General features: G+C 71.8%; 47 protein-coding genes and 6 pseudogenes (2 of these 53 running past the window's edge). 26 read left to right on the top strand and 27 right to left on the bottom strand.

Annotated features, from left to right (window positions below):
- On the bottom strand, nt 1-1,518 hold the 5' portion of the coding sequence (locus ACQEWB_RS42320; protein WP_432840910.1) for a Xaa-Pro dipeptidyl-peptidase. Its footprint begins 441 nt before the window's first position; the window shows 1,518 of its 1,959 coding nt (coding positions 1-1,518); the start codon lies at nt 1,516-1,518; its stop codon lies beyond the left edge, outside the window.
- 159 nt (nt 1,519-1,677) lie between these two features.
- Between ACQEWB_RS42320 and ACQEWB_RS42315 the strand changes: the two genes are divergently transcribed.
- The gene (locus tag ACQEWB_RS42315; RefSeq protein ID WP_432840908.1) at nt 1,678-3,162 is read left to right on the top strand and encodes a M1 family metallopeptidase; all 1,485 of its coding nucleotides are present in this window, start codon (nt 1,678-1,680) and stop codon (nt 3,160-3,162) included.
- Here ACQEWB_RS42315 and ACQEWB_RS42310 read toward each other — a convergent pair.
- Nucleotides 3,143-4,047, bottom strand: a pseudogene (locus ACQEWB_RS42310) (PfkB family carbohydrate kinase). The gene ACQEWB_RS42315 and the pseudogene ACQEWB_RS42310 overlap by 20 nt on opposite strands.
- A gap of 29 nt (nt 4,048-4,076) precedes the next feature.
- Nucleotides 4,077-4,565, bottom strand: a complete 489-nt coding sequence (locus tag ACQEWB_RS42305; protein ID WP_432840906.1) for a macro domain-containing protein — start codon at nt 4,563-4,565, stop codon at nt 4,077-4,079.
- A 79-nt stretch (nt 4,566-4,644) separates the two neighbouring features.
- Between ACQEWB_RS42305 and ACQEWB_RS42300 the strand changes: the two genes are divergently transcribed.
- On the top strand, nt 4,645-5,373 hold the full coding sequence (locus ACQEWB_RS42300) for a MerR family transcriptional regulator (protein ID WP_432840904.1): 729 nt from the start codon (nt 4,645-4,647) through the stop codon (nt 5,371-5,373).
- Here ACQEWB_RS42300 and ACQEWB_RS42295 read toward each other — a convergent pair.
- Nucleotides 5,359-6,084: an SDR family NAD(P)-dependent oxidoreductase gene (locus ACQEWB_RS42295; protein WP_432840902.1), complete on the bottom strand. Its 726-nt coding sequence runs from the start codon at nt 6,082-6,084 to the stop codon at nt 5,359-5,361. The genes ACQEWB_RS42300 and ACQEWB_RS42295 overlap by 15 nt on opposite strands.
- A 134-nt stretch (nt 6,085-6,218) precedes the next feature.
- Between ACQEWB_RS42295 and ACQEWB_RS42290 the strand changes: the two genes are divergently transcribed.
- Genes ACQEWB_RS42290 through ACQEWB_RS42280 form a run of 3 tightly spaced genes read left to right on the top strand, consistent with a single transcriptional unit; the run spans nt 6,219 to nt 9,817 of the window.
- Nucleotides 6,219-7,247, top strand: a complete 1,029-nt coding sequence (locus ACQEWB_RS42290) for an ABC transporter permease (RefSeq protein ID WP_432840900.1) — start codon at nt 6,219-6,221, stop codon at nt 7,245-7,247.
- A 34-nt stretch (nt 7,248-7,281) separates the two neighbouring features.
- Nucleotides 7,282-8,346 (top strand): sugar ABC transporter substrate-binding protein, encoded by a 1,065-nt coding sequence (locus ACQEWB_RS42285; protein ID WP_432840897.1) that lies wholly within the window; start codon nt 7,282-7,284, stop codon nt 8,344-8,346.
- Between the two features lies 1 nt (nt 8,347).
- The gene (locus ACQEWB_RS42280; protein ID WP_432840895.1) at nt 8,348-9,817 is read left to right on the top strand and encodes a sugar ABC transporter ATP-binding protein; all 1,470 of its coding nucleotides are present in this window, start codon (nt 8,348-8,350) and stop codon (nt 9,815-9,817) included.
- Between the two features lie 4 nt (nt 9,818-9,821).
- Here the strand turns inward: ACQEWB_RS42280 and ACQEWB_RS42275 are convergent, their stop codons facing one another.
- The 9 genes and pseudogenes from ACQEWB_RS42275 to ACQEWB_RS42235 all read right to left on the bottom strand — a co-directional run bounded on the left by ACQEWB_RS42275 (nt 9,822) and on the right by ACQEWB_RS42235 (nt 20,034).
- Nucleotides 9,822-10,562, bottom strand: coding sequence for an IclR family transcriptional regulator (locus ACQEWB_RS42275; RefSeq protein WP_432840893.1), 741 nt, complete (start codon nt 10,560-10,562; stop codon nt 9,822-9,824).
- Nucleotides 10,563-10,653: 91 nt separating this feature from the next.
- The gene (locus tag ACQEWB_RS42270) at nt 10,654-11,100 is read right to left on the bottom strand and encodes a thiamine pyrophosphate-dependent enzyme (RefSeq protein ID WP_432840891.1); all 447 of its coding nucleotides are present in this window, start codon (nt 11,098-11,100) and stop codon (nt 10,654-10,656) included.
- A 266-nt stretch (nt 11,101-11,366) separates the two neighbouring features.
- Nucleotides 11,367-12,281 (bottom strand): annotated as a pseudogene (locus ACQEWB_RS42265) (thiamine pyrophosphate-binding protein); the annotation flags it as partial.
- Between the two features lie 126 nt (nt 12,282-12,407).
- Nucleotides 12,408-13,667 carry an MFS transporter gene (locus ACQEWB_RS42260; RefSeq protein ID WP_432840889.1) on the bottom strand — a complete coding sequence of 420 codons (1,260 nt, stop codon included), beginning with the start codon at nt 13,665-13,667 and terminating at the stop codon, nt 12,408-12,410.
- Between the two features lie 45 nt (nt 13,668-13,712).
- Nucleotides 13,713-15,887, bottom strand: a complete 2,175-nt coding sequence (locus ACQEWB_RS42255) for a 3-hydroxyacyl-CoA dehydrogenase NAD-binding domain-containing protein (RefSeq protein WP_432840887.1) — start codon at nt 15,885-15,887, stop codon at nt 13,713-13,715.
- Nucleotides 15,888-15,937: 50 nt separating this feature from the next.
- Complete coding sequence (locus ACQEWB_RS42250) at nt 15,938-17,152, bottom strand: acetyl-CoA C-acetyltransferase (RefSeq protein ID WP_432840885.1); 1,215 nt, start codon at nt 17,150-17,152, stop codon at nt 15,938-15,940.
- A 39-nt stretch (nt 17,153-17,191) separates the two neighbouring features.
- On the bottom strand, nt 17,192-18,334 hold the full coding sequence (locus ACQEWB_RS42245; protein WP_432840882.1) for an acyl-CoA dehydrogenase family protein: 1,143 nt from the start codon (nt 18,332-18,334) through the stop codon (nt 17,192-17,194).
- 28 nt (nt 18,335-18,362) lie between these two features.
- On the bottom strand, nt 18,363-19,502 hold the full coding sequence (locus ACQEWB_RS42240; protein WP_432840880.1) for a CaiB/BaiF CoA transferase family protein: 1,140 nt from the start codon (nt 19,500-19,502) through the stop codon (nt 18,363-18,365).
- A 151-nt stretch (nt 19,503-19,653) separates the two neighbouring features.
- Nucleotides 19,654-20,034, bottom strand: a complete 381-nt coding sequence (locus tag ACQEWB_RS42235) for an MmcQ/YjbR family DNA-binding protein (RefSeq protein ID WP_432840878.1) — start codon at nt 20,032-20,034, stop codon at nt 19,654-19,656.
- Between the two features lie 91 nt (nt 20,035-20,125).
- Here ACQEWB_RS42235 and ACQEWB_RS42230 point away from each other — a divergent pair, with 91 nt between their 5' ends.
- A complete protein-coding gene (locus ACQEWB_RS42230; protein WP_432840876.1) occupies nt 20,126-21,304 on the top strand; it encodes a saccharopine dehydrogenase family protein in 1,179 nt (392 codons plus the stop codon).
- An 8-nt stretch (nt 21,305-21,312) separates the two neighbouring features.
- Here the strand turns inward: ACQEWB_RS42230 and mmpA are convergent, their stop codons facing one another.
- From mmpA to ACQEWB_RS42215, 3 genes and pseudogenes are all read right to left on the bottom strand, one after another.
- A complete protein-coding gene (mmpA, locus tag ACQEWB_RS42225; protein WP_432840874.1) occupies nt 21,313-21,474 on the bottom strand; it encodes a morphogenic membrane protein MmpA in 162 nt (53 codons plus the stop codon).
- 562 nt (nt 21,475-22,036) lie between these two features.
- Nucleotides 22,037-22,717 (bottom strand): annotated as a pseudogene (locus ACQEWB_RS42220) (endonuclease V); the annotation flags it as partial.
- A 188-nt stretch (nt 22,718-22,905) separates the two neighbouring features.
- Nucleotides 22,906-23,964, bottom strand: coding sequence for a WD40/YVTN/BNR-like repeat-containing protein (locus tag ACQEWB_RS42215; RefSeq protein ID WP_432844301.1), 1,059 nt, complete (start codon nt 23,962-23,964; stop codon nt 22,906-22,908).
- Between the two features lie 268 nt (nt 23,965-24,232).
- Between ACQEWB_RS42215 and ACQEWB_RS42210 the strand changes: the two genes are divergently transcribed.
- On the top strand, nt 24,233-24,649 hold the full coding sequence (locus tag ACQEWB_RS42210) for an SsgA family sporulation/cell division regulator (protein ID WP_432840872.1): 417 nt from the start codon (nt 24,233-24,235) through the stop codon (nt 24,647-24,649).
- Here ACQEWB_RS42210 and ACQEWB_RS42205 read toward each other — a convergent pair.
- Both ACQEWB_RS42205 and ACQEWB_RS42200 read right to left on the bottom strand, forming a co-directional pair.
- Nucleotides 24,646-25,473: an isocitrate lyase/PEP mutase family protein gene (locus ACQEWB_RS42205; RefSeq protein WP_432840870.1), complete on the bottom strand. Its 828-nt coding sequence runs from the start codon at nt 25,471-25,473 to the stop codon at nt 24,646-24,648. The genes ACQEWB_RS42210 and ACQEWB_RS42205 overlap by 4 nt on opposite strands.
- 51 nt (nt 25,474-25,524) lie before the next feature.
- Nucleotides 25,525-26,145 carry a GOLPH3/VPS74 family protein gene (locus ACQEWB_RS42200; RefSeq protein ID WP_432840868.1) on the bottom strand — a complete coding sequence of 207 codons (621 nt, stop codon included), beginning with the start codon at nt 26,143-26,145 and terminating at the stop codon, nt 25,525-25,527.
- A gap of 301 nt (nt 26,146-26,446) precedes the next feature.
- On the opposite strand from ACQEWB_RS42200, the gene ACQEWB_RS42195 reads away from it, so the two are divergent.
- From ACQEWB_RS42195 to ACQEWB_RS42185, 3 genes are all read left to right on the top strand, one after another.
- A complete protein-coding gene (locus tag ACQEWB_RS42195; RefSeq protein WP_432840866.1) occupies nt 26,447-28,060 on the top strand; it encodes an ABC-F family ATP-binding cassette domain-containing protein in 1,614 nt (537 codons plus the stop codon).
- A 124-nt stretch (nt 28,061-28,184) separates the two neighbouring features.
- Nucleotides 28,185-28,961, top strand: a complete 777-nt coding sequence (gene ddaH, locus ACQEWB_RS42190; protein WP_432840864.1) for a dimethylargininase — start codon at nt 28,185-28,187, stop codon at nt 28,959-28,961.
- 215 nt (nt 28,962-29,176) lie between these two features.
- A complete protein-coding gene (locus ACQEWB_RS42185; protein WP_432840862.1) occupies nt 29,177-30,151 on the top strand; it encodes an acyl-ACP desaturase in 975 nt (324 codons plus the stop codon).
- A gap of 22 nt (nt 30,152-30,173) precedes the next feature.
- Here the strand turns inward: ACQEWB_RS42185 and ACQEWB_RS42180 are convergent, their stop codons facing one another.
- From ACQEWB_RS42180 to ACQEWB_RS42170, 3 genes are read right to left on the bottom strand one after another with little or no spacing between them, the layout of a single operon-like run.
- Nucleotides 30,174-30,365 (bottom strand): hypothetical protein, encoded by a 192-nt coding sequence (locus tag ACQEWB_RS42180; protein WP_432840860.1) that lies wholly within the window; start codon nt 30,363-30,365, stop codon nt 30,174-30,176.
- A complete protein-coding gene (locus tag ACQEWB_RS42175; RefSeq protein WP_432840858.1) occupies nt 30,344-33,529 on the bottom strand; it encodes a hypothetical protein in 3,186 nt (1,061 codons plus the stop codon). The genes ACQEWB_RS42180 and ACQEWB_RS42175 overlap by 22 nt, the downstream gene beginning before the upstream one ends.
- Nucleotides 33,530-33,575: 46 nt before the next feature.
- Nucleotides 33,576-33,821, bottom strand: coding sequence for a WhiB family transcriptional regulator (locus ACQEWB_RS42170; protein WP_432840856.1), 246 nt, complete (start codon nt 33,819-33,821; stop codon nt 33,576-33,578).
- Between the two features lie 191 nt (nt 33,822-34,012).
- Between ACQEWB_RS42170 and ACQEWB_RS42165 the strand changes: the two genes are divergently transcribed.
- Nucleotides 34,013-34,798, top strand: coding sequence for a VOC family protein (locus ACQEWB_RS42165; RefSeq protein WP_432844299.1), 786 nt, complete (start codon nt 34,013-34,015; stop codon nt 34,796-34,798).
- Between the two features lie 98 nt (nt 34,799-34,896).
- Here the strand turns inward: ACQEWB_RS42165 and ACQEWB_RS42160 are convergent, their stop codons facing one another.
- Together ACQEWB_RS42160 and ACQEWB_RS42155 are read right to left on the bottom strand one after the other, a co-directional pair.
- A complete protein-coding gene (locus ACQEWB_RS42160; protein ID WP_432840854.1) occupies nt 34,897-35,931 on the bottom strand; it encodes a LacI family DNA-binding transcriptional regulator in 1,035 nt (344 codons plus the stop codon).
- A 96-nt stretch (nt 35,932-36,027) separates the two neighbouring features.
- Nucleotides 36,028-36,450: pseudogene (locus ACQEWB_RS42155) on the bottom strand (multicopper oxidase domain-containing protein); the annotation flags it as partial.
- Nucleotides 36,451-36,460: 10 nt separating this feature from the next.
- Between ACQEWB_RS42155 and ACQEWB_RS42150 the strand changes: the two are divergent.
- Nucleotides 36,461-37,024: pseudogene (locus tag ACQEWB_RS42150) on the top strand (family 16 glycoside hydrolase); the annotation flags it as partial.
- Here ACQEWB_RS42150 and ligD read toward each other — a convergent pair.
- Nucleotides 37,011-38,075, bottom strand: coding sequence for a non-homologous end-joining DNA ligase (gene ligD, locus ACQEWB_RS42145; RefSeq protein ID WP_432840852.1), 1,065 nt, complete (start codon nt 38,073-38,075; stop codon nt 37,011-37,013). The pseudogene ACQEWB_RS42150 and the gene ligD overlap by 14 nt on opposite strands.
- 73 nt (nt 38,076-38,148) lie before the next feature.
- On the opposite strand from ligD, the gene ACQEWB_RS42140 reads away from it, so the two are divergent.
- Both ACQEWB_RS42140 and ACQEWB_RS42135 read left to right on the top strand, forming a co-directional pair.
- On the top strand, nt 38,149-39,210 hold the full coding sequence (locus ACQEWB_RS42140) for an ATP-dependent DNA ligase (RefSeq protein WP_432840850.1): 1,062 nt from the start codon (nt 38,149-38,151) through the stop codon (nt 39,208-39,210).
- A gap of 117 nt (nt 39,211-39,327) precedes the next feature.
- Entirely contained in the window at nt 39,328-40,329 is a 1,002-nt protein-coding gene (locus ACQEWB_RS42135; protein ID WP_432840848.1) for a DUF3048 domain-containing protein, read from the top strand.
- A gap of 13 nt (nt 40,330-40,342) precedes the next feature.
- Here ACQEWB_RS42135 and ACQEWB_RS42130 read toward each other — a convergent pair whose 3' ends face one another.
- Nucleotides 40,343-40,807, bottom strand: a complete 465-nt coding sequence (locus tag ACQEWB_RS42130) for a MarR family winged helix-turn-helix transcriptional regulator (protein ID WP_432840846.1) — start codon at nt 40,805-40,807, stop codon at nt 40,343-40,345.
- A gap of 211 nt (nt 40,808-41,018) precedes the next feature.
- Between ACQEWB_RS42130 and ACQEWB_RS42125 the strand changes: the two genes are divergently transcribed.
- The 8 genes and pseudogenes from ACQEWB_RS42125 (at nt 41,019) to ACQEWB_RS42090 (ending at nt 48,337) form a co-directional block, all read left to right on the top strand.
- On the top strand, nt 41,019-41,774 hold the full coding sequence (locus ACQEWB_RS42125) for a CoA transferase subunit A (RefSeq protein ID WP_432840844.1): 756 nt from the start codon (nt 41,019-41,021) through the stop codon (nt 41,772-41,774).
- Nucleotides 41,774-42,418 (top strand): CoA transferase subunit B, encoded by a 645-nt coding sequence (locus ACQEWB_RS42120; protein WP_432840842.1) that lies wholly within the window; start codon nt 41,774-41,776, stop codon nt 42,416-42,418. Before ACQEWB_RS42125 ends, ACQEWB_RS42120 begins: the two co-directional genes overlap by 1 nt.
- Nucleotides 42,415-43,617 (top strand): thiolase family protein, encoded by a 1,203-nt coding sequence (locus ACQEWB_RS42115; protein WP_432840840.1) that lies wholly within the window; start codon nt 42,415-42,417, stop codon nt 43,615-43,617. The genes ACQEWB_RS42120 and ACQEWB_RS42115 overlap by 4 nt, the downstream gene beginning before the upstream one ends.
- 21 nt (nt 43,618-43,638) lie before the next feature.
- Nucleotides 43,639-44,412, top strand: coding sequence for a protocatechuate 3,4-dioxygenase subunit beta (gene pcaH / locus ACQEWB_RS42110; RefSeq protein WP_432840838.1), 774 nt, complete (start codon nt 43,639-43,641; stop codon nt 44,410-44,412).
- A gap of 6 nt (nt 44,413-44,418) precedes the next feature.
- A pseudogene (pcaG, locus tag ACQEWB_RS42105) lies at nt 44,419-45,023 on the top strand (protocatechuate 3,4-dioxygenase subunit alpha).
- Nucleotides 45,020-46,354, top strand: coding sequence for a 3-carboxy-cis,cis-muconate cycloisomerase (gene pcaB / locus ACQEWB_RS42100; protein WP_432840836.1), 1,335 nt, complete (start codon nt 45,020-45,022; stop codon nt 46,352-46,354). The pseudogene pcaG and the gene pcaB overlap by 4 nt, the downstream one beginning before the upstream one ends.
- Entirely contained in the window at nt 46,351-47,481 is a 1,131-nt protein-coding gene (gene pcaD, locus ACQEWB_RS42095) for a 3-oxoadipate enol-lactonase (protein WP_432840834.1), read from the top strand. Before pcaB ends, pcaD begins: the two co-directional genes overlap by 4 nt.
- Nucleotides 47,482-47,545: 64 nt before the next feature.
- Complete coding sequence (locus ACQEWB_RS42090; RefSeq protein WP_432840832.1) at nt 47,546-48,337, top strand: SDR family NAD(P)-dependent oxidoreductase; 792 nt, start codon at nt 47,546-47,548, stop codon at nt 48,335-48,337.
- Here the strand turns inward: ACQEWB_RS42090 and ACQEWB_RS42085 are convergent.
- The gene (locus ACQEWB_RS42085) at nt 48,334-51,015 is read right to left on the bottom strand and encodes an ATP-binding protein (protein ID WP_432840830.1); all 2,682 of its coding nucleotides are present in this window, start codon (nt 51,013-51,015) and stop codon (nt 48,334-48,336) included. The genes ACQEWB_RS42090 and ACQEWB_RS42085 overlap by 4 nt on opposite strands.
- 181 nt (nt 51,016-51,196) lie before the next feature.
- On the opposite strand from ACQEWB_RS42085, the gene ACQEWB_RS42080 reads away from it, so the two are divergent.
- The 3 genes from ACQEWB_RS42080 to ACQEWB_RS42070 are packed head-to-tail and all read left to right on the top strand — an operon-like array spanning nt 51,197 to nt 54,751.
- Nucleotides 51,197-52,477 carry an MFS transporter gene (locus ACQEWB_RS42080; protein ID WP_432840828.1) on the top strand — a complete coding sequence of 427 codons (1,281 nt, stop codon included), beginning with the start codon at nt 51,197-51,199 and terminating at the stop codon, nt 52,475-52,477.
- 4 nt (nt 52,478-52,481) lie between these two features.
- On the top strand, nt 52,482-53,636 hold the full coding sequence (locus tag ACQEWB_RS42075) for an anhydro-N-acetylmuramic acid kinase (protein WP_432840826.1): 1,155 nt from the start codon (nt 52,482-52,484) through the stop codon (nt 53,634-53,636).
- Nucleotides 53,637-53,686: 50 nt separating this feature from the next.
- Nucleotides 53,687-54,751: a DUF2510 domain-containing protein gene (locus ACQEWB_RS42070; RefSeq protein ID WP_432840824.1), complete on the top strand. Its 1,065-nt coding sequence runs from the start codon at nt 53,687-53,689 to the stop codon at nt 54,749-54,751.
- A gap of 145 nt (nt 54,752-54,896) precedes the next feature.
- Here the strand turns inward: ACQEWB_RS42070 and ACQEWB_RS42065 are convergent, their stop codons facing one another.
- Nucleotides 54,897-55,511 carry a TetR/AcrR family transcriptional regulator gene (locus ACQEWB_RS42065; protein WP_432840822.1) on the bottom strand — a complete coding sequence of 205 codons (615 nt, stop codon included), beginning with the start codon at nt 55,509-55,511 and terminating at the stop codon, nt 54,897-54,899.
- Nucleotides 55,512-55,739: 228 nt separating this feature from the next.
- Between ACQEWB_RS42065 and ACQEWB_RS42060 the strand changes: the two genes are divergently transcribed.
- Nucleotides 55,740-56,387 carry the 5' portion of a phosphatase PAP2 family protein gene (locus ACQEWB_RS42060; protein WP_432840820.1) on the top strand. The gene runs 153 nt beyond the window's last position, so 648 of the gene's 801 nt are visible here — the first part of the coding sequence; it begins with the start codon at nt 55,740-55,742; the stop codon falls past the right edge of the window.

The raw sequence follows: 56,387 nt of genomic DNA, 5'->3' as shown, positions 1-56,387 counted from the left end.
GCGGTCGGTGAGGGTGGTGATGCCCTCGCCCGCGGCGGCGTAGTCGCGGATGGTGTCGGGGCCGAGGTCGACCAGGACGGCGGAGAGGTGGGCCGTCGGGGTGGTCGGGGTCGCGGTGATCGTCACCTTGGAGGAGCCGGACAGGCGCAGGTCGTGGGTGAGGGGGTTCGTCACGAAGCCCGCCTTGTCGGGGGTCGACGTGTCGATCTGGGCGGCCCAGTCGGTCTCGCTCTGCGACGGGTCGTCGGTGAAGGTCTCGGTGCCCTTGCCCTTGGTGAGGCCGAGGGTGCCGACGCCCGTCTGGGTGCCGGTGGCCGGGCGCAGGGTCGTGGTGCTGGTGCCGGTGGGCGGCCAGACCTTGGAGGTGACCCACTGGTCGGGGTGGCGCTCGATGTCGGCCATCGGCTCGCGGTCGATGCCGTTGTCGTAGCCGAGGAGTTCGTGGTCGAACCAGCGGTGCAGGGTGTCCACCCAGGTGGCGCGGCGGAAGTCGAAGGGGTCGACGTGGCCGGTCTGGGAGAGCCAGATCTTGCGCTCGACCCCGTTCTTGGCGAGGGCGTCCCACCACTGGCCGAAGTGCTTGGTGCGGACGTTGAGGTCCTGCATGCCGTGGACCAGGAAGACGCTGGCCTTCACCTTGCTCGCGTCCTTGACGTAGTCGCGCTCGGTCCAGAACGGCGTCCAGTCGCCGGTGCGCGGGGCGCCGTCGACGATCTTCTGCTGTACGGCGGCGCACTTGGCCTGGGCGTCGGGGCTGTCGACGTAGTTGGAGAGCCAGTCGGGGCCGGAGTCGTAGAGCGGGGCGCCCTGCTGGAAGTAGTAGTCGTACCAGGAGGAGATGCCGCTGATCGGGACGATGGTCTTCAGGCCCTTGACGCCGGTCGCGGCGACGCCGTTGGCGATGGTGGCGTCCCAGCTCTTGCCGATCATTCCGGTCGTGCCGTTGGTCCAGCTCGCCCTGGCGGTCGCCGTGCCGGTGCGGGTGGTGTACGCCTTGGCGCGGCCGTTCAGCCAGTCGACGACGGCCTTCGCGGACTGGATGTCGGAGCGGCCGCCGACGTCCACACAGCCGTCGGAGCGGTTGGTGCCGGCGAGGTCGACGCCGACGAAGGCGTAGCCGCGGGGCACGAAGTAGTTGTCGTAGAAGAGCGGCATCTGGACGACGTTGCCGTTCGCGTCGTACGTCTTCAGCTGGCTCTCGTTGCCGCGGCCGCAGCAGGAGTAGTAGGGGCTGGCGTCCATGATGACGGGCACTTTGCGGCCCTGCTGGGCGGGTTCGCGGGGGCGGACGATGTCGACGGCGACGCGGTCGGTCTTTCCGTCGCCGTCCCCGTCGAGTCCGGTGTCCACCCAGACGGCCTCGCGGATGGCGTTGTCGTAGGAGTAGACGGGCCGGCTCTCCCTCGTCTTCTGCGGGGCACCGTGGGCCGCGGCCGGGGTGAGGAAGGCGGCCATGAGGACGGCGATCGCCGCCGTCGCGAGCGGTCTCCAGGTCGTGAAGCGCATGCGTATCGGCATGCGCGGACGTTACAACGGTCAACTCCGGTGCAGAAGAGGGCAGTCGGCCGAATGAAGTTCATGTGACACGTGGGGCCGTGGACAGACCTGCGCACACAGGGACTCAATAGGCTCCGCACATCCGAACAGACTTCGTGCCCCCACCACTTGGAGCCTTTCGTGCATCGCAGACTCATCGCCCCGGGCGCACTCGCCGCGGCCTCCCTGATGCTGGCGATCCCGGCGTCGGCGGCGACCCTCTCCCCCGGCGCGCCCGGCATCGGCGACCCCTACTATCCGGACTACGGCAACGGCGGATACGACGTCTCCCACTACGACCTGCGGCTCAAATACCAGCCCTCGACCGACGAGTTGGCGGGTACGGCGACGATCCTCGCGAGGACCACGGAGGATCTGTCGAGCTTCGACCTGGACTTCCTGCTGGACGTCGGCGAGGTGCGGGTCAACGGCGCCAAGGCCTCCTTCGCGAGCTCGGGTCAGCACGAGCTGGTGGTGACGCCGAAGACGCCCCTGGCCAAGGGGACGGCGATCACCGTGGTGGTGCGCTACAGCGGGGTGCCGTCCTCGAAGAGCGCGTACGGCTTCAACACCTGGCACCGGACGCCGGACGGGGCCGTCGCCGCGGACGAGCCCGAGGCGGCGTGGTGGTGGTTCCCGAGCAACGACCATCCGCTGGACAAGGCGACGTACGACGTATCGGTGGCCGTTCCGGACGGGACGCAGGTCATCTCCAACGGGCTGCTCCAGTCGACGAGTTCACAGCTCGGGTGGACCCGCTACAACTGGCGGGAGAACAAGCCGCAGGCCACGTATCTGGCCACGCTGGCGGTCGGGAAGTTCGACATCACGAGGAGCACCTCCGAGGGCGGGGTGCCGGTGATCAACGCCTACAGCAGGGACCTCGGGGACAACGACGGGGCGGCGCGGGCGAGCGTGGAGCGGACCGGGGAGCTGGTCGACTGGCTGAGCGGCTACTTCGGGCCGTATCCGTTCAGTGCGGCGGGTGGATACGTCCCCAACACGACCACCGGGTACGCGCTGGAGACGCAGACGCGGGTGTACTACAGCCAGCGGCAGTTCGCGAACGGGGCCAACGCGTCCGTGGTCGTGCACGAGTTGGCGCATCAGTGGTACGGGGACTCCGTGTCGCTCAAGGGCTGGAAGGACATCTGGATCAACGAGGGGTTCGCCCGGTACGCGCAGTGGTTGTGGTCCGAGCACGAGGGCGAGGGGACGGCGCAGGAACTCGCCGACTACGTGTACGCCTCGCATCCGGCCGACGACGCTTTCTGGACCGTCGAGCCGGGGGATCCCGGGCCGGACGACCAGTTCGACATCGCCGTGTACGACCGCGGGGCGCTGGCCGTGCAGGCGCTGCGGAACGCGGTAGGGGGCGATACGTTCTTCGCCATCCTGAAGGGGTGGCCTCAGGAGCATGCGTACGGGAACGCTTCGGTGGCGGACTTCGAAGCCTATGCCGAGCGGGTTTCGGGCAGGTCGCTGAGCTCGCTGTTCGATGCGTGGCTGTTCCAGCCGAGCAAGCCTTCGGCGGCCGCGGTGAAGGGGACGGCGGTGAAGGGGGCGACGGTCCCGGTGCAGCCCAAGTCGTGGATGAAGATCGAGGCTACGAACGACCTGCACTGACCGCCAGGAGCTCCTCGCGGGTCATCGACTCCGCCTCCGTCGACGGGACCGTGCAGGCGTGGGCGCCTGCGATCGCGCCGTAGTGGGCGGCACGTTGGGGGTCTCCCGGTTCAGCCAGCCGTAGAGGAAGGCCGCGGCGAAGGCGTCGCCCGCCCCGTTGGTGTCCACCACCGGCGCGGGTGGCGTCGCCGGGGGTATGTGGGTCAGTTCGTCGTCGGTCAGTACGTAGGCGCCCTTCGCGCCTGCCGTGGCTACGACCACCTCGGCTCTGCCCCGTCCGGTGATACGGCGCATCGTGCGCTCGGGGTTGGGCAGCGCGGTCGTGGAAAGGAAGACCACGTCCGCCTCGTACGCGAACGGTTCGTGGTACGGGTTCTCGCCGTCCCAGTCGTGCAGGTCGGTGGAGACGGTGGTGCCCGACTCGCGCAGGAGCGGGAGGGTGTGGGTGGCGGGTTGGGTGATGGCGACGTGGACGTGCCGGCTCGCCTCGGCCAGGGTGCGGACCGTGGCCTCCGGGAAGCGGTCGTCCGGGTGGGAGCGGCTCACGTCGTACAGGGAAAGTCGTCTGCCGTCGGGGCCGACGAGGTTCACGGCGCGCTTCGTGCCCGCGGGCTGGGGGATCGCCGTGAGGGCGATGCCCTTCTCGTCGTGCAGGGCGCGGACCAGGTCGCCCTCGGGGTCGTCGCCGAGGAGGTCGAGGTGGTGGACGCGGAGGCCGAGGGCGGCGAGGCCCAGTGCCACGAAGTCGCCGGTCTGGCCGGCACGGGTGCGGATACCCTGCTCGATCATGTAGCTGTCGGCGTACCGAAGCGGCAGTTCCGGCACGTACACGATGGTGTCGACGCCCGCGCCGCCCAGCACGAGCACGTCGATGTCGCGCCTCAACACCCGTCCCCCATCACCGCTGCCGTGCCTCAACTCACAGCCTCCCCATGGTCGTACACCGTGACCTTGACGCCCCGTTTCACCAGCCGATCGCTGATCAGCGGTTCGACGCGCGACCACTTGCCGCCCGCCAGTCCGCACCCTATCCGGGGCATGTGGACGGAGGCATTCAGCTCCAGCGCCTTGTCGGCCAGCCTGCCGAGGGCCGTGTCGATGGCCTCGTAGCGCACCGGGACGCCCTTGCTGCCGGTCCTGGTCCCGCGCTGGCCGATCATGTTGGCCACCCACAGGTACTTCTCGACCTGGACGAACTGGGCCGCGCCCAGCCCGAAGTCGTTCGCCGCGCGGTCGCGGTGCCACGCGCGGTACGCCGCCTCCGGCTCCGGCCAGCGGCGAGATATCGCCAGCACGAAGCCCTTCCCCCATCCCCCGCTGTCGTTGCAGACATGGGCGATCACCTTGACGCCCTTCACCGACGGTGTGGTGGCGTCACCCCTGACATGGATGATCTCCGACATGACGCCACCGTACGGCCAGCCACTGACAACGGGGCTCCCGAGGTTTCGCAGTACTGGTGTGACAGCGATACTGCTGCACATGACGACCGACACCGGCAGCGACATCGGGGAGCCGACGCTCACGATCGACGAGCTGGCCGCGCGGGCCGGGATCACGGTTCGTACGGTCCGGTTCTACGGGACCAAGGGGCTGCTGCCGCCGCCGGTGATCGGTCCGCGGCGGGTGGGGCGGTACGGGCAGCAGCACGTGGCCCGGCTGGCGCTGATCGAGGAGCTCCAGCACCAGGGCATGACGCTGGCGGCGATCGAGCGGTACATGGAGCAGTTGCCGGCCGACCTCAGCCATCACGACCTGGCCATCCATCGGGCCGTGGTGGCCTCCTGGGCGCCGGACACGGTGGAGACGGTGTCGGCGGAGGAGTTGCAGCGGCGGGCGGGGCGGCGGCTGGGCGAGGACGACGTCGAGCGGCTCACCGCCATGGGCGTGGTCAGGCCGGAGGGGGACGGGTTTCGGATCGATGCCGGGCTGCTCCGGCTCGCCGTGCAGCTGCTCGACGTACCGCTGTCGCAGGACGCGATCCTCGCCGCGCGGAAGGTACTCGTCGCGCATTCGCGGGCCGCCGCGCACGAGCTGTCGCAGCTGTTCCGGGGCGAGGTGTCCGAGCGGGCCGAGGAGGACGTGAAGTCGCTGTCGGCGCACATGCAGCCCATCGTCGTGCAGGCGCTGCTGACCACCTTCCAGCGGTCGCTCAAGGAAGAGGTCCACGCATGGCTGACGGAGTCGGAGTCCCGGTCAGAGGAAGGCTGATCCTCCTGACACGTTGAGGGTCTGGCCGGTCAGGAAGCCGCTGCCCTCGTCGACCACGTAGAGGAGAGTGGAGACCAGGTCGGAGGGGGACTGGGTGCGCTTGACGACCTGGCCGGTGCGGACCGCGTCGAAGCCTCCGTCGGCGCCGACCGTGCGCTCGGCGGTGGTGGTGCGGACCATGGTGGGCGCGATCGCGTTGACGGTGATGTCGTACGGGCCGAGGGCGGACGCGAGGGCCCGGGTGAAGCCGATCAGACCGGCCTTCGAGGCGACGTAAGGGACCATCGTCGGCGGCGCCGTGAAGACGGCGGCGGAGACGATGTTGACGACCCGGCCCCAGCCGGCCGCCTTCAGATAAGGCAGCGCGGCCTGGGTGACCAGGAAGGGTGCTTCGAGGTTGACGCGCATGATCCGGCGCCAGTCCTCGATCGTCGTCTCCTCGAAGGGTTTCGCGGGGTAGACGCCGGCGTTGTTGACCACGACGTGCAGCGTGCCGAACTGGTCGATCACCCGTTCCAGCGCCTCCCGCACCTGCTCCTCGTCGGTGACGTCGCCGACCAGCTCCACGTAGTCCAGGACCCTCCCGGCGGTCTCCGGCTGCGGAAAGAGATCCAGGCCGGCGACCCGGTACCCGCGCCCGGCGAGCGCGACGGCGAACTCCTGCCCGAGGCCCTGTGCCGCTCCGGTCACCAGTGCGGTCCGCGTCTCCATGGCCCGAGTGTGATGACCCGTCAGTCCCCCGGCAAGAGCGCATTCCACTCGCTGAAACGCCCTTGTTGCCGCCCGCGCCCGGGGGATCGACGCTGCCTGCGACGCCAGCACCAGCCGTACGGGAGCCGTGCCCGATGACCGAGACCGAGCGTGCCGTGGACGACGCCGAGCGCGCCCGCGATCAGGGTGGCGGGCGGAGACGGTTCGGGCCGCTGTCCCGGCGGCTGGTGCGGGACGAGCTGGGTGTGCTGGTGGTGCTGGCGCTGCTGATCGCCGCCATCGGCATCCCCTATCCGGACTTCCTCGACACCGGCAACCTGCTCTCCACGGCCCACAACTCGGTCTACATCTCGCTGATGGCGTGCGGGATGGTGTTCGCGCTCTCGATGCGCGAGGTCGACCTGTCGGTGGGCGGCACCTACGCGATGTGCCTGGTCGTGGGCGCGCTGCTGGTGCGGGACGGGCTGAACCCGTGGCTGGCGGTGCCGGTGATGCTCTTGACCGGGATCGTGCTCGGCGTCTTCAACGCGCTGGTGACGACGCTGCTCGCGCTGCCGTCGTTCATCGTCACGCTGGGCACGCTGATGCTGTACCGGGGTGTCGGGCTCGCGCTCGCGGACGGCAAGCAGATCACCGATCTGCCGCTGGGCAACTCGTTCTTCACCTTCGCGGGCGGCGATCCGGGCGGGGTGCCGTTCGCGCTGTGGGTGCTGCTCGCGGTGGTCGTCGTACTCGCCGTGGTGCTCGCCCGCTCCCGTTTCGGGGCCCGGGTGCGGGCGATCGGCTCCAATCCCGAGGCCGCCGCGTTCAGCGGAATTCCCGTTGTCCGCACCCGAGTTCAGGCTCTCGCACTGTCCGGCCTGACCACGGCCTGCGCGGCCTCGCTCGCCCTCGCCTTCTACGGCGCCGGCGATCCGACCCTCGGCCAGGGTTACGAACTCCAGGCCATCGCCGCCTGCATCATCGGCGGGACCCCGCTGGCCGGCGGACGCGGTTCGGTCGTCGGCGCGGTGGCGGGGGCGATGATCCTGTCGGTCGTGGCCTCGGGGCTCGTGTTCTTCGAAGTACCCATCAACTGGACGTCGTTCGCGACCGGCGGGGTCATCCTCGTCGCGGTCGCGGCCGACAGCGCGCTGCGGCGCACCGGACGCCGACGCAAGTGAAGACCCAGCCTGCGCAAGGCTCTTGGAGGCCGTGATGCGTGCCCGACTCCGTACGACCGCCGCCGTGCTCGGCGCCCTGGTGCTGCTCGGCGCCGCCGGCTGCGGGGACAACAGCCCCGGCGGCAAGGGCGGCAAGCTGAAGATGGGCATCGCGGTCGCCAACATCTCGCTCAATTTCGCCCACGAGATGGTGCTCGGCGCCGAGAGCGCCGCGAGCCATGCGGGGGACGTCGACTTCAAGGCGGTGGGCCCGCCCAACACCGACGGGCCGGCCGAGGCGCAGCTCTTCCAGAACCTCACCGCGACCGCGAAGGACGGCATCGTCCTGGAGAACCTGGACCCGCCGATCTTCACCCGCCCGGCCGCGCAGGCCGTCGACAAGGGCATCCCCATCGTCGCCCTGGACACCTCCCCCACCGACGGCAGCAAGGTCGACTTCTATGTGGGCAACGACAATTACGCGCTCGGCGAGCTGATGGCGAAGGAGGCGCTCAAGCGGCTCGGCTCCGACCCGAAGGGCGAGATCGTCATCGGCGTGCCCAACCCTGGGACGCCGGTGCTGGACAACCGGGCGAAGGGCATCTCCGACACGTTCAAGAAGGAGGCGCCGGACGTGAAGGTGCTCGGCCCCTTCCAGACGTACAGCGATCCCGGGCAGAACTACAGCTCCTGGTCGGCGCAGGTGAACGCGCACCCGGACGCGCTGGCCTTCCTGGGCGTGGGCGACGCGGACAGCTACAACCTCGCCAAGATCAAGAAGGCGCAGAACGGGAAGTGGCTGACCGCCGGCTTCGACGTCGACCCGAAGACGCTGGAGGCGGTCAAGGACGGCTCGAACTTCGTCACCATCGACCCGCAGCACTTCCTCAAGGGCTATCTGTCCACGGCGATCCTGATCGACTCGGTCCGCAACAAGGACGGCAAGCTGCCCGAGGGCTGGTTCCTCTCCCCCGGCGGGGTCGTCGACTCCTCCAACATCGACGACATCATCGCCCGCCAGAAGTCCTCGACAGCGGCCTACGACTGGTACAAGCCGACGATCGACAAGCTCCTCGGCGACCAGAAGGCGAACATCAAGCCCCTGAAGGACGCCCGCTGAGATGACGTACGGCGACATCCTCGTGGCGCAGGGACTGGTCAAGTCGTACGGCGGCGTACGGGCGTTGGACGGGGTCGGCATCCGGCTGCGGGGCGGCGAGGTGCACGCGCTGGTCGGGGAGAACGGCGCGGGCAAGTCGACGCTGGTGCGGATCCTGTCGGGAAAGCTGACGCCGGACGCGGGGGCGGTGCGGGCCGGCAAGGACGCCCGAATCGCCGTCGTCTCCCAGGAGTTGAGCCTGTTCCCGGACCTCACCGTGCGCGAGAACCTCTTCCCTCTCGGCCCCCCGCGCCGCCTCGGCCTGCTGGACCGGGCCGCCATGGACCGGGCCGCCCGCCCGGTTCTCGCCGAACTCGGCCTGGACGTCGACCCGCGCACCGAGCTCGGTGAACTTCCCCTCGCCGACCAGCAGTTGACGGAGATCGCCCGAGCCCTGCTCCGCGACCCCCGAGTGCTGATCCTCGACGAGCCCACCTCCGCGCTCCCGGCCGCCGCCGTCGACCGCCTTGAACGCGTCCTGCGCACCCTCACCGGCCGGGGTATCGCGGTCCTTTACGTCACCCACTTCCTGGACGAGGTGATGCGTTTCGCGCAGCGCGTGACGGTCCTCCGGGACGGGCAGGTCGCGCTGGCCGGGGTGCGCCGGGCGGATGTCGACGTGCCCGAGCTGGTCACCGCGATGCTGGGCGGACGCCCGCCGCAGCCGGCGCGCCGCACACGGACCGTGGTGGACCTGCCGCCTCCCGTGGTGCTGTCCGAGGTGAACGTGCCCGGCGAGCTGACCGACGTGACCTTCACGGTGCGCGCGGGTGAAGTGGTCGGGGTCGCCGGGCTGCAAGGGGCGGGCCATCTCAGCGCGTTGGAGGTGGTGTGCGGGCGTACGGCGATCTCGTCGGGGCGGGTGGACATCGCGGGCCATGGGCTGCCGCGCTCCCTCCGGGAGGCGGTGCGGGCGGGGGTCGCCTTCGTGCCGAGCGACCGCAAACGGTACGGGCTGATGGTGGACCGCGCGGTCTGGGAGAACACGACGACGGTCAGCTGGCTGGCGCTGGGCCGCGGCGGAGTGCTCCCCTCCCGCTCCGAACTGGTGCGCCGCACGGCCGACTTGACGGAACGGCTGCGACTGCGGGGCGGGCCGTACGACATCGTGGCCCGTCTCTCCGGCGGCAACCAGCAGAAGGTCGTCTTCGCCAAGTGGCTGGCGACGGAACCCAAGATCGTGGTGCTGGACGATCCGACGCGGGGCGTCGACGTCGGCGTACGGGCCGAAATGCACCGCATCGTCGGCGAGTTGGCGGCGGGCGGTGCGGCGGTCCTGCTCGCGTCGACGGACCTCGCGGAACTGACGGAGATGTGCGACCGGGTGCTGGTGTTCGTGCGGGGCCGGGTCACCGGCGAGGTGCACGGGGAGCGGCTCACCGAGCATGCGCTGGCGGTGGCCATGCAGCAGACGGTGCCGGAATCCGGGTGACGGGTCAGGCCGACAGCTTGCGTGTCAGCGCCTTCGCCACCGCGCACACCCGTGCGCCCACCCTGTCCACGTCGAGCCGGCGCGTGCCGCCCGTGACGGAGATCGCGGCGATCGGGCGGGGCCCGTGTTCGTGGGCGTAGATCGGAGCGGCCACGGCCGAGACGCCGACCTCGGCCTCCTCCAGGTTGACGCCGTAGCCGCGGGCCCGGGTGAGGGCGAGGTCGCGGGCGAGTTGGCCGGGCAGGACGAGGGTGCGCGGGGTCAGACGGGGCAGGGTGCGGCGCGGCGGGGAGGGGTCCTCGGCGAGGAAGACCTTGCCGGTGGCCGTGCAGTGCGCGGGGAGCCGGCCACCGGTGCGGGAGACGATCGGGGTGGCGCGGCGGCCGGTGACCTTCTCCAGGAAGAGGGTGTCGGTGCCGTCGGGGACGGCCAGGTGCACGTTCTCCTGCGTCGCCTCGTACAGATCGCCGAGATACGGCAGCGCCGCGTCCCGCAGCTCGCGCACGGTCGGCGCGGACTGCCCCAGCACGAACAACCCCAGCCCTATCCGGTAACTGCCCTCCGCGGTCCGCTCGACCAGCCCGAGCCGCACCAGCTCCCCGACCAGCCGGTGCGCGGTCGGCTTCGGCAGCCCCGTGCGCAGCGCCAGCTCGGCGAGGCTGAGTGCGGCGTCGGACTCCCCGCAGGCACGCAGCAGCAGCGCCCCGCGCGCGAGCACGGACTTCGGGGGCTGACCGTCCGTCATGGACCGATGGTGGTGGCTGGCGCGGGCGGGTGACAAGGCGTGCGGCACTGTGAATCGGACGCGTCGATCACCGCCGTACGGAATCGGTTGTTCATTCCCGCAGCGGTACGTCCACCAGCAGCGGACGGGTCAACGTGCCTGCCCCCGCGACCAGTTCCCGCAGATGGTCCGCGCTGTCCGCCCGTACCGCGTCGACCCCGAAGAAGCGGGCCGCCTGGGTGAAGTCCAGTGGGCCGAGTTCGGTGCCGGGGCACACCCCCTGGTTGCCCATGGCCTCGTAGGTGTCCTGGAGGGTGCGGTAGGCGCCGTTGTTCATCACCACGAAGAGGACGGGGGCGGGTTGGCGGGCGGCGGACCAGAGGCCCTGGAGGCCGAAGAGGGTGCAGCCGTCGCCCAGGACGGCGACGACCGGGCGGCCGGGTTCGGCGAGGGCGCGGCCGACGGCGGCGCCGATGCCCCAGCCCAGGCCGCCGCCGACGGTGTGGGTGTAGCTGCCGGGGCGGTCGAGGCGGACGAAGCGGCGGAGCAACAGGCCCACGGTGATGGCCTCTTCGACGACCACGGCGTCCTCGGGGAGCCCGCGGGCCACGGCGTGGGCGGCGGCCCAGGGGGCGAGGGGGCCGGGGAGTAGGCGGCGCGGGCGGCGGACTCGGCGCGGTCGCGATCGGCGGTGTGGCGTTCGCCGGCGCGAAGGGCGCGGCCCTTGGCGGTGTGGGCGGGGACCCGCTCGCGCAGGAGCTCGGCGAGGCGGTGCAGGGAGGGGGCGAGTGCGCCCACCAGGCCGGTCGTCGCGGGGAAGTTGCGGCCGATCTCGTGCGGGTCGGAGTCGAGCTGGACGACGGTGAGGTCGGGGGGCAGTGCGGGGCCGGGGCTGTAGTGGTGGGGCGTGAAGGCGTGCGCTCCGGCGATCAGGACGGTGTCGTACGCGGCGAGAGCGGCGCGGATGGCGTCGTGCCGGGGCGGCAGCATTCCGGCGTAAAGGGGGTGCGTGGTGGGGAAGTCGAGGCAGTCGGCCATCGGCTGGTGGTGGACGACGGCACCGCATGCCTCCGCCGTGCGGACGAGCGCGGCCAGGGCGTCCTCGCGGCCCACTCCGTCCCCGGCGACGATCGCCGGGCGGGCCGCGGCGCCGAGCAGGAAGGCGGCACGTTCGAGGCCGGCGGCCGGGGCGGGCGGGGGTGCGGGGGTACGGGCGGGGACCTCGACCTCGGTGGGCTCGCCGAGCAGGTCCATGGGGACGGAGAGGAACACCGGCCCGGCAGGCGGTCGTACGGCCAGGGCGAAGGCGCGGCGGAGGGCGAGTGGCAGGTCGTGGGCGTGCTGGACGTCGTATGCAGCCTTCACCGCGGGAGTGGCGAGGCCGATCAGGTCGCCGGAGAGCATCGGGTCCTGCTGGAGGTGGCGGCGGTCCTGCTGGCCGGCGGTGACGACGAGGGGGGTACGGGAGCGGCGGGCGTTGAGCAGGCCGATCAGGCCGTTGGCGAGGCCGGCGGCGATGTGCAGGCTGACGAAGGCGGGGCGGCCGGTGCCACGGGCGTAGCCGTCGGCCATGGCGACGACGGCCCCCTCGTGGACACCGAGGACGTACTCGGGGGCGTCGTGCGCATCGGCGAGGGCGGCCAGGAACGGGAGCTCGGTGGTGCCGGGGTTGCCGAAGACGCGGTCCACACCCTCGCCGCGCAGGATGTCCAGGACGGCGAGGGCGGGACGGTATCCCATGGGGGGCTCCTCGTGGGGACGGCGACCGTGCGGAGCGTTCGCAGGTCAGCGTGGGACGCCCGGGAGCGATGGGCAAGGGGGCCGTGTCGCTCAGCGGTACGAGGTCCAGTGGTACGAGGTTCGGCGTTACGGCGGCGGGCGCTTCCCGCGTCGGACGGTCAGGAGGACACACGCGGCGGCGCCGAGTGCCACGGTGGCGAGGCCCGAGCCGCCGAGGGTCGCCCGTGGGCCCAGTACCGCGGTGAGCGGGCCGCCCAGGGCCGTGCCGAGCGGGGCCGCGGTGAGCAGCGCCGCGCTGTTGGCCGCGAACATCGCCGCCAGGTGCTGCGGTGGTGCCTTCGCCTGCATGAGGGTGGCCGAGAGTGCGACGAACGGACCGTAGATCGCGCCGCCGAGCGTGAAGCACACGACGGAGACGGCGGTCGGCGCGCCGAGTCCGAAGGGCAGCAGCGTCAGGCCCCAGCCGATCACGATGGCGACCGTGACCGGCCACAGCGGCAGCCGGCGCAGCGCTCCGACCGCGAGTCCGCCGGTCACCGCGCCGACGCCGAACAGCGCCCAGTAGAGGCCGAGCAACGTGCCCGGCGCATGGAGGTCGTCGGTGACGTGCAGTGGCAGGGCGACCTCGAGCGGGCCGTACAGGAAGTTGAAGAACCAGGTGAGGGTCAGCAGCCCGAGCAGTTCGGGGCGGGAGCGCAGGAGCGCGAAACCGCCGCGGGCGGCCTCGTGGTCGACGGCCTCGACGTGGCCCGACTCCGGCAGCCGGGTCCGCGCGATCAGCACGGCGAGGAACACGTACGTCAGCGCGTCCAGACCGATCACCCACGCGGAGCCGGTGTACGTGACGAGCACACCGGCGATCGCGGGCCCGGCGATGGTGGCGGCGAAGTTGATCGTGCTGACCAGCGTGTTCCCGGCGAGCCGCTGCTCCTCGGGAAGCAGCTCGGCCAGCAGCGTGTACTTGCCGGCGCTGCCCCAGGCGTGCAGCAGCGAGGAGACGGCGAGCAGGACGACGTACAGCTGCGGCGTGAGCAGCCCCATGAGCGAGGCCAGCGGGACGACGCCCAGGAACACTCCGCGCACCACGTTGTCGGCGAGCAGGAGTTGCCTGGCCGGAACCCGGCGCAGCCACCGCCCGAAGGCGAGCGCGCCGATCACGCCCGGCAGGGTGTACGCGGCCACCGCGCCGCCGACCCACAGCCCCGCGTGCGCCGCCGGCGCGAGCTCGATGGCGAGCCACGCGACGGCGACGAAGCTCATGCCGTCGCCGAGGTAGGAGACGGCGAAGCCGAGGATCAGCCGCCGGAGGACCCGGTGGGCGAGCACCGGGCGGTAGGCGGAGGGGACGAGACGTCCCGGCGTCAGCAGCACCTCGGCAGACTGCACCAGCCGACGCAGGGAGGTCCAGGGGCCCACGGCCCCCTGAGCACGTCAGGCGTCCGTGAAGCGCTCCCCCTTCTCGGCCTTCTCGACCAGCAGAGCGGGCGGCTCGAAGCGCGCCCCGTACCGCTCGGCGAGCTCACGCGCGCGTGCCACGAATCCCGGGAGTCCACCCTCGTAGCCATTGATGTACTGGAGGACACCGCCGGTCCAGCCCGGGAAGCCGATGCCGAAGATGGAGCCGATGTTGGCGTCGGCGACGGAGGTCAGGACGCCCTCCTCGATGAGCTTCACGGTGTCGAGCGCCTCGGAGAAGAGCATGCGTTCCTGCATGTCCCGGAAGGGGATCTCGTGGCCGGGCTTGGTGAAGTGCTCGCGCAGGCCGGGCCACAGGGCCGCCCGCCTGCCGGACTCGTCGTAGTCGTAGAAGCCCGCTCCCCCGCTGCGGCCGGGGCGTCCGAACTCGTCGACCATGCGGTCGATGACGGCCTCGGCGGGGTGCGTCGGCCAGGTGCCGCCCGCCTCCTCGACGGCCCGCTTCGACTCGTTGCGGATCTTGCGCGGGAGGGTGAGGGTCAGTTCGTCCATGAGGGAGAGGACCTTGGCCGGGTAGCCGGCCTGGGCCGCCGCCTGCTCGACGGACGCGGGCTCGATGCCCTCGCCGACCATGGCGACGCCCTCGTTGATGAAGTGGCCGATGACGCGGGAGGTGAAGAAGCCGCGGGAGTCGTTGACGACGATCGGGGTCTTCTTGATCTGCCGGACCAGGTCGAAGGCGCGCGCGAGGGCCTCCTCGCCGGTGCGCTCGCCCTTGATGATCTCGACCAGCGGCATCTTGTCGACCGGCGAGAAGAAGTGCAGTCCGATGAAGTCGGCCTGGCGCTCGACGCCTTCGGCGAGGGCGGTGATCGGGAGGGTGGAGGTGTTGGAGCAGAGCAGCGCGTCCGGCTCGACGATGTGCTGGATCTCCTGGAAGACCTTGTGCTTCAGCTCGGGGTTCTCGAACACGGCCTCGATGACCGCGTCGCAGCCCGCCACGTCCTGGGGGTCGCCCGTCGGCGTGATGCGGGCGAGCAGTTCGTCGGCCTTCTCCTGGGTGCTACGGCCGCGGGAGACGGCCTTGGCGCACAGCTTCTCGGAGTAGGCCTTGCCCTTGGCAGCGGCTTCTGGCGACACGTCCTTCAGGACGACGTCGATGCCCGCGCGGGCGCACGAGTAGGCGATGCCCGCGCCCATCATCCCGGCGCCCAGGACGGCGACCTTGCGGACCTTGCGCGGCTCGACGCCCCCCGGGCGGTTGGCGCCGGAGTTGACGGCCTGGAGGTCGAAGAAGAAGGCCTGGATCATGTTCTTGGACGTCTGGCCGGCCGCCAGCTCCACGAAGTAGCGGGCCTCGATGACCTGGGCGGTCTCGAAGTCGACCTGGGAGCCCTCGACGGCGGCCGCGAGGATGTTGCGCGGGGCCGGGTAGGGCGCGCCGCCCGTCTGCTTGCGCAGGCCGGCCGGGAAGGCGGGCAGGTTGGCCGCGAACTTGGGGTTGGCGGGGGTGCCGCCGGGGATGCGGTGGCCGGGCTTGTCCCAGGGCTGCGCGGACTCGGGGTTGGCGTCGATGAAGGCGCGGGCCCGAGCGAGCAACTCGTCCTCGGTGGCCACGACTTCGTCGATCAGGCCGTTCTGGAGGGCGCGCTGCGGGTTGTACTGGGTGCCCTGGAGGAGGACCTTCAGGAGCGCGTCGGCGATGCCCAGGAGGCGGACCGTGCGGGCGACGCCGCCGCCTCCGGGGAGCAGGCCGAGGGTGACCTCGGGGCAGCCGATCTTGGAGCCGGGCGCGTCGAGGGCGATGCGGTGGTGGCAGGCGAGGGCGAGCTCGTAACCGCCGCCCAGGGCCGCGCCGTTGATGGCGGCGACGACCGGCTTGCCGAGGGTCTCGATGCGGCGCAGGTTGCGCTTGATGGCCATGCCGCCGTCGAAGAGGTCCTGCGCGGTCTCCGGGGTGACCCGGATGAGGTCGCGCAGGTCGCCGCCCGCGAAGAAGGTCTTCTTGGCGGAGGTGAAGACGATGCCGCGGATGGAGTCCTTCTCGGCCTCCAGGCGGTCGGTGACGACGGCGAGGGAGTCGCGGAACGCCTGGTTCATGGTGTTCGCGGACTGGTTCGGGTCGTCGAGGACGAGGGTGACGACGCCGGTGCGGTCCTGTTCCCAGCGGATGGTGGTGCTCTGAGTCATGGGGAGGGTCTCCGTAGAAGTCTCTGAAGTCTCTTGGTTCCGCGGGGATTTCAGATGCGCTCGACGATCGTGGCGATGCCCATGCCGCCGCCGACGCAGAGGGTCGCGAGGCCGTACCGCTTGTCCTGGCGCTCCAGTTCGTCGACCAGGCTGCCCAGGATCATCGCGCCGGTCGCGCCGAGCGGGTGGCCGAGGGCGATCGCGCCGCCGTTGACGTTGACCTTGTCGAGGGACAGGCCCATGTCCTTGACGAAGCGCAGGACGACGGCCGCGAAGGCCTCGTTGATCTCGACGAGGTCGATGTCGTCGATGGTCAGCCCGGCCTTCGCGAGGGCCTTGCGGGTGGCGGGGGCGGGGCCGGTGAGCATGATGGTCGGCTCGGAGCCGGAGACGGCCGCGGAGACGATCCGCGCGCGGGGCGTGAGGCCGCCCCGCTCACCGACCTCCTTGTTGCCGATGGCGACCAGGGAGGCGCCGTCGACGATGCCGGAGGAGTTGCCCGCGTGGTGGACGTGGTCGATCTTCTCGACCCAGTGGTACTTCTGCAGGGCCACCGCGTCGAAGCCGCCGAGGTCGCCGATGTCCGCGAAGGACGCCTTGAGCTTGGCCAGGGAGTCGGCGGTGGTGCCGGGGCGCATGTGCTCGTCGTGGTCGAGGACGGTCAGGCCGCTGCGGTCCTTGACCGGCACGACGGAGCGGTCGAAGCGGCCCTCCTTCCAGGCCGTCGCCGCGCGCTCCTGCGACAGCGCCGCGTACTCGTCGACGTCACGCCGCGAGAATCCCTCGATGGTGGCGATGAGGTCGGCGCCGATGCCCTGCGGCACGAAGTTGACGGCCAGGTTGGTCATCGGGTCGTTGAACCAGGCGCCGCCGTCCGAGGCCATCGGCACCCGGGACATGGACTCGACGCCGCCCGCGAGGACGAGGTCCTCGAAGCCCGAACGGACCTTGGCGGCGGCCATGTTGACGGCCTCGAGACCCGAGGCGCAGAAGCGGTTCTCCTGCACGCCCGCGACCGTGTCCGGCAGCCCGGCCGCGATCGCGGCGATCCGGGCGATGTCGGAGCCCTGGTCGCCGACCGGTCCGACGACGCCGAGCACGATGTCGTCGATCGCGGCCGGGTCGAGCCCCGGGAAGCGGTCGCGGAGCTCGTGGATGAGGCCGACTACCAGGTCGATGGGCTTGGTGCCGTGCAGGGCGCCGTTCGCCTTGCCGCGGCCGCGCGGGGTGCGGATCGCGTCGTACACGTACGCTTCGGTGCTCACTGGAAAGCCTTTCAAGGAGGGTTGGCCGAGCGGGGGGCTTCAGCCGAGCAGGGAACGGCCGATGATCTCCTTCATGATCTCGGTGGTTCCGCCGTAGATGGTCTGGATACGGCCGTCGGTGAAGGCCTTGGCGACGGGGTACTCGCTCATGTAGCCGTAGCCGCCGTGCAGTTGGAGGCAGCGGTCGGCGACGCGCTTCTGCAGCTCGGTCGCCCACCACTTGGCCATGGAGGCGTGCACGGCATCGAGGGTGCCGTCCGTGTGGTCGACGATGCAGCGGTCGAGGAAGGTGCGGGTGACGGCGCACTCGGTGGCCATCTCGGCTATCTCGAACCGGATGTGCTGCTTGGTCGCGAGGGGCCGCCCGAAGGCCTCGCGCTCCTTGACGTAATCAGTCGTGATCTCCAGCAGGTGCTCGGCGGCGGCGATCGCGGAGACGGCGATGCTGAGGCGCTCCTGCGCGAGGTTCGTCATCAGGTGGACGAAGGCGCCGTTGAGCTCGCCGAGCAGGTTCTCCTTGGGTACGCGCACGTCCGTGAAGAACAGCTCGGCCGTGTCCTGGGCCTTCTGGCCGATCTTGTCGAGGTTGCGGCCGCGCTCGAAGCCGTCCGCGCCCCGCTCGACGACGAGCAGCGACAGCCCGCGCGCGCCGCCCTCCGGTGTCGTCTTCGCGACCACGATCACCAGGTCGGCGAGGATGCCGTTGGAGATGAACGTCTTGGACCCGTTGAGCACCCAGTGGTCGCCCCGGTCCTCGGCGTGCGTCCCGATGCCCTGGAGGTCGGAGCCGGCGCCGGGTTCGGTCATGGCGATGGCGGTGATGATCGAGCCGTCGCAGAAGCCGGGCAGCCAGCGCCGCTTCTGCTCCTCGGTGGCGAGCGAGGTGAGGTACGGGCCGATGATGTCGTTGTGCAGGCCGAGCGCGAGCCCGGGGGCACCCGCGCGCGTGAACTCCTCGGCCAGTACGGCGCTGTAGCGGAAGTCGGCCGTGCCACCGCCGCCGTACTCCTCGTCCACGGCGAGCCCCAGCAGGCCCTGCTTGCCGGCCGCCCGCCAGGCGTCGCGGGAGACGATGCCGTCCTTCTCCCACTGCTCGTAGAACGGCAGCACCTCCCTGGTCAGGAAGGCGCGCACCGTCTCGCGGAACGCGTCGTGCTCGGGGGCGAAGATCTGCCGCTTCATTCGGGGCCCTTCGTGAGTTCCTGGTCCTTCATGAAGTGGGTTCCTGGTCCTTCAGAAGGTCGGGTACGTCCCAGTCGCGCGCCACGTCGGCGGTGTCCGCGCCGGGCTGTGCCGGGCCGGTGCGGACGGCGGTGGGCGTGGCGGAGAACCGGGGTGCGGGGGCCGGCTGGGTGATGCCGCCGTGGTCGGTGAAGGTGCCGCGGGCGGCGAGGTGCGGGTGGCCGGGTGCCTCGTGCAGCGTCAGTACGGGCGCCACGCAGGCGTCGGAGCCCTCGAAGACGGTGGTCCACTCGTCGCGGGTACGGGACCTGAAGCGGGCCGCGACCGCCTCGCGCAGCTCGCCCCAGCGGGCCCAGTCCTTGCGGGCGTCGGCATGCTCGGGGATGCCGAGCAGGGTGACGAACTCGTCGTAGAACTGCGGCTCCAGGGAGCCCACCGCCATGTACCCGCCGTCGGCGGTCTCGTAGGTGCCGTAGTACGGGCAGCCGCCGTCCAGGAGGTTGGCGCCGCGCCGGTCCTGCCAGCCGCCGGCGGCGAGCATGCCGTGGATCATCGCGGAGAGGTGGGAGGTGCCGTCCACGATGGCCGCGTCGACGACCTGGCCGGTGCCGTGCACGCGCGCGTGGTGGAGCGCGGCGAGGACGCCGACGACCAGGTAGAGGGAGCCGCCCGCGTAGTCGCCGAGGAGGTTGGCGGGGACCGCCGGCGGTCGGCCGGGTTCGCCGATCATGCCGAGGGTGCCGGTGAGGGCGATGTAGGCGATGTCGTGGCCGGCGCGCCGGGCGAGGGGGCCGTCCTGGCCCCAGCCGGTCATCCGGCCGTAGACGAGCGCGGGGTTGCGGGCGTGGCAGGCCTCGGGGCCGACGCCGAGGCGCTCGGCGACGCCGGGGCGGTAGCCCTCGACGAGGATGTCGGCGCGTTCGACGAGGTCGAGCACGCGGGCGTGGCCGTCCTCGGACTTCAGGTCGACGATCACCGAGCGCTTGTTGCGGTTGGTGACGTCGTACGCCGGGTTGATCGCGAGTCCGACGCCGCCGGGGCGGTCCACGCGGACGACGTCGGCGCCCAGGTCGGCGAGGAGCATCGCGGCGAACGGGCCGGGCCCGATGCCGGCCAGCTCGACCACGCGCACGCCGCTCAGCGGCCCCTGTCCTGGCGTCGTCGCCATCCAGCCCCCAGAAGTCATGACCACGGGTATGACACAACTGATGTAACACCAGTGATGCTATGAACGGGTCCCACCGAGCACAAGACCCGGGCGAGCAAGCGCTTAGACAATTATCGGGCGGCAGCCGCGATCGGCACCTGCGCTCGACGGCTCAGCGCTCGCCCAGCTCCGCTATCAGCCGTTTCGGGGCGATCACGCGGTAGCTCTCCTCGACCCAGTCGCACAGCAGCTCCGCCGCCGGGGCACCCTTCCCGGCCAGCGGGATGCGGACCCAGCCGGCCTTTCCGAGCCCGTAACCGGCGGGTTCGGCGCCCGGGGAGGTGAGGGCGTGGGCGTGCGCCGCCTCGTCCTTGAGCTTCACGGTGACGCCGAGCGGGTAGCTGCCGTCCTCGACGCCGAGGAAGACGAACACCTTCTTGTTGACCTTGGCGACGCTCTCGCCCCACGGGAACTCCTCCACGGCACCAGGCATGCCGAGGGCGAACTCGCGCACTTTCTCCCATTTCTTCCGGTCGTTCCTCGGCACGGTCACCGCGCCACCTCCGGGCTCGTCGTCGGGCTCCGCACTCCTCACGCTAGCCTCGGCCACCGACAAGGGCGCGTGCTGCGGAGCGAGGGGTGTCATGAGCAGGCTTAACGGGACGGACCGTCCGTACGACATCGTGCTCTTCGGAGCCACGGGCTTCGTGGGGACGCTCACCGCGGAGTACCTGGCCGCGCACGCGCCCGAGGGGCTGCGCTGGGCGATCGCGGGCCGCAGCGAGCGGAAGCTGGCGGAGCTGCGTGAGCGGCTGCCGGGCGGCGACAAGGTCGCGGCGCTGCGGGCGGACGTGGCCGAGCCGGGCTCGCTGCGCGAACTCGCCGAGCACGCGCGCGTGGTGGCCACGACCGTGGGGCCGTACGTGACGTACGGCGAGGAGCTGGTGGCCGCCTGCGCGGACAGCGGGGCGGACTATCTCGACCTCACCGGTGAGCCGGAGTTCGTGGACCTCACCTACGTCCGGCACGACGCACGCGCGCGTGAGACGGGGGCGCGGCTGGTGCACGCGTGTGGTTTCGACTCGATTCCGCATGACCTGGGTGCGTACTTCACGGTCAAGCAGCTGCCGGAGGACGTGCCCCTCAAGGTCGACGGGTTCGTCACCGCCGACGCCACCTTCTCGGGCGGGACGTTCGCGTCGGCGCTCAACCAGTTCGCGCGCGTGCGGCCGATGCTGGCCGCCGAGCGGGACCGCAGGCGGCACGAGCCGCGGCTGGTGGGGCGGCGGGCCGCCGCGCCGACGGGGGCGCCGCGGTTCGCGAAGGAGGTCGGCGCATGGGCGCTGCCGCTGCCGACCATCGACCCGCAGATCGTGGCCCGTTCGGCGAAGGCCCTGCCGCGCTACGGTCCCGATTTCCGCTACCGCCACTACGCGGCCGTACGCCACCTGCCGGTCGCGATGGGCGGGGTGGCGGCCATGGGTGCGCTGGTCACCGTGGCCCAACTCCCGCCCGCCCGGCGCTGGTTGTCGGACCGGCTCAAGCCAGGGGAGGGGCCGGGCGCGGAGAAGCGTGCGAAGAGCTGGTTCTCGGTCCGCTTCGTCGGCGAGGGCGGCGGCCGACGGGTCTTCACGGAGGTGTCCGGCGGCGACCCCGGCTACGACGAGACGGCGAAGATGTTCGCCGAGTCGGCTCTCTCCCTGGCCTTCGACGAACTCCCGGCCACGTCCGGTCAGGTCACCACGGCGGTGGCGATGGGCGACGCGCTGACGGACCGTCTGCGCAGGGCAGGCATCACGTTCCGCGTCGCCGCGACGGGTTGACCTCTGCCCTACAGCGTCCACCCGGCGACGGTGTAGATCATCCCGCCGATCCACCCGAGCCCCGCCAGCACGGCAAGCACGAGCACGGCCGTCACGGCCCGCTCGACGGGCCGGTTCGGGTCGGCAAGGGGCTTGGGGGAACGGTGGCTGGCCACACGGTGCGTCGTCATGCGGGCAAGCCTGCCGAGCGGGGGCATGCGGCCACATCCGTACAGGTACTCAGACCGGGTACTCAGATCAGGTGCCGGAAGGGCCCGTCTCGGGCCCCTCGCCGGGATGGTCGGGCGGCCGCTCCCCCAGCGCGTCGGTGATCCGCGCCCGCATGTCGGGATCATCGGTGACAGTGGCGAGACGCCAGGCGAGGGGGCCGATCTGCCAGCCGGCGTGGTGGTCGAAGAACGGCGGCGGCCCAGCCGCGTTGTGGGCCAACTTGCCCACCAGCTCCGCGAGTCGGAACGGGATCCGGCCCGACTCGGCCGGCTGTTCCTCGGCCACCGCCCCCGCGCCTCGGACCAGCTCGAACACCTCACGCCCGCGCTCCCACGCGTCGCGATCGCCCGCCAATTCCAACGCGGCCTGGATCGCCGGTGCCCGAACCGGCCGACCCGCCGCCGCGGCCAGCACGCGGCCCGCCCAGGTCACCGGATCTCGCTGACGCTCGAACAAGGTGCGGCCCCACGATCGCGTCGGGTCCGCCGCGGCTGCGTCGGCGAGGGGCTTCCTCGGGAGAACCGCCTCCCGCAACGCCCTCCGGCACAGCGAGTCCGCTCTGCGGGTCGTCTCCGGGAGGCGGAACTTCGGGGTCAGGGTGAGGACATGGGCGCAGGCGTTGTCGAGGGCGGTGCGGTGGCCGGCGGAGACGAAGACCGGCTTGACGGCGTCCTGGGTGCGCAGGGCGCGGCCGACCTCCTCGGTGGCCGCGAGGAGCGGTGACGTGCTGCCGCGCGGGGTGGGCGGGTCGTCGTACGAGAAGGTGAAGGGGTTCTTCGCGACGCCGATCGTGGGGTGGCCGGTGAGGACGCCCAGGTGGCTGACCAGGCCGAAGCGGCGTGGGTGGGCGCGGCCGTAGCCGTCGCAGACGATCAGGCCGGGCGGGACGGTGAGGGCGTCGAGGGCGGCCAGGACCGTGGGGATCTCGCGGAAGGCGAGCAGGCCGGGGACGTAGGGGAAGGAGATGCGGCCGACGGCCGTGGATTCCGCGACCACCTGGAGCGTCGCGGCGTCGAGGACCACCGCCCCGGCCGCCACGACGTCCAGCTCGTCGTCGTAGGCCACGTCGACGCCCGTCACGTGCCCCGTGCCGGGCGGCGGGCCCGCTTCGTCGAGGACCACCCGCGCCCGCAACTCGTCCTGCACGGCACGGGCCTGCTCCTCGGTCACGGGCCAGCCCGCGGGGATCTTCACGGTCGTCATGATGGGGCGAGCGTAACGGCGGGGTGCGGGACCGCCCGAACTCACCCGCGGTCAGCTCTTCTTGCCGCCCAGCCCCTGGGAGCCTCTGCCGGACCGGGCGCGTTCCTTGTTGACCGTCCGCGCGGCGATCTCCTCGGCACGCTTCGTGCATGGTCGGCGAACCGATTACCCGTATTCCGGCCCGTACGTCACCGCTCCAGCCGCGCCACCCGTCCCTGCTCCCCCGCCGCCCAGCAGCCGAGGTCCGCGGCGCAGTCCACGGTGTCGTAGGAGCCCGTGTCGACGGTCCGCCAGGTGCGGCCCGCGTCGGTGGTGAGATCGGTGCCGGTCGGGCCGACCGCGAGGGCCGTGGTGCGGCTGTGCGGGAGCCAGGCGGCGCCGGAGCGGTAGGCGGGCGGGGGTGTGGCGGCGGGCTGCCAGCTGCGGCCCGCGTCGGAGGTGCGGGCGGCGGCCTGCGGGGAGGCCTGGTCGGCCCGGTAGTCGCCGCCGACGGCGAGCCCGTGGGTGCGGTCGCGGAAGGCGAGCGCGAAGACACCCTTGGCCGGGTCGCCCGCCGGGATCGGCGTGTCGGCGGCCATCCAGGTCAGGCCGCGGTCGGCGGAGTGCAGTACACGCGCGCGTGCCCCGCCGCCGGTCGCCAGCCAGACGTCCGACGGGCCCGAGGCGACCAGGCACTGCCCGCTCGCCGCGAAGCCCGCCTCGCCGTCCAGCGCGGCCGGCATGCCCTTGCTCGGGAGCACCTTCCAGGAGCGGCCGCCGTCACTGGTCGACAGGATGCGGAACTTTCCGTCCACCGGGTCGCTCATCGCCAGGCCGTGGCGGTGGTCGAAGAAGGTGAGGCAGTCGTAGAAGGCCTTGGCGTCGGTGTTGCGGAAGGACTCGGTCCAGGTCGCGCCCCCGTCCTCGGTGCGGTAGACGCGGGACGCCTCGCCCTCGCCGATGGCCAGCACCACGGCCCGCCGCGCGTCGAACGCCTCGATGTCCCGGAACTGGAGATCGGCGGCACCGGGCGGCGAGACGTTCCGCCAGCTCCCGCCGGCGTCGGTGGTGCGCAGCACGGTACCGCCGGTTCCGGCCACCCACGCGGTGTCCCGGCTCACCGCCGACAGCCCGCGGAAACGCACCTCGGGCGTGCCGGTCGCCTTGACCTCCCAGTGCGGCACCCCGCGCTCCCGCTCCCCCGCCTGCGCGGGTACGGCGGTCAGGGCGGCCAGCGCCGTCGAGCACACCGCCCCCGCGACCACCATGCGAAACGTCCGTCTCATCCCTCGCGTGTTCCCCAAACGCCTCATGGCGGGCGAAGCTAGCCGACCGCCCGGACGCCGTCCAGAGGCCCTCGACCACCACAACCGGCCATCCGGGCACGCGAGATGAACCCCGTCACTTCTGTGAATGAACGCGGTGACGCAGGTCACTCGAATTTCATGTGCACGGATTGGCCGATTCCGACGTCTCTAGCAGTGCCCGGACCGATCCGCCCGGCAGCCCGTACAGCCGTCACAAGGGAGCAAGGCGTTGTCCACCGTCATCGAGCAGCCCGTCGAGGCTCGCCTCGTCGCCGCCGCACCGCGGATGCCGAGCATCCCAGCCAAGCTGCACTACGACCGTAGTGACCCGTTCGCGATCCGCATGACCTTCCCGGCCCCGGCCACCCTGGAGGGCGTGGAGGTCTGCTGGACCTTCTCTCGCGAACTCCTCGCGGCCGGCCTGGAGCGGGCCGAGGGCCACGGCGACGTACGCGTGCGGCCGTACGGCTACGACCGCACCGTCCTGGAGTTCCACGCCCCCGAGGGCACCGCCGTGGTGCACGTCCGCTCCGGCGAGCTGCGACGCTTCCTGGAGGCCACGGGCCGGCTGGTCCCCGTCGGCATGGAGCACCTGCATCTGGACCTGGACCACGACCTGGCGGAGCTGATGCGGGACGCCTGCTAGCGCGTCCGCCCCAGCACGGCGTTGAGCTCGCCGTAGTCGAGCCCGTCGGCCAGCGTGTCGTACGTCCCCGCGCCCAGCAGCTCCCGCGCGGCCCGGCGGACCACCGCGTGCGCGGCCTGCGCGATGCCCGAACCGACGCTCACCCGCGCCACCCCGAGCGCGGCCAGCTCGGCGACCGTCGGCGCACCGGGATGGGCCATGGCGTTGAACGGCCCGTCGATCCCGTCGACGAGGAGCTTGAGCGCCCCCGGCTCGACGGCCCCGGGGACGAAGATCCCGTCGGCGCCCGCGGCCAGGAACGCGGCCGCCCGCTCCAGAGTGAGGTCCACGTCTCCGTCGCCCCGGAGGAACGTGTCGATCCGGGCGTTGACGAACAGCGGCACTCCTTGCGCGTCCGCGGCCTCCCGGGCGGCGGCGATCCGCTCCGCCTGCTCCTCGACGGAACGCAACGGGCCCGTTCCGGCCTCGTACAGCGCGTCCTCGATGTTCACCCCGACCGCACCCGCCGCGATCACCGCGCGGATGGTGTCACCGACGCCCGCCGCGTCCTCCGCGTAGCCGGTCTCCACGTCGGCGCTGACGGGCACCTCGACCGCGGCGGCGATGCGGGCGACGGCGTCGAGGGCCGTGGCCCGGTCCAGCCGGTCGCCGTCCGCGGCGCCCAGGGCCCAGGACAGGCCCGCGCTCGTGGTGGCGACGGCGGCGGCACCCGCGTCCTCGACGATGCGGGCGCTGGAGGTGTCCCAGGCGTTGGGCAGGACGAGCGGGGTGCCCGGGACGTGCAGGGAACGGAAGGCTTCGGCGCGATCACGCTGAGAGGTCATGCGCCTCACTCAACCAGCGGCGGCGCGGGCGCGGCTGGCAGGAATCCGACATCAATGTGGCGCGGTCTCCAGGGCCGAGCACAGCTCGCTCAGGACCTCCCGCACTCCGGTGCGGTCGATCAGCTCCTCGACCCGCTCCTTGTGCCGCTCGCGGTCCCCGTCGGGCAGCAGCGCGGGCAGCCCGGCGGCGACGGCGAGCGCCACGACGGCCGCGTCCCGCTCGGAGACCTCGGCGACCGGCACGGGCCCCTCCAGAGCCTGCCGCGCCTCGTCCCGGAGCGCGTCGACGACGGCCGTGCCCTCCAGTACGTGGTCCACGCTCGGGAAGACCCCGAGGACCCGCTTCTTCTCCGCCCGCAGATGCCCCTCGGCGGTCAGCTGCTCCCGTACGGCGTCCGAGGTCACGCGCGCGTGCAGGGTCACCCAGGCCCGCCAGTGGTGCGGCCGGGACTCCCGGACCAGCTCCAGGAGGCCGTCGAGGACGGCGTCCCCGGTGAGGGCGTCCATGTCGGCGGGCGTGGCGACGCCGTCCTGGTCGGTGAGCAGGCCGCCGCGGGCCAGTTCGGTGAGGGCACCGGCCCGCACCAGGTGGGCGGGGCCGTTGACCTCGGGCGTGGTGTCCCAGGCCAGCAGGCAGAGCCGGGCCGGGAGCGAGAGCGAACCGTGGGGCACGAGGTCTCCTTGGTGCGGCGCGATCAGGTTTCACGTTAATGCGTTGACAGCCACCCACGCCCCTCCTACGGTGTACAGCGGTTCTGTTGCCGTCGATCGGAGAAGGACGTTGCTCGTCTGAGGTCTTGAGACACCGCGTCACACACCTGAGGTGTGTGCGCCGCGTGCGACCTCGGCATTCGAGCCGTCCCGACGGGGCAGGGCCTTTCCTTGTGCCTCGCCGTCCCCTCCGGGCTCTTCGGTCGCAGGTGTCTCGATACGCGTTTGCCCACATCCGCATCGAGCAACCGCGAGGCGCCTTATGTCTACTTCCATCACCTGCACGTCCCTCTCCTTCGCCTGGCCCGACGGCACCCCCGTCTTCGAGGGCCTGGACGTCGCCTTCGGCCCCGGCCGGACCGGGCTCGTCGGCGTCAACGGGTCCGGGAAGTCGACCCTGTTGAAGCTGGTCGCCGGTGAACTCGCCCCGGCCGACGGCGCCGTGCGTGTCGCCGGCGAGGTCGGGTACCTCCCGCAGAACGTCACGCTCGACACGCGCCTGCGCGTCGACGAGGCGCTCGGCATCGCCGCGAAACGGGCCGCGCTGCACGCCATCGAGGGCGGTGACGTGGCCGAGGAGCACTTCGAGGCGGTCGGCGACGACTGGGACGTGGAGGAGCGCGCCCTCGCCACGCTCGGCGAACTCGGGCTCGGCCGGATCCAGTTGGACCGCACCATCGGGGAGGTGTCCGGCGGTGAGTCGGTGCTGCTGCGGCTGGCCGCCCTGTTGCTGCGCCGCCCGGACGTCCTGCTCCTGGACGAGCCGACCAACAACCTGGACCTGTATGCGCGCAGGCGGCTGTACACGGCCGTCTCCTCCTGGCCGGGAGTGATGGTCGTGGTCAGCCACGACCGCGAACTCCTGGAACTCGTCGACCAGATCGCCGATCTGCGCTCCGGGGAGGTCACCTGGTACGGCGGCAACTACTCGGCGTACGAGGAGGCGCTGGCCACCGAGCAGGAGGCGGCCGAGCGCATGGTGCGGGTCGCCGAGGCCGACTTCCGCAAGCAGAAGCGCGAACTGGCCGACGCACAGGTCAAGTTGGCCCGCCGCAAGCGGTACGGGCAGAAGATGTTCGAGCAGAAGCGCGAGCCGAAGATCGTCATGGGGGCGCGCAAGCGCTCGGCGCAGGAGTCGGCGGGCAAGCACCGCATCATGCACGAGGAGAAGCTCACCGAGGCGAAGAACCGGCTCGACGAGGCGGTGGAGGCCGTACGGGACGACGACGAGATCCGCGTCGACCTGCCGCACACGGCCGTACCGCCGGGCCGTACCGTGCTCACCCTGCTGGACCTCCAGCTCGCGTACGGCGCGCGGATGGCGGGCGGGCTCGATCTGCGGGGTCCGGAGCGGGTCGCGCTGGTCGGGCGGAACGGCGCGGGCAAGACGACGCTGCTGCGGACCGTCGCCGGGGAGCTGGCGCCGGTCGCGGGCGAGGCGCACGCGTACGTGCCGCTGCGTTTCCTGCCGCAGCGCCTGGACGTGCTGGACGGCGAGCGCTCGGTCGTCGAGAACGTGGCCCGGTTCGCGCCGGGCGCCACCAACAACCGGATCCGGGCGCGCCTGGCCCGCTTCCTGTTCCGGGGCGCCCGCGCCGACCAGAAGGCGGCGACGCTGTCCGGCGGCGAACGCTTCCGGGCGGCCCTGGCGATGCTGATGCTGGCCGAGCCGGCCCCGCAGCTGCTGATGCTCGACGAGCCGACGAACAACCTCGACATGGCGAGCGTCCGGCAGCTCACCACGGCCCTGGAGTCGTACGAAGGAGCACTGATCGTGGCCTCCCACGACCTGCCGTTCCTGGAGTCCATCGGCATCACACGCTGGTTGCTGCTCGACGGCGAGCTGCGGGAAACCACGCCGGAGGAGGTGGGATAGCGCATTGCAGGAGGGGCACAGCCTGGCAACAGGGGTTTTGCCTCGGACGGTCCGCGCTGCATGATGGCGGACCGGGCCCACTCCACGGGCGCCGGTCCGCTGTCCCGCCGTTACGGAGTCCCCAGTGCCCAGCAAGAAGGCCCTCGTCCGCCGCCCCAGCCCGCGCCTCGCCGAAGGTCTGGTGACGCACATCGAGCGGGAGAAGGTCGATGCCGATCTTGCCGTGGAGCAGTGGGAGGCGTACGTCGAGGCCCTGCGCGAGCACGGCTGGGAGACCATCGAGGTGGATCCGGCCGACGACAACCCGGACTCGGTGTTCGTCGAGGACACCGTCGTCATGTACAAGAACGTGGCGCTGATCGCCCGCTCCGGCGCCGAGTCCCGGCGCGAGGAGACCATCGGCGTCGAGGAGGCCGTGGCCCGGCTCGGCTGCTCGGTGAACTGGATCTGGGAGCCGGGCACCCTCGACGGCGGCGACGTCCTGAAGATCGGCGACACGATCTACGTCGGCCGGGGCGGGCGCACCAACGCGGCCGGCGTCCAGCAGCTGCGGGCGGCCTTCGAACCGCTCGGCGCCCAGGTGGTCGCCGTACCCGTGAGCAAGGTGCTGCACCTGAAGTCGGCGGTCACCGCGCTGCCCGACGGGACGGTCGTCGGACACATCCCGAAGGTGGACCGGCCCTCGCTGTTCCCGCGCTTCCTGTCGGTGCCCGAGGAGGCCGGCTCGCATGTGGTGCTGCTCGGCGGCGGCAAGCTGCTGATGGCGGCGAGCGCGCCGAAGACGGCGGAGCTGCTGGGCGACCTCGGCTTCGAGCCGGTCCTGGTGGACATCAGCGAGTTCGAGAAGCTCGAGGGCTGTGTGACCTGCCTCTCGGTCCGGATGCGGGAGCTGTACGCCTGACGGGTGAACGCCTCACTCTTCCAGCCCTGGGACCTGCGGGTCCTGGAGCTTTTTGGCATGCCCTCGGAAGCCAGGCGCAGCAGGCCTGATCAGGGGTCTTTACAACGCGCTTAACCTACGGTTTCGTAACCTACGGTTTCGTAGCCTACGATCCCGTAAGTTCCGGCGCCGCCCGCCGATCCGTCCCCTTCGCTGTGCGTCCCCCTGGAGTCCCCGTGACGATCACTTCCCCGCACCTCGGCAGCCCCGCAGTCTGGACCGACGCCAAGCTGCTGTACGCGTTGGAGGAAGTCGTCGAGAAGGAGCTCAACCGGCACCTGAAGGTCACCAAGGACTGGATGCCGCACGAGTACGTGCCGTGGAGCGACGCCCGTAACTTCCCCGGCTTCTTCGAGGACGGCGAGGCCTGGGGCAAGGAGCAGTCCAAGGTCACCGAGATCGGCCGGATCGCCCTCGTGGTGAACCTCCTCACCGAGGACAACCTCCCCAGCTACCACCACGAGATCGCGTCCCTCTTCGGACGGGACGGCGCCTGGGGCACCTGGGTGCACCGCTGGACGGCGGAGGAGGGCCGGCACGGCATCGTGATGCGCGACTATCTGCTCGCCTCGCGCGCGGTCGACCCGGACAAGCTGGAAGCGTTCCGCATGCAGCACATGAGCGAGGGCTTCGAGTCGGACAACCGGCACTCGATGCTGCACTCCGTCGCGTACGTCGCCTTCCAGGAGCTGGCCACGCGGGTCTCGCACCGCAACACCGGCCACCAGTCGGGCGACCCGGTCTGCGACCGCATGCTGGCGCGCATCGCGACCGACGAGAACCTGCACATGGTCTTCTACCGCAACCTCCTGAAGGCCGCGTTCGAGCTGGCCCCCGACCTCACCATGCAGGCCGTGCGGGACGTCCTCGTCAACTTCCGGATGCCCGGTCACGGCATGCCCGGCTTCGAGCGGTTCGCCGCGCAGATGGCCATCGGCGAGGTCTACAACCTGCGTATCCACCACGACGACGTCATCCAGCCCGTGCTGCGCTTCCTGAAGGTCATGGACGTCGACGGTCTCGGCCCCGAGGGACAGCGGGCGCAGGAGGAGATCGGCCTCTACATGGGCGGACTGGACTCCGAGGCCGCCAAGTTCGACGAGAAGCTGGCGGCGCGCAAGGCGCGGATGGCGGCGCGGGCGGCCGGCTGAGGCCACCCCCACCGCGACCGGTCTACTCGAACGCCGTCGTCTCCTCCAGCGCCGCGTCGCGTACGTCGGCCCAGGGATGGCGGCGCAGCTCCCGCAGCCGCTCACGCCAGGGGGCCGGCCAGTCGGTACGGCCGCCGAGCGCCTGGACGACGGCGACGGCGAGCAGCCCCTCGGTGTGACCACCGTGCCCGGTCAGCCGTACCGCCTCGGCCAACAGGGCCTCAGGGTCCGGCAGTTGCTTCTCCCGGTACTCCAGGCGCTGCCGCAGCGACGTGGCGACCTCGGCGGCGAGCACGGGCCGCCCACTGCCCACGGCGGCGGCCAACCGGTCCAGGTCCAGGGGTACGGCGGCCAGGTCCAGGTGGGTGACGGCGAGCGCGGCGGCCTGCGGGACGTGTGCGTCGTACTCCCCAGGAGCTCGCTCGCGGCGAGCGCGGCGGGACGGACGGCCGCCGGAGCCGAGTGGGCGTCCTGCTCCAGGCAGGACACGAGGAACCTGATGCGCTGGCGGGCGGGCCGGTCGCGCCGTTCCTGGGCGTCGGGTTCGGCGTCGGCCGGGGTCTCGGCCAGGGTCCGCAGCGCCTCGCGCAGCCCGAGGGCGCCCTCGGGGGTGGCCACCGCGGCCGTGACCAGTCCCCGGGCCGCGGCCTGCCAGTTCGCGCGTTCCGTCAGATCGGTCGCGGCCCGGGCCAGGACTCCGGAGGCCTCGGAGGACCACGGGGTCCAGTGGGCCAGGGCCGCGAAGGCGAGGTCCGCGGTCTCCTGGTCGTCCGTGCCGCTGACCTCGCGCACCAGGTCGGCGTAGCGCTCCCGCCAGGGTTCGGGCAGGTCGAGCGGGAAGACACGCAGCACCGCGGCACGCAGGACTGGTTCGGCGCCGGCTGCGTCCCGCAGCAGTTCCCAGACCTCCTCGTGGGCCAGCAGCCCGCCGGCGAAGGCGACACAGGCCGCGCGCACGTCCGGGTGGGCCCCCACGCGCGCGTAGGTCTCGGTGAGCACACGCGCGGCCTGCGGTGCGGGCAGCCGTGACGCGGCGAGCCGTACGGCCTCCTTGCGGCTGGTCACCTTGGCGTCCGGCGCGGTGAGCACGTCCGTCAGCTGCGCGGCCAGGCGGGACGGCGCCGCGTAACGGGACGCGCGCGTGGCCGCGTAGACGGCGACCCGAGCCCGGTCGCCACCGGCGTGGGCCAGCAGCCCGGGCAGTTCGTCGGCGGGACGGGCGGTGCGGGACAGCGCGGCGAGGGCCGTCTCCGCCAGGACGACGTCGGACGACCCGGTCCAGCGCCGGACCAGGTCGCCGCCGCCGTCCGGTACGAGCGCGGCCTGTGCGACGGCGTTCGCCCGCCGGTACACCGGGAGGCCGGCGTCATCGGCCAGTGCCCCCAACTGCCGCAGCAGAGCGGCCTGTTGACGCGGCACCCAGCGGCGTACGTGCGGATTGACCGGTACGGACCACAGGGTACGCCTGGTCAGGAAACGGCCGTAGGGCGGGGTCTCGGCGAGCAGCTGGTCGAGGAGGTCGGTGCGGCGTCCGACGACGGTGTGCAGCACCGTCGGCAGTGCGGCGGCCGAGGGTTCCTGGGCGAGGATGCGCGCCACCCGCTCGTCGCGGGTGGCATGCGGTGCCAGCCACAGCTGGACGGCCGTCTGCACGGTGGAGTCGTTGCCGTACCGGATGGCCTGCCACAGCAGGTCCTGGAGCTCGGTCATGCCGGCGGCGCGCCGGTCCACGGCCCGGGCGAGGGCGAAGGCGAGGCCGTAGTCCGACTTCTCCGCGCCCGCTTCGATCCACGGCCGCAGCGCCTCGTACACCTGGTGCTCCTGGCCGCGCCGCAGCGTGTGGTCGAGGCGTCCGAGGTCCGCGCCACCGGTGTTGCCGGAGATCCGGACCACGGTGCGCAGCGCCCAGCTCACCAACTCCCTCGATCCGCCCGCCGCGTGCTCGCGCAGCACGGCGACGGCGAGCGAGCTCAGCCGCCGCCGGGTCTCCGGCGAGGAGTCACGGGCCTCGACGGCATGGCCGGCGATCCGGTCCAGGTGGGGTTCGGCGTCCTCGGTGAACAGGGCCGCCCGAGTCTCGGCGAGGGCGCGCAGCGCGGCCGACCGTACGGGGTCCTGTTCGTTGCGCAGCCGCTCCATGTCCGCGAGTACGGTGGTGACGGCGGCCGGGTCGCCCCAGCGCGCGGCGTTGCGGATCAGCAGCCGCCAGGCCTCGGCACGGTCCTCGGCGGCGGGCCGCCGGGTGGCCGCCAGCAGCCGCTCGCGCACCTCGGCGACGGGCAGATAGGACTCGGCAAGGAGCACCACGTTCCACCGGGCGCCCCTTTCGCGGGCCCGGTCGGCCAACTCGCGTGCCTCATCGGCGGCATGACGGCGGGTCAGGACGTCGAGCACGGCGGTGTCCAGCACGTCGGAGCCGCCACGCCCTTCCTGAACGGCGGTGTAGAGCGCGCGTCTCCGGGCGGGCGGGAGCGCCGTCAGCAGCGTCGGCAGACCGCCGTGGGGCAGCAAGGACCTGCCGTACTCGACGAGTTCGGGCCCGTCGACGGCGGCGAGCCTGCGCAGGGTGGCCCGGCTCATCGAGCGGATCCCCACCACGTCGGCCCAAGCGGGCGTGAGCAGGAGCCGCAGCACCCGGCCCGGGTCCACGGCGGCGAACCTCCGCACCTGGTCGCGGAGTTCGTACGGCAGCCGGGCCGGCCCCAGCCGGTCCAGGAGCCCGAGCACGCGCACCGGCTCGGCTGGCGTCACGGCGGCCACAGCATGCCCGTAACGCGACCACCAGGTCTCGCGCAGCGCCGGCGGCAGGGCGGCCAACTGGCCCTCCAGCGTGTCGAGCACGACCGTCGGATGCCGCCTGGCCAAGGCCGTCCACGCCCCGACGCCGTGCAGGAGCTCGGGCAGCAGCCGCGCCACCGTCCCTGCCGTGCAGCCGGGCAGCAGCCGGGCCGCCTCGGTGTCGCCCCAGTCGCCGCGCAGCGCGTCGACGAGCCGGTCCGCGAGCGCGGTGCGCCCGCCGACGACCACGGCACCCAGCAGGTCCCGGCGCACGACCTCGCAGGCATCGGCGAGTCCCGCCACGAAGGCCTCGTCGGAGACCCCGAGACTCTCCGCCACGCGCAGCGCGTGGCCGCGCACGAAGGAGTCGGGATCGGCGATCCGGACGGCGATCCACTCGGTGTCGCCCCCGACGGACGCGGCGACGACGGCGAGCTGCCGACCATGGGTCCCGCGCCCCTCCAGCTCCTCCAGAACAGGCCGCAGGGGCGTCATCGCCCGTACGCGCACGGCGAGTTCCCGCATGCGCTGCGGGTGGGAGAGCGGATCGAGGGCGTTCAGCAGGCTGTCGACCTGCTGCTGCGGACTGATGCTGACCATGCGGGGATTGTGCCTGCACACGCGCGTGCGCCGGGCGGAATTTCACTCAGTGCGGGGTACGGCGGAGCTCCAGCCGCTCCTTCTCCGACAGCCCGCCCCACACTCCGAAGCGCTCGTCGTTCTGCATCGCGTACTCCAGACAGGTCGGCCGCATCTCGCACATGCCGCAGATGCGCTTCGCCTCACGCACCGAGCTGCCCGGCTCGGGAAAGAAGAAGTCCGCCCCGGTCTGCGCGCACAGCGCCTGGGCCTGCCAGGCGAGGTCGGCCGGGGTGATCGTGTCGATGTGCATGGACGGAATCGTGCCGGGCGGCGAAAAACGTTCGATCAACGCCCGATCAACGACGCCGTTCACGGCCCCCGGCCACCCTGATGGTGGCGTGCCGACACACCGCCGCGCACGGCGGCGCGCGGAAGCGATTGTCAGTGGGCGGTGCGAGACTCGGCAGTGCAGAGAACGGGACCCTTCCGAGGAGGGCGATGATGCTCACCACCCGTTTCGTCAACGGCGCTCCGAACTGGATCGATGTCGGCACCTCCGACATCGACGGCGCCACTTCCTTCTACGGCGGTCTCTTCGGCTGGCGCTTCCAGTCGGCGGGACCGGACTCCGGCGGTTACGGCTTCTTCCAGTTGGACGGGAAGACCGCGGCCGGCGGCATGCAGACCACGCCCGAGCAGGGCCCGCCCTCCTGGACCGTCTACTTCCAGACCGCCGACGCCGAGGCCACCGCGAAGGCGGCCGAGCAGGCGCACGGCAGTGTGCTGATGCAGCCGATGGACGTGATGGGCGAGGGCCACATGGCGATCCTCGCGGACAAGGCGAGCGTGCCCTTCGGCATCTGGCAGCCGGGCCGCACCAAGGGCGTCGACGTGGCGAACGAGCCCGGTTCGCTGTCCTGGGTCGAGCTGTACACCCCGGACATCGCCGCGGCCGCCTGGTTCTACCACGAGACCCTGGGCCTGGAGACCGAGGCGGTGCCCTTCCCGGGCGGCACGTACACCACCTTCAACCCCGCCGGAGGCGGCGCGGACTCCATGTTCGGCGGCGTCGTACCACTGGCCGACGACCCGTCGGAGGACACCGCGTACTGGCTCCCGTACTTCGAGGTCATGGACACAGACGCCACAGCGGCCAAGGCCCAGGAACTGGGCGGCACGGTCCGCGTCCCGCCCACGGACATCGAGGGCGTGGGCCGCTTCGCCAAACTCACGGACCCCTACGGAGCCCGCTTCGCGGTGATCAAGAGCGCACCGCCCCAGACGTAACCTGTTCACGCCCTGTGGGGACGCGCCCCGACAGGGGCGCGGGGAACCGCGCGACCAGCCCCCACCGGCCCGCACTTCGCCACGGTTCCGGCCGAGCGTCACGCGGAGACGCGCCGTACCAACGTCGTCGGCAGCACGACACTGGACGGCGCGTCCCCAACCCCCTGCTCCCCGCCGCGGGCACCGCCACGCAGCAACAGCCGAGCCATCAGCCGCCCCATCCCCTCGATGTCCTGCCGAACCGTGGTAAGCGCCGGATCCGTCTGCTCAGCCACCGGCACCATGTCATCGAACCCGATCACGGCAACGTCCTCAGGCACCCGCCGCCCACCCTCCCGCAGCACCCGCAGAGCACCCGCCGCACTGAGGTCGTTCGCGGCGAAAACGGCGTCCAGATCAGGCTGCCGCTCAAGAAGCTCCCGCATCGCCCGCTCACCCCCCGCCGGAGTGAAGTCACTCTCCACGACCAGCCCCAGATCACCGTCGCCCATGACGTCCCGATACCCGTCGAGCCGATCCGCCGCGGACGTCTGGTCCAGCGGCCCAGTGATGTGCGCGATGCGCCTGCGCCCGAGCCCGACAAGGTGGCGCACGGCCTCCCGCGCCCCGCCCCGGTTGTCACTGTCGACGTACACCGCGCCCCCGCTGCCCTCACTCCAGCCGGGCCGCCCGCCGAACACGGTGGGCACCCCGGCGTGCTGGATCAGCCCGGGCAGCGGGTCGTCGAGATGCAACGAGAAGACGAGCGCACCGTCGACATGACCACCGGCGAGATACCGCCCGACGCGCGCATGGTCGTCGCGCCCTTCCGTGAGCAGCAGCACGAGCTGGTTGTCGTGAGCGGTCAACTCCTTGCTGATTCCGCGGAGTTGCAGTGCGAAGAAGGGATCGGCGAAGACCCGCGTCTCCGGTTCGGCGATGACCACGGCGACGGCGTCGTGCCGCCGCGTCACCAGGCTGCGCGCGGCCTGGTTGGGCACGTACCCGAGTTCTTCCACTGCGCGCCGCACCCGCGCCACGAGGGGTTCCCGCACCCCGTCCCCGCCGTTCACCACCCGCGACACGGTGGCCCGGGACACCCCGGCCCGGGCGGCCACGGCCTCCAGAGTGGGACGCGGCGCTGTGTCGGTCACTTCGGGACTCCTCATCGGCGGGTGCCGATCAGGATAACTCCGGGCAGCAGCGGGGTGAGAGCGCTCTCGGAGCGACTGGCGCCCAGCCGTGATCCGTCACTCCTCCCGCGCAGCGCCCCCGTGCTCGTGCGGCTCGTATCCCGGAATCGTGCCGTCCGGCTTCTTCACCAGGAACAGCCCCACCATCCCCATGTCCGAGTGGCTCTGGACATGGCAGTGGTACATCCACGCCCCGGCCCCGATGCCCTCCCCTGCGACGACCTGGAAACCGAAGGAGTCGGCCGGCCCCACGATCCTGTTGTCGATCACCTGGCTGGGATCGTCGGGCCCGGTGAGCATCCCGGTCCTGTTGTCCGCCCAGCGATGACCGTGCATATGGAGGGTGTGGTAGTACTCGCCGTGCGTGATCATCACGAACTCGACCCGATCACCCACCGTGGCCTCGAAGTCGGGCCCCGAGTGCGCCGGCCGGTTGTTGATCGACACGTCGTTGAAGACGATGGTGTACGTCTCGAACGGCTGGGATCATCCGGTCAGTTGGTGCCGGGACTACGACGGCGGGCGGTCGTTCTACACCGGGATGGGCGGCACGGTCTCGTCGTACGACGAGACGGACTTCCGCGATCATCTGCGCGGTGCGCTGCGGGACGACGCCCCGGGCTCCGGGAACGCCAACTCCGGTGTGTTCGTGCGCTTCCCGTGGGTCCACGACCATCCCGAGGAGTCACGGCCGGAGTGGGTCGCCATCAAGTACGGGCACGAGGTGCAGGTGCTGGACCGGCCCGACGGCGACATGTACAAGACCGGTTCGGTCTACGGCTTCGACCGGGTGGGGCTCGCCGGTGCGGGCGTCACCCGGAAGGGCACCTGGAACGACTACGAGATCCGGGTGGTCGACCAGCACTACTCGGTCTACCGCAACGGCGTGCTGATCAACGAGTTCGACAACACCGGCGGCCAGGTCTTCTACCCGCCGCGCTCGGACGACCCGGGCACGGACGGGCGGCGGTTCGCCTCCGGCTACATCGGGCTACAGGTGCACAGCACGACGGACGTGATCTCGTACCGGGACATCCGGATCAAGGATTTGTAGCGTCCCCGGGAGGCGCCTCCGACGGGGGCGCCTCCGCCTCGGCAACCTTCTTCGCCCGGCTCGGCTGCACCCGCTTCGGCTCCCCCGGCATCTTCGGATACTCCGGCGGGTACGGCAGATCTCCCAGCCCGTGGTCGTGTTCGTCGCGGCGGGCGAGCTCCAGCAGTGCGTCCAGCGAATAACGACGGTCGTCCATGTCCGCGTGCACATCGCCGAGTTCGGCGAAGCGCGCGGGCATGGTCGCGAGGTCGAAGTCCTGGGGACGCACGTCCCCGACCTCGTCCCAGCGCAGCGGCGCCGAGACGGGGGCGTGCGGGCGGGGCCGTACCGAATAGGCGGAAGCGATGGTGCGGTCGCGGGCCGTCTGGTTGTAGTCGACGAAGATCTTCTCGCCCCGCTCCTCCTTCCACCACTTGATCGTCACCTGGTCCGGCATCCGGCGCTCCAGCTCCCGGCCCACGGCGATGGCGGCCCGTCGCACCTGGGTGAAGGTCCAGCGTGGCTCGATGGGCACGAAGACGTGCAGGCCGCGGCCGCCGGAGGTCTTGGGGAAGCCGCGCAGACCGCCGAACTCCTCCAGTACGCCCCGGAGTTCGAAGGCCGCGCGCACCGCGTCGCCGAAGTCGGTGCCGGGCTGCGGGTCGAGGTCGATACGGAGTTCGTCGGGGCTGTCGACGTCGTCACGGCGTACCGGCCAGGGGTGGAAGGTGAGCGTGCCGTACTGGGCGGCCCACAGGACGGCGGCCTCCTCGGTCGGGCACATCTCGTCCGCGCTGCGGCCGCTGGGAAAGGTGATGTGGGCCCGTGGGATCCAGTCGGGCATGTTCTTGGGCGCCCGCTTCTGGAAGAAGTTCTCGCCGGTCACGCCGTCGGGATAGCGCTCCAGGGTGGTGGGCCGGTTGCGCAGGGCGCGGAGGATGCCGGGGCCGACGGCGATGTAGTACCGGGCGAGGTCCAGCTTGGTGAAGCCGCGCTCCGGGAAGAAGATCTTGTCCGGGCTGGAGAGCCGGACGGTGCGCCCGCCCGCTTCCAGTTCCACCGCTTCGCCCATGCGGCCACGGTAGGCGCACCTCGCAAAGCTCGCACACCGGGCGACAGCGGACGTATGCGAGCAGAATCGGAGCATGGATCTGCCGGTGATGCCGCCCGTGAAACCGATGCTCGCCAAGTCGGTGGCGAGGATCCCGCCGGGCATGCAGTACGAGGCGAAGTGGGACGGGTTCCGGGCGATCGTGTTCCGGGACGGGGACGAGGTCGAGCTCGGCAGCCGTACCGGAAAACCGCTGACCAGGTACTTTCCCGAGCTGGTGGCGGCACTCGAGGAACGGGTGCCCGAGCGGTGCGTGCTGGACGGCGAGATCGTCATCGCGCGGGACGGTCGGCTCGACTTCGACGCGCTCACCGAGCGTATCCACCCGGCGGACTCCCGGGTGCGGACGCTCGCCGAGCGGACCCCGGCGTCCTTCGTGGCCTTCGACCTGCTGGCACTGCACGACGAGTCACTGGAGGACGTGGAGCTGACCGACCGGCGCGCACTGCTGAGCCGGGCGCTGGACGGCGTGACCGCGCCGGTGCACCTGGCGCCCGCGACGACCGATGTCGACGTGGCGCAGAGCTGGTTCGAGCAGTACGAAGGGGCGGGCCTGGACGGCGTCATCGCCAAGCCGCTCACCCTGCGCTACCTCCAGAACGAGCGCGCGATGTTCAAGATCAAGCACGAGCGCACGGCGGACGTCGTGGTCGCGGGCTACCGCTTCCACAAGAGCGGACCGATCGTCGGCTCCCTGCTGCTCGGGCTCCACGACGACCAGGGACGCCTGCAACACGTGGGCGTGTCGGCCGCGTTCGCCATGAAGAAGCGCGCCGAGCTGGTCGAGGAACTGGAGCCGCTCCGGATGGCCGACGTCGCCGGGCATCCCTGGGCGGCCTGGTCCGACGAGGCAGCGCACGAGACGGCCCGGCTGCCCGGCGCGCCGAGCCGTTGGTCCGGCAAGAAGGACCTGTCCTGGGTGCCGCTGCGGCCGGAGCGGGTGGTCGAGGTCGCCTACGACCACATGGAGAACGGCGCGCGCTTCCGGCACACGGCCCGCTTCCGCCGCTGGCGCCCGGACCGGACCCCGGAGAGCTGCACCTACGCACAGCTGGAGGAGCCGGTGCGTTACGACCTGAGCGAGATCCTCGGCTGACTCACCCTCGTTCACGTCCAATCGGCGTATTCAACGCGCACAATCAGAACAGATCGGGTATGGCCACCAATGAACTTATAAGCGCACAATCAACCGACACAGGATGTGGTGGCCGCGGTGAGTACGGGACGACCGGCACGCGGAAGACGTGCTACGACGACGGTGGCGCTGCTGGCCGCCACGGTGACCGCCGCGCTGGCGGCGGGCTGCACGGGGCAGCACCACCCGGTGGACGACGGCCGTGGGCACACGCAGCCGCCCGCCTCCCCGACCCCCTCCCCTGATCAGAGCGCCGCCGCCGGCGCCCCCGTGCTCGCCGTGAAGATCGACAACGTACCCGCGGCCCGCCCGCAGACCGGACTGGGCGCCGCGGACGTCGTCTACGCCGAGCAGGTCGAGGGCGGACTGAGCCGCCTGATGGCGGTGTACGCGAGCAAGCTGCCCGAGTCCGTCGGGCCGGTCCGTAGCGCCCGTGAGTCCGATCTCGAACTGCTGCGCCAGTACGACGACCCGACGCTCGCCTTCTCCGGCGCCCAGCACAAACTCCTGCCGCTGATCGACAAGGCCCCGCTGACCGCCGAACCCCCCGGCAGGATCGCCGACGCCTACTCCCGTGGCACCGACAAACCCTCACCCCACAACCTCTACGTGCACCCCGCCCGCCTGCTGCCCTCGGCACCGGGCCCGGACGCGCTGACCAACGGCTTCCGCTACGGCGCTGCTCCGGCCGGTGGCAGGCCGGACACCTCGGCGACCGTCCGCTACCCGTCCGCCCGCTTCGACTTCACCTGGTCGGAGAGGAGCGACCGCTGGCTGGTCTCGATGGACGGCACACCCACCGTGACTACCGACGGGAAGCGGGTGGCACCGGCGACGGTCGTCGTGCAGTACGTGAAGGTGCGCAAGTCCCGCTTCCACGACTTCCTCGGCAACAACACGCCGTACACCGAGACCGTTGGCTCCGGGAAGGCGACGGTGCTGCGCGACGGCAAGGCCTACGACGTCGACTGGAAGCGCGCGACGGCCGCCAACGGCACGGACTTCACGACCGGGGACGGCTCGCCCATGAACTTCGCGGAGGGCCAGGTGTGGGTGGTCTTCGCCAAGGCGACCTCCTGACCGCTGCCGTCGTTCAGCGCTGCGCGACGAGGGGTTCCGCGGGGTTGCGGAGCCCTTCGGCCGCGTCCGCGACCCGCTGGATGAGCTCGAAGAAGAGCACCTGTTCATCGCCCGAGAGCGGGGCCAGGAAGACCTGGTTCATCCGGGCCGTGCGCACGGTCAGCTTGCGGTGGGTGCGCAGGCCCTCGTCCGTCAGCCGCAGCAGGAAGCGGCGGCCGTCCTGCGGATCGCGCACCTTGTCGACCAGGCCGCGCTTGCCGAGCCGGCTGATCACCTCGGCGATCGTCGACCGGTCCAGCCCCACCCGCTCCCCCACCGTGCGCTGGTCCAGGCCCGGCTCGGCGACGAGCGCGTTGAGGACCGCGAACTGCGGCGAGGTGATCTCCTCCGAGACCATCGTGTTCCACAGCAGGTAGTGGGCCTGCTGGAGCCGCCGGGCCAGATGCCCGGGGTGGGTGGTGAGGTCCACCGCGGCCATGTGCGCTCCCCGAGGTCGAATTCGTTGGTGCACTGAACGATACCCGCCGTACACGTGACTGTCTGTAGACCGGAACGCATCGCTGACCTCACACTTCTCCTGGGTCTTGACGGCGGTCCGTTCCGGTGGCAGCGTGAAGGAAACTTCACGGAAATACTCAGTGCCCTGATTAATTCACGGCCGGGCGCTCGACCGGGATGGAGCTTCACGGATGGACAAGGTGGTCGCCACAGCCGCCGAGGCGGTGGCCGATGTGCCGGACGGCGCCACACTCGCCGTCGGCGGGTTCGGGCTGAGCGGGGTGCCGAACGTGCTGATCCAGGCCCTGTACGAGCGCGGGGTCGGCGGTCTGGGCGTGGTGTCGAACAACTGCGGCGCGATGGAGTCCGGCCTGGCGGTGCTGCTGGCGGCCGGGCGGATCGCCCGGGTGACCGGCTCCTACATCGGGGCGAACAAGGAGTTCGCGCGGCAGTACCTGGCCGGTGAGCTGGAGGTGGAGCTGATCCCGCAGGGCACCCTCGCGGAGCGGCTGCGGGCGGGCGGCGCCGGGATCCCCGCCTTCTACACCCCCGCGGGTGTCGGGACGCAGGTCGCCGAGGGCGGACTGCCGTGGCGTTACGACGGTGAGGGCGGCGTCTCGCTGGCGTCGCCGCCGAAGGAAGTGCGGGAGTTCGACGGCACCGAGTACGTGCTGGAGCGCGGTATCCGTACCGACTTCGCGCTGGTGCGGGCGGCCCGGGGCGACCGGCACGGGAACCTGGTGTTCAACAAGTCCACTCGCAACTTCAACCCGCTGGCCGCGATGGCCGGGCGCGTGACGGTCGCCGAGGTCGAGGAGCTCGTGGAGCCCGGCGAGATCGACCCGGACGCGGTGCATCTGCCGGGCATCTTCGTGCAGCGGGTGGTCGCCCTGACGCCCGAGCAGGCCGGGGACAAGAAGATCGAGCAGCGGACGGTGAGCAGCTGATGGCCTGGACTCGTGAGCAGATGGCCGCGCGGGCCGCGCGGGAGCTGGCGGACGGGCAGTACGTCAACCTCGGCATCGGTCTGCCGACGCTGATCCCGAACTACCTCCCGGAGGGTGTGGAGGTGATCCTGGAGTCGGAGAACGGCATCCTGGGCACCGGCCCCTATCCGACCGACGAAGCGGTCGACCCGGATCTGATCAACGCCGGCAAGGAGACCGTCACGGTCCTGCCGGGCGCCTCCTTCTTCGACTCGGCGCTGTCCTTCTCGATGATCCGGGGCGGGCACATCGACGTCGCCGTGCTGGGCGCGATGCAGGTCTCCGCCTCCGGTGACCTGGCGAACTGGGCCATCCCCGGCAAGCTGATCACCGGTATCGGCGGGGCGATGGACCTGGTCCACGGCGCCCGTACGGTCATCGTGGTGATGACGCACAACGCCAAGGACGGCTCGGCGAAGATCCTGGCGGAGTGCGCGCTGCCGCTCACCGGCAAGGCGTGTGTGAACCGGGTCATCACCGACCTCGGGGTGATCGACGTGACACCGGACGGGCTCGTGTTGACCGAGGTCGCCCCGGGTGTGAGCGTCGAAGACGTCATCGCCAGGACCGACGCGAAGCTGACCGTTGCGGAGGAGCTGCTGTGAACACGGTTTATCTCGTCGACGCGGTCCGCACCCCGATCGGCCGCTACAACGGCGGCCTGGCCTCGGTGCGCCCGGACGACCTGGGCGCCCACGCCATCCGCGAACTCCTCGCCCGTACGCCCGGCCTGGACCCGGCGAGGATCGAGGACGTCTACTTCGGCAACGCCAACGGCGCGGGGGAGGAGAACCGGAACGTAGGCCGCATGGCCGCGCTGCTCGCCGGGCTGCCCACCTCGGTGCCGGGCGTGACCGTCAACCGGCTGTGCGCGTCGGGACTGGAGGCGGTGATCCAGGCGGCCCGCGCGATCGCGGTGGGCGACGCCCACATCGCCGTGGCCGGTGGTGTGGAATCGATGACCCGGGCGCCGTACGTGCTGCCCAAGAACGACAAGCCCTTCCCCGCCGCGCACACCGAGCTGTACTCGACCACCCTCGGCTGGCGCATGGTCAACCCGAAGATGGACCCGCAGTGGACGATCCCGCTGGGCGAGTCCGCCGAACTCATCGCCGAGAAGCACAAGATCAGCCGTGAGCAGCAGGACGAGTTCGCGCTGGCCTCGCACCGGAAGGCGGCCGAAGCTCAGCAACAGGGCCTGTTCGATGCCGAGTTGGCGCCGGTGTCGATCCCCCAGCGCAAGGGCGACCCGGTCGTCCTCGCCGCCGACGAGTCGGTCCGCGCGGACGCCTCCCTCGCGGCGATGGCCAGGCTGAAGCCGTCCTTCCGCACCGAGAACGGCACGGTGACGGCCGGCAACGCGTCGCCGTTGAACGACGGCGCCGCGGCACTGCTGCTGGTCGACGAGGAGGGGCTGAAGGCGGTCGGCCGCGAGCCGCTGGCCCGCGTCTCCGCGACCGGTGTACACGCCCTCGACCCCGACTACTTCGGACTCGCCCCCGTCGAGGCCGTCAACCGCGCTCTCGCCAAGGCGGGCAAGACCTTCGCCGACCTGGACGTGCTGGAGCTCAACGAGGCCTTCGCCGCCCAGGTACTCGGCTGCGTCGCCGAGTGGCCCGAGTTCGACCCGGCGATCCTCAACCCGCAGGGCGGTGCCATCGCGCTGGGCCATCCGCTCGGCGCCTCCGGTGCCCGCCTGGCCGGCACCGTCGCCCACCAACTCGCCCGCAAGGGCACCGGCGTCGGCGTCGCCACCCTCTGCATCGGCGTCGGCCAAGGCCTCGCCCTCGTCCTCGAACGCTGAGACCTCCCGAGGAAAATCCCCATGACTCTCACCCAGCACGACATCGACCAGGAGATCGCGGCCGAGCACGCCGCGTACGAGAAGCGGGTCGCCGACGGCGCCCCCGTCGAGCACCACCCGCGGCGCGAGTACGCGCCGTACCGCTCCTCGACCCTGCGCCACCCCAAGCAGCCACCGATCGCCATCGACGTGACCAAGGACCCGGAGCTGGTGGAGCTGCACTCCCCCGCCTTCGGCGAGCGGGACATCACCGAGATCGACAACGACCTGACCCGGCAGCACACCGGAGAGCCGATCGGTGAGCGCATCACCGTCTCCGGGCGGCTCCTGGACCGCGCCGGCCGCCCGGTCCGCGGTCAGCTCGTGGAGATCTGGCAGGCCAACTCGGCCGGCCGCTACGCCCACCAGCGCGAGCAGCACGACGCCCCGCTGGACCCGAACTTCACCGGCGTCGGCCGTACGATCACCGACACCGAGGGCCGCTACCACTTCACGACCGTCCAGCCCGGCCCCTACCCCTGGCGCAACCACGTCAACGCCTGGCGACCGGCGCACATCCACTTCTCGATGTTCGGCACGGCGTTCACCCAGCGGCTGGTGACACAGATGTACTTCCCGGCCGACCCGCTGTTCCCGTACGACCCGATCATCCAGTCGGTCACGGACGACGCGGCGCGCCAGCGCCTGGTCGCGACCTACGACCACGGACTGTCCGTGCCGGAGTTCTCGATGGGCTACCACTGGGACATCGTGCTGGACGGCCCGAACGCCACCTGGCTCGAAGAAGGGCGCTGACCAGCCATGACGAAGATCGACACGAGCAGCCCCGAGAGCGTGCTGCCCACCCCTCGCACACGGTGGGTCCCTTCTACGGCTACGCGCTGCCCTTCCGCGGCGGCGAGGACATCGCCCCGCTCGGCCACCCGGACACGATCACCGTGCACGGCTACATCCTGGACGGCGAGGGCAGGCCGCTGCCGGACGCGTTCGTGGAGCTGTGGGGCGCCGACCCCGACGGGAACGTGTCCACGACCGACGGTTCGATACGGCGCGACCCGGCCTCCGGCGACTATCTGGGCCGCAACGGCGTGGAGTTCACCGGCTGGGGGCGCATCCAGACCGACGCCGACGGCCACTGGTACGCGCGGACGCTGCGGCCGGGCGCGCGCGGGCGCAGCGCGCCGTACATCAGCGCGTGCGTGTTCGCGCGCGGGCTGCTTGTGCACCTTTTCACCCGGATCTACCTGCCCGGCGACGAGGCGGCGCACGCGACCGACCCGCTGCTCGCGCAGCTGGACGAGGCGCGACGCGGCACGCTGGTCGCGGCGGACGAGGGCCGTGGCACATACCGTTTCGACATCCGCCTTCAGGGCGAAGGCGAGACGGTCTTCCTGGAGTTCCAGTGACTTCTGTCGATCCCGACGACACCGGCCTGCTCGCCCCCGGGTGGGCAGGCTCCCCCGCCGCGTCGGCCACCACCGACACGGCTTACCTGCAAGCCCTCCTCGACGCCGAAGCGGCCATCACAAGGGCCCAGGCCACGCTCGGCCTCGCTCCCGCCGAGGCGGCCACCGCCGTGGCCGACGCGGCGGTCGCCGACCGCTTCGACGTACGCTCCCTCGCCGAGCGCGCCCGCGGCGGCGGCAACCCGGTCATCCCGCTGGTCGCCGACCTCACCAAGGCCGTCGGCGAGGAGCACGGCCCGTACGTCCACCGGGGCGCCACCAGCCAGGACATCATGGACACGGCGACGATGCTGGTCGCCGCCCGCGCCCTGGCCCTGATCCTGGCCGACCTCGCCCGCACCGAGCGCGCGCTGGCCCGGCTTGCCGCGGAACACCGCGACACCGCCATGCCCGCGCGGACGCTCACCCAGCACGCCGTACCGACGACCTTCGGGCTGAAGGCGGCCGGCTGGCGGTCGCTGGTCCTCGACGCCCGGGACAGGATCGAGGCGGTACGAGGCGGTCTGCCCGCCCAACTCGGCGGTGCCGCCGGGACTTTGGCGGCCTTCACGGCGTACGGCGCCCGGTACCCACAGGCACTCGTGGCGGCCTACGCGCGCGGACTCGACCTCCGGGAACCCCTCCTCCCCTGGCACACCCTGCGCACTCCGATCGCCGATCTCGCCGGCTGTCTGGCCTTCGCGGCCGGGGCGCTGGGCAAGGTGGCCGCCGATGTGCTGGCCCTCGGCCGGACCGAGATCGCGGAGGTCGCGGAGGGCAGCGGTGGCGGTTCGTCCGCGATGCCGCACAAGGCGAATCCGGTACGGTCCACGCTGATCGCCGCCGCCGCGCGCCGGGCGCCGCAGCTGGCGGCAACGCTGTACGGCTCCCTGGCCGCCGAGGACGAGCGGCCCGCCGGGGCCTGGCACGCCGAGTGGGAGCCGCTGCGGGATCTGCTGCGGCTGGTCGGCGGGGCCGCCCGGGACGCGGCCGAACTGGCCGAGGGGCTGCGGGTGAACGCGGACGCGATGCGTGAACACCTCGGTCTCACCCACGGTTTGATCGTCTCGGAGCGGCTGTCCGCCGAGCTGGCCACGGTGCTGGGCCGGGCCCGCGCCAAGGTCCTGCTCACGGAGCTCGCCAGGCGGACCTACGCCGAGGGCCGTCCGCTCGCCGAACTCCTCGCCGAGGAGCCCGAGTTGAAGGACGTGGACCTCGACGAGCTGACCGACCCCGCCCGTTACACGGGTGCAGCCGCAAGCCTCACCGACCGTGCTCTGGAGCGACGTTGACCGAGAAACTCCTCAACCACCGTGCCGAAGGGCCCATTTCCGCTCCCCCGCTGCTGCTCGGGCCCTCCCTCGGGACCTCGTACGCCCTCTGGGACAAGGTGGCGCCGGAGCTGTCCATCACCCACCGGGTGATCCGCTGGGACCTGCCGGGGCACGGCGGGTCTGCGGCCGGGCTGATCGGGCCGGGCGCGACCGTCGGTGACCTGGCCGACCTGGTGCTGGCGCTCGCCGACTCGCTCGGGATCGAGCGGTTCGCGTACGCGGGGGTGTCGTTGGGCGGGGCCGTCGGCCTGCATCTCGCCGTGCACCACCCGGAGCGCGTCGAGTCGCTGGCGGTGATCTGCTCCTCGGCCCACTTCAACGGTTCGAAGCCGTGGGAGGAGCGGGCCGAGCGGGTCCGGCGGGAGGGGCTGGAGTGGCTGCTCGAAAGCGCCGACGCCCGTTGGTTCGCCGGGGACTTCACCGTGCCCGAGCTCGTCCGCGACCATGCCGAGGCCGACCCGGAGGCGTACGCGCTGTGCTGTGACGCGCTGGCCGCCTTCGACCTGCGCGACCGGCTGGGCGAGATCGGTGCGCGCACGCTGCTCGTCGCCGGCCGACAGGACCCGGCGACGCCGCCGGCCCATCTGCGGGAGATCGCGGACGCCGTACCCGGTGCGGCGCTCGTCGAGATCCCGGGTGCCTCGCATCTGGCTCCCGCGCAGTGCCCCGAGGCGGTGCTGACGGCGCTGCGCGCGCACCTCGACGGGGCCGCCAAGCGCGGTATGGAGGTACGGCGGGAGGTGCTCGGGGACACGCACGTGGACCGGGCGCAGGCCCGGCAGACGCCCTTCACCGCCCGTTTCCAGGACTTCATCTCGCGCTACGCGTGGGGCGAGATCTGGACCGACCCGACGCTCTCGCGCCGGGAGCGCAGCATGATCACGCTGACCGCGCTGGTGGCGCACGGGCACTACGACGAGCTGGCCATGCATGTGCGGGCCGCCCGGCGCAACGGGCTCACACCCGAGGAGATCGGGGCGGTGCTGCTCCAGACGGCCGTGTACTGCGGGGTTCCGGCGGCGAACTCGGCGTTCGCGGCGGCCCAGCGGGTGCTGGCGGAGGAAGACGCGGAAAACCCAGGGTGACACTCGTGGTCGTAGCTTCAGCAGCACCTCGCACATGCCTGGGCCGCATGCCTACGGTGGAGGCATGTCCACCATCCTGATCACCGGTGCCACCTCCGGCCTCGGCCGTTACGTCGCCTTCGAGCTGGTCCGCTCGGGTCACGTCGTCCTCGCCCACGGCCGCGACCCGGGCCGCACGGAGCAGCTGGTCGCGGAGTTGCGCGCCGAGGGCGACGCGGAGGCCTTCGTCGCCGACCTGGCCTCGCTGACGCAGGTCCGCGAGCTGGGCGCGCATGTCGCGGACGCGCATCCCGACCTGGACGTCCTGATCAACAACGCGGGCGTCGGCGCCGGCGCGCCCGGCGCGGGCCGCGAGCTGAGTGCCGACGGCCATGAACTGCGCCTCGCCGTCAACTACTTGGCCCCCGTGGTGCTGAGCCGCGCGCTCCTCCCGGTGCTGCGGGCGAACGCCCCCGCCCGGATCGTCAACGTCGGCTCGGTGGGCCAGGAACCCGTCGACTTCGACGACATCGAGTTCCGCCGCGGCTACGACGGCTTCGCCGCCTACTGCCGGGCCAAGTTCGCGCTGGCGGCCCACACCTTCGCCCTGGCCGAGGAGTTGCGGGACACCGGCGTCGCGGTGAACGTCCTGCACCCCGCGACCTTCATGGACACCGCGATGGTCCGCGAGGGCGGAGTCGCCCCCTGGAACACGGTGGCGGACGGCGCCCCCGGCGTACTGGCCCTGGCCACCCGGGAGTTGGGCACGGGCCGCTACTTCGATGGCACCGCCCCGGCGCGGGCGCACGAGTCGACGTACGACCGCGACGTACAGAAACGCCTGTCGGCGGTGACGGACCAGCTGCTGTCGCTCTAGCGCAGCCCCCGCCCCGTCTCCAGCACCTCCCTGGCCTGCGTCACCAGCCCGTCCGCCCCGCATGAACGGGCAAGCGCCAGGCCCCGGTTGATCTCGGACACCGAGCGCGCGGCGATCCCGTACTCCACCCGGGCCGCCGCGTGCTCGTACTGGCAGGGGGACGACTCCAGATAGGCGACGGCCTGGGCGGAGAGGCGGACCGCGCGCTGGCCGGTCTCCAGCGCGGCCGCGCAGCGCAGGGCCTCGCCGATGGCCGTGTCCGTGCCGAAGCGCTCGGCGTGCCGGCGGGCGTCCGAGGCGAGCTGTGCGGCCCGGGCCGGGTCCTCCTTGGCGAGGGCCCGCGCGAGGTCCAGCGCCCAGGGCACGACCACGGGGTTGCGGTGACCACGCGTGGCCGCCGCCTTCTCGGCGGCCTCCAGTTCGTTGATGCCGTCCTCCGTGCGGCCGACGGCGAGCAGCAGCCGGCCTCGGACCGAACGCATGTCCGGCATGATGATCGTGGACGGGTAGGGCGGGGCGAAGTCGTACTCCTCGGCGATCTCCCAGGCCTCGGCGACATGGCCGCGGGCGAGCAGGGTGTCGACGAGGTTGGAGGTCACGGTCCAGTACACCGGCAGCCCGCGGCCCACCCGTTCGGCGAGCCGCAGCGACTCGCGCAGGGACGCCTCGGCCTCCCGCAGCCGGCCGCGCCGACGGTGCGTGAGCCCGACGTAGGCATGGGCCAGGACGAGATGGCCGCCGCTCCAGCCGGCCGTCTCATAGGCCCGCAGGGCCTCGGTGCACAGGCTTTCGGCGCGGTCGAGGCGGTCGGCGTGGGCGTAGGAGCTGGTCAGCATGATCAGCAGTTCGACGCCCCACTCGGTGTCGGTCCAGCCGAGACCGGGGGCCAGGCGGCCGTTGACGAGGGAGCGGTCGCAGTACTCGACGACCTCCTCGGCGTTCTCGCCGTGGATGAGGGCGTCGAACCCGCGCAGGATGAGCAGGGCGCGCTCGGGGTTGTCGCGGCCCGTGCAGGTACTGGCGAGCGCGGCCAGCCGCTCGGAGCGGTCCGGGTAGACGGCCTCCTCGGAGATGCCCTCCCACATGAACTGGACCGCCTGTAGGCGCAGTCTCGCCGGACCCTCCTCGTGCCGCGCCGCCTCCGCCTCGACCGTGCGGACGGCTTCCTCCAGCTGGTTGTTGTGGAGGAGCGCCTGGGAGAGGCGGAAGACGGCGTCCACGCGCTTGTCGCCGTCGAGGCCGGGCATGCCGAGGGCGGACTGGAGGTGGTCGATGGTGGTGGCGGGCGCGGTGAGCAGGGTGGCGCAGCCCAGTTCGTAGAGCACTTCCGCGTGGACCTCGGGGAGGGGCGGTTCCAGCAGGGCGCGTTCGAGACAGCGGCGGGCCGCGTCGGGGGCGCCGACGAGCAGGTGTTCGCGGGCGGCCTCGCGCAGCTGCTCGACGAGTTCCTCGTCGTCGTCCGGGTGTACCCGGAGCAGATGCCGGGAGGCCATGGCGGCGCCACGCCCGGAGTCGGTGATGACCTGGGCGGCGATGCCGTGCATGGCGGTGCGCAGGGCGTCCGGAATGGAGTTGTAGACGGCGGACGCGATCAGCGGGTGGACGAACTCCAGGTCGCCGTCGCCCAGTTGGGCGCTCGTCCGGTCGTGTTCGGTGAGGATGCGGGCGCCCTGGAGCAGTACGGCGCAGCGCTCCGCGTCGTCGTAGCCCATGGTGGCCAGGCGGGCGACCAGATCGACGGAGATGTCGTTGCCGAGGATGGCGGCCGCCCAGGCGAACCTGGTGGCGTCGACGCCGAGTTCCTCCAGGCGGGCGACGAGGCCGCCGCCGCGGGCCGAGCGGTTGAGGGCGCGCAGCTCGACGGCATTGCCCTCGGTCGGCTCCAGCTCGCTGTCGCCCACCTTGGCGAGGAGTTCGACGGTCTCGTACGGGTTGCCGCCGGTGACGGCCCACACCTCGCGGCAGAACGGGGCGTCGGCGTGCGCGCCGAGCCTGGCGCGGGTGAGCTCGGCCGTGGCGCCGGGGGTGAGGGCGTCCAGGGTGGTGACGGGGCGGCCGGAGGCGGCGGCGACCGCGTCGAGGTAGCGGGCGCTCTCGCCGCTCACCTCGCCGGGGCGGCGGGCGACCACGACCAGGACGGAGAGGTCGTCGAGCCGCTCGGCGAAGGCGGCGAGCCAGCGCAGGGTCTCCTGGTCGGCCCAGTGCGCGTCGTCGATCAGCAGCACCAGCGGCCAGTCGCGCCGCGCCAGCCTGCTCACGGCGGCGACCAGGCCGTCGCACACACCCTGCGGGTCGGCCTGGCGCTCGCCCGGCTCGGCGATGCCGAGGGCGGGGCCGGCGACGTCGTACCAGTCACCGAGGTATTCGCGGGCCTCCTCCGGCATCAGCGAGACCAGCGCGGGTTGCAGCAGCTGCCGGACCACGTTGAAGGGGACGGACCTGAGGGTCTCGCCGCCGCGGGCCGACCAGACCCGGCAGCGGCGCGCCTCCGCCATGCGGCGGATTTCGGTCATCAGTGCCGTCTTGCCGAGTCCCGCTTCGCCCCGGATCACCAGCAGGCTGCCCGAGGACGAGTGGTCGGCGCGCAGAGTGGCGATCGCCTGCTCGACCACGGCGACTTCCTCTTCGCGCTCCCACAGGGAGTCCGAGGCGGCCTCCGCGGGCCGTACCTCCGTCATCCCGATACCTCCCCAAGTCGCCCGAACGACGTACAGACCTTGAGCGTAGCCGTCCGATTGCTGCTGTGGAGGCTGGTCGGGGCAGCTGTTCCCGTGATGGGTGACAACGAATTCGGCCGGTCGACGCGTACCGTCTGTGACCTGCCTGTGCGAAGCCAACGGACAGTCAAAAGGCGCTGAAATGACGCTGTTTTTCGGACAACGGCGGGACACCCGGAACCCGTCTGCGCTAAGGGCCCTGGCCGCGGGGTCCGTGGGCAACTTCGTCGAGTGGTACGAGTTCGGGGTCTACGGCTGTTTCGCGACCGTCGTCGCCGCACGCTTCTTCACCCCGGAGGGCGGCGGCGAGGCCGAGGCGCTGGTGCGGACGTACGCGTCGTTCGCGCTGGCGTTCTTCTTCCGGCCGGTCGGGGCGGCCCTGTTCGGCCGGCTGGGTGACCGGATCGGCCGGCGTCCGGTGCTGATCCTCGTCATCGTGCTGATGACGGCGGCCACGACGCTGATCGGTGCGCTGCCGACGTACGCGACGGTCGGGGCGCTCGCCCCGTGGCTGCTGACCTTTCTGAGGGTGCTTCAGGGGCTGTCCGCAGGCGGGGAGTTCGGGGGTGCGGTCGCGGTGATGACCGAGTTCGCGCCGCCGGGCCGACGCGGGTTGTACGGGTCGTGGCAGTCGTTCACCGTGGCGCTGGGGCTGCTCGGCGGCGCGGGGGTGGCGGCGGTGCTGGGCTCGCTGCTGACGGAGGATCAGCTGGGCGACTGGGGCTGGAGGTTGCCTTTCCTGCTGACCCTGCCGTTGGGGCTGGCGGCGCTGTGGCTGAGGCTGCGGCTGGACGAGACGCCGGCGTTCCGGGAGGAGGCGGCGGTCGTACGGCCGCCCGCGCGCGAGGTCGTGGGCGCGATCGCGCTGGGTGCCGCGCGGATCATGGGCTGGGCGGCGGCCGGGTACACCTTCCTGGTCGTGCTGCCGGCCTATCTGCAGAGCACCTTGAACGCGAGCTTCCAGCAGGCCCTGGTCGCGACCGCGCTGGCCAACCTGGGCTTCGCGCTCACGATCGTCCCGGCGGGCCTGCTCAGCGACCGGATCGGGCGTCGGCCGGTGATGCTGACGGGCGCCCTGCTCGTCGCGCTGCTCGCGCTGCCGCTCCTCAACCTCCTTCAGGACGGCGGGACTTCGAACACCGTGAAGGGCGTGGCGGTGTTCGGCGCGGGCGCGGTGGTGGGGCTGCTGGCGGGCCCGGGACCCGCGATGCTCGCAGAGCTCTTCCCCACGAACGTCCGTTACACCGGGCTGGGACTCGCCTACGCCCTGTCGAATGCCGTGTTCTCGGGCTGCGCCGGGCTCATCATCACGGAAACCGTGCGGCGGACGGAGAACGTCGACATCCCCGGGTACTACGCGGCGGCGACCTGCGCGGTGAGCGTGCTCGCGCTGGCCAAGACACCGAAACGGAAGGCGAGTTGAGCGGATGCGGGTGATCGGCCTGATGTCGGGCACGTCGTACGACGCGATCGACGCGGCGGCGGCCGGGCTGAGCCTGGCCGGCGACAGTCTCGTACTGGAGCCGCTGGGGATGGTGAGCGAGGTGTACGACGAGGAGCTGCGGGCGGCACTGGCAGCCGCGCTGCCACCGGCGGCCACCTCGCTCGGCGAGGTGTGCCGGCTCGACACGCGGATCGGGCGGGCCTTCGCGGCGGCGGCCGTCCGGGCGGACCGTGAACTGTGCGGCGGGGAGGGCGAGTTGGTGGCCTCGCACGGGCAGACCGTCTACCACTGGGCGGAGGGCGGGAAGGTGCACGGCACGCTCCAGCTCGGCCAGCCCGCCTGGATCGCCGAGGCGACCGGGCTGCCCGTGGTCGCCGACTTCCGGCCCCGCGACATCACGGCCGGCGGCCAGGGCGCACCGCTGGTCAGCCTGGTCGACCTGCTGTGGCTGCGCGGCCGCCCGGGGACGCCGGTCGCCCTGAACCTCGGCGGCATCGCCAACCTCACCGCACCCGACGGCACGGCCTTCGACACGGGGCCCGCGTGCGCGTTGATCGACGCGGCCGCGAGCGGGTTCAGCGGCGGGCGGTTCGCGTACGACGTCGACGGGGCGCTGGCCGGTCGGGGCAGCGTCCACGAGCCCCTGCTGGAGCGGCTGCTGGCGGAGCCGTACTACGCGCTGCCCGCGCCGAAGACGACCGGCAAGGAGCTGTTCCACCTCGGGTATCTGCGGGACGCGCTGGCCGGGTTCGGGACGCTGCGGGCCGAGGACGTCGTCGCCACGCTCACCGTGCTCACCGCCCGGACGGTCGCCGACGCCGTGCTCGCGCTGGGCGCGACGGAGGTGATCGCGTCCGGCGGCGGGACCCGGAATCCGGTGCTCATGCGGATGCTGGCCGGGCTGCTGGCGGGGATCGCGGTGCGCACGTCCGACGAGCTGGGCCTGGCCTCGGACGCGAAGGAGGCGTACGCCTTCGCCGTGCTGGGGTTCCTGACCTGGCACGGGCTGGCCGGCACCGAGCCCGCGAGCACGGGGGCGCGGCATGCCAGTGTGCTCGGTTCGATCACGCCGGGGCGGGACGGGCTGCGGCTGCCGGCGCCGGGTGCGCGGCCGCCGGCTCGGCTGGTCGTGGCCTGAAGTCCGGATCCTCTCATCCCGCTTTCACCGACGCCTCATACGGTGGGGGCATGACGCAGGTGACTCCTCCCGGGTGGTATCCCGACCCCGGGCAGACAAGTGAGGGTCCCGCCACCGAGCGCTGGTGGGACGGCAAGGCATGGACGGACCAGACCCGCCCCGCGGGCTCGGCCGCCGTATGGGGTCCCCCGGCGCAGTCGCCGACGGCCGGCGCGGACGGCGCGGATCCGGCGTACTCGGCGTTTCCCGCCTATCCGGCGTTCCCCGCCGAGCCGCCCGCCGCCCCGCGGCGCGGGCTGCGGACGGGCATAGCCGTGGCCGCGGCCGTGGCGGTGCTGGCGAGCATCGGCGTGGGCGTGTGGGCGCTGACCGGTGACGGCGGTTCGAGCGGCAACACCAACTCCCAGCAGGGGCCGGGCGGTCAGGGCGGGCAGGGCGGCCAGAACGGCGGCGGTCAGGGCGGCCCGTTCGGCGGCAACGGCGGGCCCTCGGGCGCTCCGTCGGGCGCGCCCGGCGGTTCGGGCGGTTCCGGTGGCTCGGGCGGCACCGAGTCGCCCGCACCGGGCCAGTCGGAGGCGCCGAAGATCGAGAGCGGTTCGGTGTCCGATCCGATCAGCGGCATCAGCCTGCCGATCCCGGACGACTGGTACGGCCAGCAGATCACCGTGGGCGCGCAGGTCACGTCCAACGACTCCTACAAGTGCCCCGGCGAGACCTCGCAGACCTGCACGAAGGGCGGCGCGTACTCGGCACCCTCCACGGTCCTCAAGACCGCGGGCACCACGGCCGAGGCGGTCGCCAAGGCCGACATCGAGGCGAACGCCGAGGAGTCCTACGGCGGCAAGACCTACGGCTCGATCACCTCGCACCAGGTGCTCGCCTCCAAGGCGGTCACCGTGGCCGGACAGAAGGGCTACCTGGTCCGCTGGAAGGCGGTCACCAGCAAGGGCGCCGACGGCTATGTCGAGTCGCTCGCCTTCCCGTCCCCGGCCAACGCCTCGGAGATCGTGGTGGTCCGCTTCGGCGTCGACGTCGGCGAGAAGCAGTCGGTGATCGACGAGATCACCAAGGGCATCAAGGTCTCGACCGCGAGCGGCGACGGCCAGAAGATCTGACCCGCGCGGAAGGCGGTAGGCCGGGTGGAGCGCCCCTCCGCTCAAGGGGAGCCCCACCCGGCCGGGGGGTGCGCGCCGCCCCCGTCCCCACGGTGCGGCGCGAGCAGGTCACCGTCCAGTCATCCCGTGGACGGCGGCCTGGTTCTCAGGTGAGGCCGAGCGCCGGCAGCACGGCGGCCTCCACGAAGCGGACCAGGTAGTCGGGATCGGCGTACTCGCCCTCCAGGATGGGCCGGGCGCGCATGACACCGAACACCTGCGCGGGCACATACGGCAGCGCCGGGTGGTCCGCGGCGATCTCGCCGCGCTCGACACCCCGCCGGAGGATGTCCTGCATCGCGCAGATCTCGGGGTCGATCAGCGCCTCGCGCAGGGCCTGCTGGAGCTTGGGGTCCTGCATGATCGCGTGGCCGAGCGCCTGGTGCAGGGCGGTGTCCTTGCGCCCCCACTGGGCGGCGACCCGCGCGGCCTGACGGAGATCCTCGGCCAGTGACCCGGTGTCGATGCCGCCGAAGCGGACCTGCCGCGCGGACCTCAGCGCGGCCGCCACGAACTGCGGTTTCGTCTTCCACTGCCGGTAGAGGGTCGACTTGCTGCACCGTGTGCTGGCGGCGACCCCCTCCATGGTCACGGCCTCGTACCCGCACTCTCTGATCTGCTCCAGCACGGCGTCGAAGAACTCCTGCTCACGCTCCGGCGTGATCTTGGAGCGGCGCGAGGCGGCGACCGTCTCCGGTCCGTCCGCGGCCTGCGACGTCATGCGCTCTTCCCCTTCGCTGCGAGTGTCGGCCTTATCCCGGCTTTATTCCCCGAAGCCAGTGTGTCGTACCTCAATCGATACGCCAGTGTACCGGAACGCCTGCGTATCGGTACACTCTCGTATCGGAACGCATTCGTTTCGGGACGGACGCGTACCGATGAGTTCGGGCTCCGGCCCGAGTCTCACCACGTACCACCACTAGCACCACGTGAGCGAAGGGGCCGGGGGATGAATGCCCGCACCGAGCCTGCAGAAGGAGAGACCGGCGCGATAGCGCGGCCTCCTGTCGTCCGTGAGCTCCTGCTCGTCGCAGGGCTCTTCCTCGTCTACAAGTTCGGCCGCCAACTGGCGACCGGCCACACCGGCGAAGCCCTGCGCAACGCGCACCGCGTGTGGGACCTGGAACGGACGCTCCATCTGCCCGGCGAGGGCGCGGTGCAGTCGGTGCTGCTGCACAGCGACACCCTGGTGCGCGTCGCGAACACCTACTACGCGACCGTCCACTTCCCGGCCACGCTGACCTTCCTGGTCTGGCTCTACCTTCGGCGCCCCGCGCACTACGTCTGGGCCCGCCGGGTCCTGGCCGTCCTCACCTCGGCGGCCCTGGTGCTGCCCTTCGTCCTCCCGCTGGCGCCGCCCCGGATGCTGGCCGCCACGGGACTCGTCGACACCGCGCACGTGTACGGGCCTTCGGTGTACGGCCCGCCCTCCTCGGACCACCTCTCGAACCAGTTCGCGGCGATGCCCTCGCTGCACTTCGGCTGGGCCCTGATGGTGGCGATCGGCCTGATCGCGGCGACCCGCTCCCGCTGGCGCTGGCTGTGGCTGCTGCATCCGCTGGTCACCCTGGTGGTGATCGTGGGCACGGCGAACCAC

This window comes from Streptomyces sp. CA-249302 (genome assembly GCF_050936785.1).
Classification (GTDB): Bacteria; Actinomycetota; Actinomycetes; order Streptomycetales; family Streptomycetaceae; genus Streptomyces.
The sequence above is the reverse complement of the archived record's forward strand: the minus strand, read 5'-3'. Positions and strand labels throughout refer to the sequence as shown.

Bases quoted from the DNA above. Each gene is read 5' to 3' on its own strand.
- ACQEWB_RS42305 (WP_432840906.1), bottom strand. From the start codon at position 4,565: ATGTCGGAGATCATCCATGTCAGGGGTGACGCCACCACACCGTCGGTG.
- ACQEWB_RS42300 (WP_432840904.1), top strand. From the start codon at position 4,645: ATGACGACCGACACCGGCAGCGACATCGGGGAGCCGACGCTCACGATC.
- ACQEWB_RS42295 (WP_432840902.1), bottom strand. From the start codon at position 6,084: ATGGAGACGCGGACCGCACTGGTGACCGGAGCGGCACAGGGCCTCGGG.
- ACQEWB_RS42290 (WP_432840900.1), top strand. From the start codon at position 6,219: ATGACCGAGACCGAGCGTGCCGTGGACGACGCCGAGCGCGCCCGCGAT.
- ACQEWB_RS42285 (WP_432840897.1), top strand. From the start codon at position 7,282: ATGCGTGCCCGACTCCGTACGACCGCCGCCGTGCTCGGCGCCCTGGTG.
- ACQEWB_RS42280 (WP_432840895.1), top strand. From the start codon at position 8,348: ATGACGTACGGCGACATCCTCGTGGCGCAGGGACTGGTCAAGTCGTAC.
- ACQEWB_RS42275 (WP_432840893.1), bottom strand. From the start codon at position 10,562: ATGACGGACGGTCAGCCCCCGAAGTCCGTGCTCGCGCGCGGGGCGCTG.
- ACQEWB_RS42255 (WP_432840887.1), bottom strand. From the start codon at position 15,887: ATGACTCAGAGCACCACCATCCGCTGGGAACAGGACCGCACCGGCGTC.
- ACQEWB_RS42245 (WP_432840882.1), bottom strand. From the start codon at position 18,334: ATGAAGCGGCAGATCTTCGCCCCCGAGCACGACGCGTTCCGCGAGACG.
- ACQEWB_RS42240 (WP_432840880.1), bottom strand. From the start codon at position 19,502: ATGGCGACGACGCCAGGACAGGGGCCGCTGAGCGGCGTGCGCGTGGTC.
- ACQEWB_RS42230 (WP_432840876.1), top strand. From the start codon at position 20,126: ATGAGCAGGCTTAACGGGACGGACCGTCCGTACGACATCGTGCTCTTC.
- mmpA (WP_432840874.1), bottom strand. From the start codon at position 21,474: ATGACGACGCACCGTGTGGCCAGCCACCGTTCCCCCAAGCCCCTTGCC.
- ACQEWB_RS42215 (WP_432844301.1), bottom strand. From the start codon at position 23,964: ATGGTGGTCGCGGGGGCGGTGTGCTCGACGGCGCTGGCCGCCCTGACC.
- ACQEWB_RS42205 (WP_432840870.1), bottom strand. From the start codon at position 25,473: ATGACCTCTCAGCGTGATCGCGCCGAAGCCTTCCGTTCCCTGCACGTC.
- ACQEWB_RS42195 (WP_432840866.1), top strand. From the start codon at position 26,447: ATGTCTACTTCCATCACCTGCACGTCCCTCTCCTTCGCCTGGCCCGAC.
- ACQEWB_RS42175 (WP_432840858.1), bottom strand. From the start codon at position 33,529: ATGGTCAGCATCAGTCCGCAGCAGCAGGTCGACAGCCTGCTGAACGCC.
- ACQEWB_RS42170 (WP_432840856.1), bottom strand. From the start codon at position 33,821: ATGCACATCGACACGATCACCCCGGCCGACCTCGCCTGGCAGGCCCAG.
- ACQEWB_RS42165 (WP_432844299.1), top strand. From the start codon at position 34,013: ATGCTCACCACCCGTTTCGTCAACGGCGCTCCGAACTGGATCGATGTC.
- ligD (WP_432840852.1), bottom strand. From the start codon at position 38,075: ATGGGCGAAGCGGTGGAACTGGAAGCGGGCGGGCGCACCGTCCGGCTC.
- ACQEWB_RS42140 (WP_432840850.1), top strand. From the start codon at position 38,149: ATGGATCTGCCGGTGATGCCGCCCGTGAAACCGATGCTCGCCAAGTCG.
- ACQEWB_RS42130 (WP_432840846.1), bottom strand. From the start codon at position 40,807: ATGGCCGCGGTGGACCTCACCACCCACCCCGGGCATCTGGCCCGGCGG.
- ACQEWB_RS42125 (WP_432840844.1), top strand. From the start codon at position 41,019: ATGGACAAGGTGGTCGCCACAGCCGCCGAGGCGGTGGCCGATGTGCCG.
- ACQEWB_RS42120 (WP_432840842.1), top strand. From the start codon at position 41,774: ATGGCCTGGACTCGTGAGCAGATGGCCGCGCGGGCCGCGCGGGAGCTG.
- pcaH (WP_432840838.1), top strand. From the start codon at position 43,639: ATGACTCTCACCCAGCACGACATCGACCAGGAGATCGCGGCCGAGCAC.
- ACQEWB_RS42090 (WP_432840832.1), top strand. From the start codon at position 47,546: ATGTCCACCATCCTGATCACCGGTGCCACCTCCGGCCTCGGCCGTTAC.
- ACQEWB_RS42085 (WP_432840830.1), bottom strand. From the start codon at position 51,015: ATGACGGAGGTACGGCCCGCGGAGGCCGCCTCGGACTCCCTGTGGGAG.
- ACQEWB_RS42080 (WP_432840828.1), top strand. From the start codon at position 51,197: ATGACGCTGTTTTTCGGACAACGGCGGGACACCCGGAACCCGTCTGCG.
- ACQEWB_RS42075 (WP_432840826.1), top strand. From the start codon at position 52,482: ATGCGGGTGATCGGCCTGATGTCGGGCACGTCGTACGACGCGATCGAC.
- ACQEWB_RS42070 (WP_432840824.1), top strand. From the start codon at position 53,687: ATGACGCAGGTGACTCCTCCCGGGTGGTATCCCGACCCCGGGCAGACA.
- ACQEWB_RS42065 (WP_432840822.1), bottom strand. From the start codon at position 55,511: ATGACGTCGCAGGCCGCGGACGGACCGGAGACGGTCGCCGCCTCGCGC.